We start from the raw sequence: 57,671 nt of genomic DNA on the forward strand, positions 1-57,671 counted from the left end.
CCAACTCCGTTAAAGAGAATATCAACTACCTGTTTTCCATGATTAAAAGGGCGGAAGTAGAAGCCGATACGCAGGATTTTATTTCCACAGTGACAGAGTCAGTGGCTCAAGAAGAGACGGCTTTCATTTCAAAAGACAACCAAGCGTTTAGTTATCTTCTCGCTTTACCGGTGGAGGTTCAGCAGCATATTTTAAGTAATTTAAGCTTACGTGAACTGGCCAAAGTACGGGAAACCTGTAAAGAATTAAGGGCCATAGCAGAAGACGTCTTCAATACTCGGTGTAAACCCTCTCATATTATTGCTTTTCTCAGCCAAGCTAATGCGTCTGAAGGGAATCAATTTGTCGTGGAATACCAGCAAACGGATTGCTACAAAATACTGAAGCGAAAAGTATTCGGCGACCAGCAAATGACGAATGAAGAAATCATTTGCTATGCCTTAACGCGTGATAATCATGTATTGCCGAAAGGCATAATTCAGGCTACGAAATCAATAGCGCTCGATGAACAGACCAAAGAACATTTAAAACTCATAGAGCAAGCGGAAATCGCGTCCAGAAATCCCAATCGATACAAATCAGAGTTGCTGAAAATATTTGCTGTGCATGACTCGGGAAAATTTCTCAATCTCTTTTCTGGCATAACTTCACTCGAATTTGATCTCTCCCATCAGAATTTAGCACACAGCTGTTTAGTGAATGCCGTGTTTTCTCGATCGCGTTCAATAAGTAACTTGGAAGGAGCAAATTTCAGCGGCGCTAATCTGCGTTCGGCTCGTTTGAATGATTGCAATTTAAGGGGCGCGAATTTCCGTGGGGCTAATCTTAGTCAGGCAAAATTAAATGGGGCGGTGTTAAAAGATGCCATACTAGACAATGCTAATTTGGCAGGGGCCAGCTTAGCATTAACAGCATTGATTAATGTCGACCTTCGCACAGTGGATCTCTCTCAAGTCAATCTGGAATGGACTTTTTTAAAAAATGTTCGTCTTGTGCCCGAAACAAGCATAGAAACGCCTGAAGCGTTGGAATTATTTTTGCGTGAATTTGAACAGCGTTTTTCAGAGCATAGCACAGGCAGCTTAAATACACTTCGAGCTGCACTGCTAGAGGACTTAGCGCACTTAATTGATGCTAAAAACATCTCATTACGCGAAAAACTCAATTATCTTGAGGTGGTAATAGCAAAATATAATCATACATCGCTAACCAGTGCCTTACTTCCTTTAAAAAATCCTTGTGCTGATTTATATCGAAAAATGACGGAGGGAGAAGACAAAGAACACAGTCGCACAGAACATCCACTTAAGGCCGAGTTTCTTGGCCATGTTCAGAGTATTTTAGCAACGATTGAAAACCTTCCGCCTGTTCAACCTCAAAGCAGACAAAAAACCACACCACCTGTTGGTCCAAGAACCATTAGTGATACCATTTCTCTTAATATAAAACAAATTAACGCATGCTTGGCTAAGGACCCTCACTTAAGGAATGGTTCGCATGTTTGCGAGGCATTTGGTATTGATGAATTCGTGTGGCACCTTATAGTACATGGTACTATTTCTCATTTTCATTGGCCCAGTCAACGCCCGACAGTCATTGATTACCCTTGTTCAGAACTTAATGAAAAACACACTAAACGTTATGCTGGTGAAGTGTTTAATGGTGAACTGTTTGAGGTTAACTTATTGCGAACCATTTGGCCTATGGCATTTGAAACCGAACTATATGGTGAAGAAGATTTTATCATTGTAGGCGAGAATAGGGCAAAGACCATCGTTAAATTAGGGGGATTGTTGTTTCAATATGGACCACGGGATATAGGAAGTATTGAGGCAAAAGTCGACATCATCGATTTTGAAAAACGTCAACTAAGACCCGGATTTAAAATCGATTTGGTACGATACGGTGCATTAAAAATTGAAATGTTCATGCCCCTGGATCCTGACGTGAATTATCGCAGGGCAACAAGCTGTACAGCAAAGATTGAACGCTCCCATTTAGAAATTATTGAAGCAGGGTATTCTCTTAAAAGAAAAATCGTTGAATACATCTTTGCCACACAAAAAGGACGTAATTTATACCTAGAAAAAAGGCAAGATGCGCAACTATCCGAGGAGAAAGAAGAGTTATCAGGCGAAAAAGAAGTAAAGGAAATCCTTTCTTCTGCCCAATCTCAGACTGAAGCTAAAAAGAATATCAATGCCGATCCTATGCTTAAGGTCTCCTCACCACGGGTAGTTGTTGCTTCTGCGGGCCACAATCCACATGCATTTTATCATTTACCAAAGACTCACGAGTCTGAAGATGCTGAACAACGTAGGCATGTTAGATTACAGCGTGGTCCAACCAATGCGCCACAACAAGCGCAGGGTTCTTGTGTTATTAGTTAAGCTCCACCTAAGCGAGACTCGATTGTCATTAGGAGTATGCTTTTTTCCGTGCAATCGAGTCTGGGGCATGCGCCTTTATCAAAAAGTCCCTCTAAATGACAATTTTACTATCCTTAGTCTGAGGCCTTCTATTTTTGAAACGTTTCACGTCAATTGATGTACACTAACCCAATTCTTCAATTCGGATAATTTAGAATGATTACAATCTTCTGCATAATCTAAAGCAGATCGATGCTTAGTATTGCGTTCAGTAGGGCAAATGGTTAACTGCTGGGCTTTGTTCAACAATAATTCAATCACTTTAGCAGTGAACTCATTATCTTCCGATGCAGCCTGTCGCAAAGCTTGATTGTAATTTTTTTTCTGTAAGGTAGCATAAATGATTTGATACGCGTTTTTGTGAGGCGTTTCTTTTAAGGCATCCATAGCCTTCATCAGTGCTCGATGGGCGCGCGAATCCGATTGTGCAAACAAACTCCTGTTAGTGGCTCCTAGAGAAGGCAAGACATTGGAGCGGTCAAGTGCCCTTCCATTTATTTTGTTACAAGTAAAATTAAATCTATTTTGGAGTGCTGTGGCATGCTCATCGCATAATAAAAATACACCTTTGTCTGGATTAACAACTTGCCCACCTATTTTCAAAACCAAGCTCAAAATGTATCGCCTGGTTGCCGTATCTATGTCCCTATCCAACCTAAAGTAGCTTTGCGGGCTCATGCGCGTATTTACACTATTTTTTAACGAATACATGCACTGATCGTCAAACCCTATCACGCTCTTTACCTTGCTTTGTCGGGTCGCATTTTGTCGAAAATTTTCATGATAAGATAAATCAGAGTAAATTGTTTTTAACAAAAATGCATCGAGGGAGGCCTCTTTTTCTCCCATATATATTTTCTCTTCTTTGGAGTAAAGGCTGACTATCAACAATCCATCTTTTCTAAGTAAAGCGGGTATCGCGATACGTAATATTTGCTTTGTACTCTCTTCATATTGCTCAAAAAACTGGGGATGCCTTAACAAAACTAGGTCAAACAAAGGCAGCTGCAGGGAATTTATTAGTTCTGGATTATTTATATCTGCTTCTAGCACTCTAAATTGATGTTGTGAATTTCCAATAGATTGAGTCACCAATTTATTAATTACTTCTGCATAGGGTATACTTAAATCAACCCCAGTATAGTTAACGGCTTTACCGGGAATGGAGCCAATCAAAGTCTCCATTTCATCTTGCAAAACATCCAAATTATGGCCACATCCTATCGATAGAACATTGACTCTCCCTCCTTCCGGTAAAGACTCAAAGAATTCAGGGTTAAGAAAAATGCCCAAGCCTATTTTTAAATTTTTCGGCATCATATCACCACGGTTGGTTCATTGTTTATTAAAAGATTTACCCAATCAAAAGAAGGAAAATAGTTGTTCATTTTAATTTGAGCCCGAACTTGCTGCGAAATAGGAGCCAAATGAGAGTTCTCCGAATTAGAGCCTGAAACAATGCTCTAGCCAATTTTTGATCAAGATTAAATATTAATCGGTCCATTGCGATTTAATAGATGGGCAATTACTGCCTAAACAAGCCGGATTATAATGCAGTTTGTTATAAATTTACCACATCTAATTTATTCTTAGTTTGTGCCTACGATTCAATACATCGACTAGATAATCAAAGATTCATTACCCCACTTAAAATCCCGCGCTACCTTCCCAGCGAACAAAAACGATTAATTTTTCTATAAATCGATTTGAATTATTTTTTTATTTTATGCATAGAATCTTTTATAAAACATAAAGATAGTGTATTTTAGGCAACAATTTTATCGGCATTACAATGAAAACAGGTTAATGGACAGATTCAGTTTAATGCATCTCAGGAGTCGTTATAAATATTTTTGGGATGGTTGGCTCATTACAAAGGAGTGGGTAAATGGCCGTTGTTATAGTTCTTGATTTTGATGGCGTCATAACCAAAAAAAAGACGCGTGGTTTTGTGTTACGTACCCAAATTACCAAAGAAAGAGTACAAGACAATATACGAGATCAAATAAACCTTCGAAACGCTATTAAAAAAGCGTTAGTGAATGGTATTCCTGTTGCAATAGCAAGCCATGCCACAGCTCCAACTGAAAGTACTCTAATGAAAATGAGGCCTAGAAAAAAAGTAGACGATTTTTTATCAGGTAAAGATTTAATTCAAGCCTATCTAGCTGAATTACTTGAAGATGATAAGCTCGTAAATAAAATAATCATTGAAGCCTATCCTGGTCAAAAAACTATTCATTTACAAACAATATGCGACAAGACAGCTTGCCAGCCGAGCGATATTACTTTTTTTGATGATGATCCAACAAATATTTCAACGGCTAAAGCTAAGGGTTATCAAACTATTCTGGTAGAAAAAAATACTAACCTGGCGGATCATATCGATCAAATAATTGAAAATGCATTGGCCTCGAAACAAAATGTAAACGCATCCGAAAAATCAACACTTAAAAGAGACAGAATAGAAAGCCCAGAAACACAAATAAATGAGAGAAATAAAAACCAAAGGCTAGAACTTTCTGATTCCCTGCTTCTTAGGAAGAATGGCATTTTCCCTTTTACTGAGAATCCATCGCCTAGTTTCTTGATTACAGACACCAGAGAGCCGGAAGTGTTCAGCCTTAATTAATACAATTCAATTTATTATACAGTCTACAATAAATTATATAGGGTAAGTATTGATTGCAGTCACCCAATATTCAAATGCACCTAGCGTGAACCTGCGCGTTATAGCCACCAGGCTGAAAAGTTTACCCCCCTTCCCACTGTGCATAGCGTGGCAAAGGACAACTGGCTCAATAAAAATAGATTTAATTCAGGTGCACGAGCACACATATATTTACATAATTAGGTGTTTGTCTCATTTAAATGTTACCGTACAAATGATGGCGTTTGTGCCATTCTTCGATGGATTCTTCGGGAAATTGGGCAAAACAGTGATCCTCCTTGGATTGAGGAACTTCACACCAATTTGCGGCATAGTCTAATAAAATATGCGTTTTCTCAGGTGATTTGGGTAGCGGAGTATCTATTGCCGATGCAAAAGGATAAATCCACTCAGACCATCGTGGATCAAAAATCCATAAACAGCTACCACATTGTTTACAAAAATGTCGCTGACCTTCACTGATTTCTGCAGGATTACCTCGCGCATCTCGTGACATAATGGCCTGATAGATGGATAGAAACTCTTTGCCTGTCACCTTTAAGCTGTCTGCTTTCCCCATGATATTGATGGCATAACCTCCACCGCCAGCCGTTTTTCGGCAGATTGAGCAGTAGCAGTGCATATAAGGATAAGGCGTAGAGGAGTCAACTGAAAAATGCACTGCTTGGCAGTGGCAGGATCCTTTTAATTTCATCTACTTCTCCAAATAAATACTACATCCCGCAGAATAAGACTTTGAGGTTATCTCAAAGACCGTCCCTAAATGTAAAAATTAAAATTATGTCATTAATAAATAAAGCTGCCTATTCTCTATCTTAAATATGTGGGTAGAATGAACCTAGCTGACGTAAATGCGAGTCGGAGTGTATGCCCCAATTAAATTGGCCCACTAGTTATAGATAAAAATACCCAGTAAGGACTAGTAATATGACTATCGAACCAAACGAAATTATATATTCAACATCAAAGAAACGTCGTTGGACAGCCTTTGAGAAGCATCAAATTGTTCAAGAGACTTACCAAAATGGAGTGACTTTATCGTCTGTTGGATGACGGACTGTTTTTGTCGTTGTTGGTTACTGCTTCTTCAGCATTCGGCTTTGATCTGCCAGAAATAGGAGAAGTGAGAAATCGCATACTTTGTGAAAGACTTCCAGATTTTTTAGAAACAAACTTACATTCTTCATTAATGCGAAATGATTTTAAATGTAGACTAGTGCCCTGTAATTCTATTTTTTTTATTGCTTTGGTTAAACTGCCGATCAATGGTTTAATTTTTTTTTCATAAAAAGTAAGAATACTTTTAGGGGGTAAGACAGAATCAAGATACTCCAGTTGACCACCATTCACTTGTTGGGTTTTTGCTCGCCAAAAATTTATTAGATTTAAATAAGAATTGATATCCTGAGCAGCCTTACTTGCAATCACCCCATGTTTTTGCAGTTGTTTTATTAAATCATTCAAACCCTCAGCTTTAATTTGGTGACACATTCCTAAACCATAAAGCAACCATACAAGATTATTATAATATTTAGTTTTGATTGTTGAATGGACTTCTTTGAATGACTTGCTAAAATTAAAACGAAAATGGGATAAGGCAATATCTAATAAATTGTTATACACTTTTTCATTCAATTGAGCTTGAAATGTATCGAATAGAGTGTGATCTCCATCAAGAAAAGTACTCGTGTAAAAATCCATAACTATTTGAATATTAGAGATATCGCCACGCGCCGCTTGGGTGGAAGCCGTTTTTAAGGAGCTAATCATATTTGTCATGTTACTGAAATCAAGATTAAACAAGTTTACTGCCGTATCTATTCGTAAACCTGGTTTAATTGTAAAAGGTATTTCTCCTTTTGATTCAGTTTCACCAAGACTTCGTATCAAAAAATCCAGTAGATAAGCAAGCTTCGTTTTTATTTGCATATAATCAGGATGATTTTGATCTAATAGCAGCACAAATTCTAGGTCTGAATAGGGTAAAATCGTTTGTTTACTTAAAGAACCTAAAGAAACAAGCACGTATTTGATGTCAGTGCTCATTTCTTTAAAGCAATTAAACACAATTTCTTTAAAATAAAGACTTAACTCGCGACAAAATTTTTTTTGTTTACCAGAAAAATTTTCAATTGATAATCCAGTATAAAATCGAGTTCGAATTGCATTGATTTTTGTTGTAATAATTGCTGGATCAATGCCTTGAACTTCTAATGCCAGCTCTTTTTTTAATTGCTGAAATAATTGCTCTATTGATTCTGCAATTTTGCTATGAAGGTTGCTGTCATCGGTTAATTGCTTGGCAATATTGAGAGCTATCAATATTTTTTGATAAACTTGATAGGTTGAAAAAGAAAATGAATTATTAATCTTTATCGTTTCTTTTACTTTTATAGCATATTCAAAATAAGCCTGAGCGACTTGTTTTTGTGTATAAGGAAAATGCTCTGCTAATACGGCCATTGCTTCCAGATACAGCATTAATATTTTTTCATCGTCTTCCTGTAAATCAAAACTTTCAATTTTATTCTTAATTTTTTTTACAATCTCTAAAATAGCTATTTTTTGTGACGCTTCATTATTGTTACTACATAGATTCGCTATTTCATCAATTAAAGCATGAGTAGCTGTAAAAGAGCTACGTTTTAATTTATGTATTTTTTCGCCCAAATTCGTTATTTGTAAGGTTAGCTCTATGAGCGAATCGGACTCTTTATTTTTTGGCATCAAAATCTATAACATTAATAACTCTATTATTAGTATAGCTAGCCTATTGCTATTGCTTCCGCATGGATGTTATCAGCTATATTTGCAAAACACTTAATTTCACTAGAGTGAACAGTAGTTAAAATCATCTTTTTCGAATTTATAATGCCTAAAATGATTCAGTAAAACAGATGGTGATGGGTTTTTAAGACTCAACAAAAACAAGTAAATAATCCTTTGACTGATAATTATTTTTTAGTAGATTCGTCTTCGCTTTTTAAATGTAATTAAAATGGAGATGTAGGATGAAGAAAGCATTTTTATGGCTCTACCCCAAATGTAGGGGAAGAGCCGTTTTTGCCACAGTAAATTGGTTTTTATGACACAAAATCAGCGTAACTGGTTGATTTTAAATAGTGGGCCGTATAGGGGTCGAACCTATGACACAGAGGTTAAGAGCCTCCTGCTCTACCAACTGAGCTAACGGCCCAATAATTTAAGCATACTGGCTTAAGATAAAATTGCAAGAAATTTGATGGGAATTCTCAGGACACTCACTAAGACCTGTGGACAGCCTTTATTGTTTGAACTCTCTCAATCCTTTGACGTTTACATCCACATGACGAATATAGCGCTGAATCAGTTGATTTGCCTGTTCAACGGTTAAGGGTTTGCGCAAAATCCCGTCCATTTCTGCATCTTCGCAATTGAATCCCACTACGGTAGGATCGTGTCCAGTTAAAGCAATAATAGGAACACGATAATTGCTGCCTTGCTCCCTCTTTCGAAGCGTAGCGGTCAATTGATAGCCGTCCCCTTCCTCCAGTGTGAGGTCCATCAATACTAAGTCATATTTACCTGGCTTAAAAATTTCATCGGCTTGTCTTGGCGTTGCGACTACATCGGTCATGCATCTGCAGGACATTAACACCGTTTTTTCTGCTTTCTGGGCAATTACGTTATCTTCAATTAGTAATATTTTTAATGCGTTGATTTGCTTGTTGATTGCCGCATGGGATGAGGAGACATTTAATTTATGACTGTAGCGAAGTTGTGATTTTGCACTTCTTAATTGCGTATTTAATTGTTTTTGCTTGGTCAAATCACGCAACACAACGAGTAATCCAAGGGCATTACCTGATTTATCGGCTAAAGGTGTCCGCGAAATTTCGAAATAAAGAATTGAACCGCTATTGTTAATAATGGCTTGTTCTTCCGTACTGCTTTTACCATCCAACATGACATCAATATCATGCTGCTGAAAATTTTGAATCTGCTGGGAAGTCCATAGTCCCTCTTTACGCATCATTTCATAAATTGCACCTATCGAATTATTCTCGATGCGATCAAATCCGAGAAAGCGTAATAAATTATGGCTGCAATCAATAAGAAAACCATCTTTATCGAGAAGATAAAGTAACTCGCTCATTTTTGAAAAGGCACTGGCATAAATTTGTAAGGCAATGGAATCTCTCATAAGCTTTTCGATAAACCATTTTACTTTAATATAACACATTTAAAACAAATTGGTTATTTTTTGAATACAAATAGTGGTTTCCTGCCTAAAAAACTGGCATGTAACGTGATGAATGATGTGGTATTATTCAGCCCACATGCATTCTGCACGACATAAAAATAGCCCCCATTTTGGCAGACAGGCCAAAGGAATAAAACCATATAGGCTATTACGAATTACATTGGATTACCGACTAACAACTGATGAGAACCATTTTGTTTAAAAAAATTTGCTTAATCTTTTTCTTATTCACTCTAGCAACCTGCAGCTGTTTTGCACAAAAACGAGAAATTGCAATCACTATTGATGATTTACCCTTCGTAGGCGAAAGTAAAAATTTTCATTTAGATATGATTCTCAACTCCATCAAAGCGAATGAAGTCCCTGCGACCGGCTTTATCATCGCTAAAGAAGTTGGAGCCAACAATTGGCAGATGCTTCATAAATTTCGTGAGGCAGGCTTAGGATTGGGAAATCATACTTTTTCTCATGCCAATTTAAATAGAATGAACAGTGACAACTACATTCAGGAGATTGAAACAGCCGATAAAATTTTAGCGCCAGTCCTCACGGAACCTAAATATTTTCGTTACCCTTACTTAGCCATGAGCGAAGGCACAAAGAAAAATAAAGTCCTTGATTACTTGGCTGCAAAAAATTACCAAATTGCCCCGATTACTATAGACAGTAGGGATTTTGTTTTTAATCAGCTTTTACTCGGTGTCCAGCAGAATGAACGGCGTAATTTTCTCAATGTATTAAAGCCTTGCTACTTAAATTTTATTTGGCAACAGACGCTAAAAGCAGAGGAACATAATCGGCTTGCTCATAAACCGGATCAAGCACAGATCTTATTAATTCATGCCAATCTGTTAAACGCTTATTTATTACCCGACATCATCAATCTTTATAAAGAAAATGGTTATACCTTTATAAGTTTAAAAGACGCTTTAAAAACATTTGGAGAGGGCCCTAAACTCGTTAAAAAAGAAAAACCCGATGCTGATTCGCTCATAAAGAAATTTCTAGTATGGGATTAAAGCAGCAGCCTCTTCTCCTCTATCTCGATTTCCTTTGCTTTATTCGCATGAAAATCCACTATTCTGGCGTGATGTTTTTCTACTGTACTGCGATGGCCAATGCTCACAATAGTAGTCTCTTTTAATTGTTGTTTTACCAGATTATAAACATGCTCTTCACCGTTTTCATCCAAGGCAGAGGTTGCTTCATCCAAAAAAAGCCAATCGGGTCTTTTCAATAAGGCCCTTGCAAAAGCGATTCGTTGTTGCTGTCCCGCTGATAATTCCTCCGACCAAGGCAAGCTCTCATCAAGTCTAGGAATAAACGCATCCATTTTCCCGACAATCAATAATGCATTAATGTACTCCTCTTCCGTATAAGTCTCCGTTGGCTCTGGATAAGCTAACACCGCTTTTAAACTCGTATGAGGAAGAGTAGGCTTTTGCGGTAAAAAATAGAGGTGTTTGCCCGCAGGAAGGGATATTTTTCCATCGCCGTATCCCCAAGTTCCCGAAATTGCTTTGAAAAGAGTACTCTTACCTAGACCAGAATCCCCTTTTATTAAAATATGCTCACCCGGTTTTAATTTTAGATTGAGGTTACGCATAATATACTCTGTGCTTGATGCTTGCGGCGGCATAATATTTAGACGCTTGATATTAAGCGACTCCTTATCCCTCTTTTTTCTCACAATGGATTTAGGATTAGCAGCCAACCCTTCTTTTTCGAAGGTGTTTCGTAATTCGCTAATGCGCTCTATGCTTGCTTTATAAGTGGCAATGTTTTCGTAAGCCTCTACAAACCAACTGAATGACAGATTGACTTCCGCAAAAGACATCCCAATCTGCATGAGCTGACCTATCTCGATGAGCCCTGAAAAATAGAGAGGTGCTGCTAGGATATTCGGTAAGATAAATCCTAGTTGGGAATAAAAACTTTGGAAAGCCACTAATTTTGTTTGCGTATCGAGTTTTTTAGTCGCTGTCGTTTTAATTTCCTGAACTCTACGTTCTAAGGAAGATTGATAAAAATTTTCGGCATGCTCTTCGGCAATATTTTCAGCTTCATGGTTCAGTTCGGCTAAATCCTGCCTAAAATCGGCTTCCGCTTTCTCAGTTGCCTTGCTCGCTTCTGGAAGCGATTTTCCTATGAAGTGCGCAGCAAGTGTGGCGACTACGGCAACAATTAAGGCTACCCAAACTAAATAACCCGGTATGATGATATTTAAACCTAGAAGAGTGACAGTGAGTGCACCACCCACTACCCATAAAGTGCCTACAAAGGTACCTAAACTTAAGATTGATTTTAAAAAATCAGTCCCTAAGCGAAGCGTTAATTCGACAAACGCTTTAATATCCTCCTGAATTCGCTGCCCAAGATTATCAATTTCAGAAGAGAATCGTTTTAAATCCAAATAATTATTTTCACTGCCAAATAATTCATTCATTATTTTTTTAGTGAGCCAGCTACGCCAATGAATGGATAATTTTCCAATCAGGTAATTTTTTAGAACATGAACACTCACAAGAGCTCCGAGAATCAAGACAAATTGCCCCATGCTTATTAAAAAAGGGGTCAACGCTTTGGCTGTTAATACAGCCCAGAATCCCGCAGACCACCACGACAAAACGCTCACTAAGGCGACTAAACCCACCACACAAAGGATCGTTCCAATAAGGAGTAACCAGGCAAGTAATTTCTCCTCGGAATTCATAAAATAGTCTTTGACTAAATTCAGTGTTTTTTTCCAAGAATTTTTTATGCTTGTTTTACTCATCGAAGCGCCTCACTAAATGTTCAAAATAAAAACACTTGTTCCAATGGCGATGAATATAGCAATTCGATTTTAAAAAAACAAATATTTTTTTTAATAAAATTAAAAATAAACTTTAAAAAATTAAAGTCGATTGATATTATATAGAGAGGATTCTAAAATATTGCGAACGAGGGTTAATAATGAGTATTTGATTAATGGGAAAAATAATTACACAGTGTCCAGCGTGTAAAAGTTCGAATTTAAATGTGGTCAAAATTGAGTGTTCGGACTGTAACACTCGATTTGAGGGGCAATTTGAAATTTCCGCTTTATTAAAGCTACCGGAGGATGATTTGCAGTTCATTCTTGACTTCGTAAAGTGCTCAGGAAGCCTTAAGGACATGGCCGCTATTCAAAAGGTTTCTTACCCTACCTTAAGAAACCGACTGAATGCGTTAATCGAAAATTTAGAAAACATGGAAATAAAAAAAGAAAACTCTAAAGAAAAAATTTTACAATTGCTTGAGGACGGTAAAATTACCGCTAAAGATGCAGCTATTATGTTGAAACGTTTGTGAGTATAAATAATGATTAAGGAACAAAATCGCCTGTTAGTAATGCTTAAAGAAAATAAAATTTCCGAAGCGGATTATCTGCTTATTTCTGCTGCTTTAAACAAGAAATCTGTTTTTACCAACATTGAAAATTCGCTCTTGATTAATCCCTTCCAAAAAATTGCAGGATTTAGAGCCCTGCTGTTGGGACTATTATTAATGATTACGATGAGCCTCTTAGGAGTTGTCGTTAACATTTATTTTGATGGTAGCTTGGGTTTTTTCTTTCCTATGGGATTAAAAGCCGCAATAAAGCCCAATTTTTTCTTACTGCTTTATCAAAACGCTGCCGCTGTTTTCATTACAGCCTCTCTATTTATGGCGACTGCTCTTTTGTTTAGAAAAAAACGCATTCGGGTCATTGATTTTTTTGGCACGGTGGCCTTGGCTCGTTACCCTTTATTGATTTCACTTCTCTTTACGATGATAGAGAAATATTTAGACCCCTCTCGTTATAACGAAGATATTACAAAGGGGATTGAACTCCATCTTACACTGATAGGTACAATTGGAAACTTAATATTTTTGACTTGCATCATTTGGCAAATCATCACCTATTTTTTTGCTTTAAAAGAAGCTTCCGGTCTTGGAGGAAAAAGCCTGTGGCTTAGCTTTATTATTGCGATTTTATTGAGCGATGTAGCTGGCATTATATTAACTCGTTTATTCTTATATGTTTGATAATTGCCGGTGGCACAGAATAGCCACCTTTATTATCAATCACGCATGAGTGAAGAATTTACAGGGACAAGAGCCTCTTCAAACAAGAGGGAATTACTGTAATTATCCCAAAAAAGATCGATGGAAATAGAGGTCCTGGATAATTAATAGGCTTAGAGCTAAGAAACCTGTGCTCTGCCGCAAAGTGACTAAATAATTAATTTATGCGACATCAATACAATCAAGAATTCCCAAAGGAAATTAATGTAATTCCTATATTTCTTTCGTTATTAATCCATTCTTAATTTTATTTTTCATACTAAACAGCAGGTTATTTATTGATTTGAAAGGAATATTTTCGAATGAAGCAATTTAAAAAGCAACTTCTCGAAGTGGAATTAAAGAAAGCTGGTCTCTTAAAACAATTTATAGGACGTATTTCTTTTGTCCTGGAACTTATACTTGCAGGCACATTGAAAGATATTAAGGATACCTTTAAGCCATACAAGAGCTCATCCCATGTATCACGTGATTTAGTCATGCGGCCTGTTTATGGAATTGCCCATATTAGCTACTGGCCCTATGCTTCTACTTGTTTCACCACTTTTGTTTTTAGGCGGTGCTCTGGCACTTCCATTCACACCCCGTACTGCAGTTGATGCACTGAAAGCAGCCGGTCTCTCTTTTGTAGCAGTAAGCACAATGGCTGTTCGAGGTGCAACTCAAATTTTAGCATGGCCTTTATCAATTTTACGCACACCAATCCGTGGGCTTATTACTTGGTTTAAAGGTTCACCCAAAGTCGAAGATAGTGAGGGAATTAGAAAATTAATTGGGCAATATCAGGAAACCAATGAAAGTCATGATGAGTTGTTGAATAATACTATTTTAGTTAAGACACTGATAATAAAGGCTCAGAAGGGGTTAAAATCCCAAAAGTCAGTGATACCCAAGGATGACTATTTAAAATGTTTTAGTGGTTTTGGTGGCAGGAACGAAATGAGCAAAGTTGGAAATAGAGAAGTCATCACTTTTTTCAAAAATGCGATTGAAAAACGTGATCGGGAAATAGCGCAGGAGAACCTAATGAAGCGAATGGGTTAAAACGCGCAGAAACTCACTCTCTTGAATAAATTCCAATTAATTCACTGAGTTCAAGGATGTGACTTTGCATTGCTTTTAATACGTCATACTTATCCGCTGTTGCACCCAGGTTGAGGACTGTGTCTAAAGCATAGAGTCTGAAAAAATAATGATGAGTACCACTTGGGGGGCAAGGCCCTCGATAGCTGGCTTGCCCCCAACTGTTTTGTCCGGTCACAGCACCCACCGGATTTTCAGCCGCTTCAGAAAGTAACCAGGTATCCGCTGGAATATTAAAAAGGACCCAATGAACCCAATCCCCACTGGGAGCATCTGGATCATCAACGATTAAAACGAAAGATTTTGTATTCACGGGAGGAGACTGCCAAAAGAGAGGAGGTGAAATGTCTGCACCATCACAAGTGTATTGTCGAGGTATCGATGTATTCCCATTAAATGCTGGACTCTCAAGGGTTAAGCTTGCAGCAAAACCACTTACGCTTAAGCAGCTTAATGCAATAAAAAATACCCAAGAATATTTGTTTGTCATCTTTATTCCTTGGCTCTTTTCACTCTCAATAATGATCAATAAGTATTTATCTCATTTTAGAACAAATACGAGAATTTCTTTAGATCCAGTTGCTAAGCATTATTTCCAATGACTTATCAACATTGAGAAGAATAACAATTCCTTTGTGTTTCCTGATTGATCTACTCAGCCGTATTTTGGCTAAGCACGAAGCAATTTAACGTTTTACAACACCAATTAATCAACTCTTAAACTTCTTATTTTGACAATTTAACTTGAAATTTATAGGCAATGGCACCATTTTATAGATATCTAAATCATTTAAATTTAAGGAGGATGCAATGAGTTCATTATTAAAACGCGAATACTTTCCGATGCAGAAGGATTTTGGGAAATTATTGGAGAATTTTTTCAGGGGGCAATTGGACGATTCTTCTTTTGTCGATACTGGAACATGGGCACCGGCAGTGGATATTAAAGAAGAGAAAGATCGATTCTTGGTAGTCGCTGATATTCCTGGGGTTAAAAAAGAAGACATGAACATTTCATTGGAGAATAATATTCTAACACTCCACGGTTCACGCAGCTTTGAAAAAACAGAAAAAAAGGAAGACTATACGCGCATTGAACGCTCTCAGGGCCAGTTTTATCGCCGTTTTAGCTTACCCGAAACGGCTGATGACACCAAAATTAGCGCAAAATATAAGCATGGGGTATTAGAAATCTCTATTCCTAAGAAAAAAGCGGCTACGCAAAAGAAAATCGATGTAAAAATTGATGAATAATTTTGGAATGACGATTTATTCGTCATCTTGCTTTCTTTTTTTAGTAAGGTCTCAATAGTAAATATTCTTCTCTTACATCCTGCGGCTTATCCGCAGGATGTAAGAGCTCAAGACACAGAGCGAGACTTCCTGGATTCTTTGGACAAGCAGCATGTAGAGTTTTTTCCAGGACTTATTGAGCAGTTACTTTTCCAGGCATAACCCCTTAATTATTAATTAAAAATCCTTTTAGTCTCTCTTTTCTCCAAGTAGAATAATCACCATTAACTTGTTGTAATTTCCTGACCTACTCTTATAGTATGTTGATGTCGGCTTTACCATTTTAATATTGGTCATAAATCCGTCATTTCGAGTGTCAGCGACAACCCGGCATAGGATATGACAAAGGGTTGCTTCACTTCGTTCGCAATGACCAGAATTATTCCGTTTTAAATAATGATCAACGTCGACTTAAGGGAATATTTGAAAACGTTTTTTAGTTTTAACAATCAAGGAATTGGCTTATGCGGTTGATTATTAAGATATTTGTTTGCTTAAGCATAGGCTTATTAATATCTTGTAATATCGCTTTATCTCCGCAAGCTCAGCTTAAGCATTTACGAGCCACACCTAATATGGACCCGGCTATTAATAAGATTTTAGCGGAGACAAAACTCTTCTCGCAGGGCAATTGGCCAGACAAAAGATGGTGGCGAATCTTCCATTCGCCGGAGTTAAATCAGTTAATCGAAGAAGCGTTAGCCAATAATCCTTCTCTTCAAGAAATCAGAAGTCGTATTACTGCAGCCAAAGAAGAGGCGATCGTGACTCGATCCCTTCTCTTCCCGCTGGTGTTTTTTGATGCGAGCTTGACGCGTCAATACCTAAGTAAAAATGGTTTATATCGTGCCTTCAATCATAAACTCGCCCGCAACGCAACCCTTATCGACTTAACTTTATCCTTTACTTATGAATTCGATTTTTGGGGCAAAAATCGCAATCTTTTTCACGCAGCAATTGGTGAAGCACTTGCCACCGAAGCGGAAGCGGCTCAAGTAGCCTTAATTACTACCACAGCCATTACCCAAATTTATGTGGCTTACAAAACCAATTTGCTAAGAAAGCAACTTTATGAGCAATTAGTTAATGTCCGTTATCATCTGGCGCAATTACAAAATTTTGTTTCTGTCAAAGGGCTCGCTTCGAGTTTACCTACCTTTTCAGCCAATGAAAGTCTGTTTGAAGCAAAGCAATTGCTTTCTAGCATCAACAATGAGCTAATGACCAATAAGCACCTCCTTAATATCTTGGCTGGGCGCAATCCTAATACGCCCTTACCAACGAGTTCTCCACTTCCGAAGTTGCCTCATGCGCTGATTCTTCCTAAAACATTATCCATTGACCTTATTGCCCGAAGACCCGATTTAATGGCTCAAATTTGGCGGGCTAAAGCCTTGGCTTATCGAACAAGCGCCGCTATGGCTGAATTCTATCCAGATTTTAATATCGCTGGCTTTATCGGTTTAGAAAGCACTAAATGGAGAAAGTTTTTAGACATCTCTAGTGGTAAGGCAGGTATCATACCTGCGGTTCATTTACCCATTTTCACCGCTGGGGCGATTGCCGCTAATGTTCGAGCAACGAAAGCAGAATTCGATGCAGCCATCTATGCCTACAATAATTTACTGCTAAGGAGCACACAAGAAGTACTCGATGTGTTAGCGTTTGCTCAGGATGTGTATGAGCAGAAAAAAGAGCAAGTAAAGATTGTTAATTATGCCGAGCAGCGTTATAACTTAACTTATTTGCGACAGCAAAAAGGCCTCGACAGTGACTTCGAGCTCTATAGCATCAAGGAAGAAGTGATTGAAAGAAAACTTGTCAATATTACCTTGCTATATAACCAATATTTAGCGGCAGTAAAATTGATTAAAGCCTTGGGAGGTGGCTACTGTCAAACTGAGGTTCCATTGGCGAAGAAGACATGAAAAAAAAATCAGCATCCTTTGTATTCGCAATCCTAGTCCTCTGTTTATTCACCATCTTTTTTTTATATTGGTTTTTTATTTGGCGATTTCAAGCCTATACTAATGATGCTTATGTGCAAGGCAACCAAGTCTATATAAAATCTTTGCGTAAAGGGTTTGTGACCGCTGTCTACACTGATGACAGCTATCTCGTCAAAAAAGGACAACTCATCGTTGCCCTCAATGAAACTGACTCTTTAATTGCTCTTGAAAAAGCAAAAAAGAAACTTGCTCAAACAGTGCGCGATGTATGCCAAGCTTTTCACGATGTTTTTATTCTCGCAGCAGAAATTGAAGTGAAAGAAGCGGAGCTTTTAAAAGCCCAGCAAAATTTTAAACACCGCTATGATGTGATTGGCGCCAGAGGAGTATCTTTGGAAGATTATCAACATGCTGTGGATGATTTAAGGGCGAGCAAAGCTTCATTAAAAAGCACTAAAAGCAATTATCAGAAAATGCTTGCATTTGTCCAAGGGACTTCCATTGCTGAACACCCCTGGGTACAAGCTGCAGCGCAAGAAGTACGCGACACTTGGGTGCAACTTTATCGTTGTAAAATTTACGCTCCCGTTGAAGGCCTTGTCGCTCAACGTACAATCCAAGTAGGCATGTGGATTTCACCTAATGAACCGCTGATGTCAATCATTCCACTGGATCAAATTTGGGTCAATGCCAATTTTAAAGAAACACAACTGAAAAAAATGCGTATCGGCCAAAGAGTCCGATTTACTTCGGATTTGTATGGTCGCGATGTGGTCTTTCACGGGAAAATTGTCGGTTTACCTGGGGGCGCGGGGAATGCTTTTTCATTACTCCCCCCCGAAAACCTCTCTGGGAACTGGATCAAAATCGTACAGCGCTTGCCTGTACGAGTAGCCCTAAATCGTGAGGAACTCAAAAAACATCCCTTGCGCATAGGTCTCTCTCTTGAAGTGACGGCGGATCTTAGCAATCAAAACGGACCACTCGTACCGACGACTTTCTTAAATTCACCGCATTATTCCACTGATATTTTCCAATTCGAAGAGCAAGGGAATAAAGAACTTATCGCCAATATTATCAACAGCAATTTGGATCCTAATTTAAAAAAATACGCCAGGACGCCTCTTACACTTAGCGACATTGCCATCCAAGGAAAACTTCTCGAAGAAACCCATAGCGATCTAAAAAAAACCATTGAAGACAGCACTTATAAAAAAGCATCCATGAAAAAACAAGCCTCGGCTCATAGCATATTTAAAAATGGAAAAACTGCAAAGCAAACTTGCAATAGGAAAGTCAAAAAATGATTCTCTATGTGCTTATTCTAGCGCTTGCCGCTGTGGTTTTTAATCTTACCTTGCCCATTATGGCAGGGCTTTATATTGTGAGCGACTTAGGAGGCAGCTCTTACCTTACTTCCTATGCAGTCAGTTTTTTCTGCATAGGAAATATATTAGGAGTACCCCTGGGGAAACCCTCATCCACCGGATTAAGAGCAATTCCTCTTTTCCTTTTATGCTTAACGTTAATGTGTATTTTCTCTTGGTGCTGTGCAATGTCCACCAATTATTTTGAGTTCATCTTATTTCGTTTTTTAGAAGGAGTTGCTTCAGGACCACTCTTTATTCTTATTCCTTACACCCTTATTCCCCGCCTGGCCTCTGAAAAAGATAAATCCCTTATCTTATCGCTTTTATTGATCAGTTTTACTCTAGCACCTGTACTTGCCGCTTCTTATGGGGGTTGGATAGCTTATTATCATAATTGGCGCATTCTTTTCCTTTCCAATATTCCTCTATGCCTTTTTTTAATTATTTCGGTTAGCTATGCCTATAGAAAACACCATCGACCCGCAGATAAAGTACATTTTGATGCAATGGGTTATTTCTTCTATTCCATCAGTATTATTTTTATTGGCACTGCTTTAACCATCAGCCAGGAACTGGACTGGTTTCGCTCCTCTCTCATTACCTTTTTACTGATAGCAGGAAGCATAAGCCTGGTTTTTTTTATTCTACACAGTTTGTCATCCCCCTTTCCCATTCTTGATCTTCGATTGCTTAAGCATTTATATTTTTCGCTTGCGATGTTAAATGTGTCTCTACTTTTCGCCATTTATTTCGGAATGGTCATTTTATTGGGACTATGGCTAAAGCTCTATGTCAATTACACGCCTAATTGGATTGCTCTCATTATTGGGACCATGGCATTAGGCGCCTGGATTCCAATCGCTTTCAGTCGCCTGCGCTATGATCCTCGCTTACCCTTAACAGTGTCCTTAGTATTTTTTGCAATTTCTAGCTTTTATACCACTTACTTCAATGTGGACATTAATTTTGACCGCATTGCGTTTTCTCGAATTTTAGCTGGAGTCGGGCTTGCTTTATTCTTAGCGCCACTTTTTCGTTTATCCACGCAAACACCCCCTCCAGAAAAATTGCCTGAGGCGCTCTGTTTTTTCCATGTATCAAGACTGCTGGGAAGTGGCTTAGGGGTTTCCTTGTTCCTGATCTTATGGCATCGCAGGCAAGTGTTTTATCACGAGCGTTTGGGGAGCAATTTAACGGCTTTCTCTCAATTAACTAATCAATTTTTCGAGCGCGCAAAATTTTTTAATATTCAAGGCAAACAGGCTTTAGCCCAATTGGATGTTTACTTAGAGAGGCAAGCCACCGCTTTGGCTCTGGATGATTGCTTTTTTCTAATGGGCTGGATTTTAGTTGCTTTACTTATCCTCTTGTCGCTCACTTTTTTCTTTCCTGATCCCGTTTTGCACGACACAAAAGAGCCTTCTGAGGAAAAACAAGAAACGAATTTACCTCCAAAGATGGCTTAACTTAATTCCCTGAATTAAGAAAATTAAGTCGTAAAAGTCCCACCGGCGAATTCTCTTACCTGTAGGGGCTGAAATTGCCAACATTTTTACAAGGAGTTTACCTGCTTTCGCAATAATGAAAGGCTCGCCTTGCCCTGCTTCTTCTATGGGCAAATTTGTTGTAGCTTCGTGAATATTTACTTTTGCATCTCATTATTACCTAAATTTACTTAGTTTAGCTTTTTAAATCATTTGATGTGTGTATCAAACATTATTAATGGTTGGAATATTGGAATTGTCACTTGCGCAAAACCAAATTCAATTGCATGATGGTAAGATGGCTACAATACTAATCTCCATGGAGTAGAAGATTAGCTGTGGAACAATTAAACCGACTAAAATCAAAATCTGAACCTACTTTAACTGTTCTCATTTTTGTTACTATCGCTATAGGCATTGTCTCGGGTTTGGCAGGAATGTTTTTAGCGTTATTGCTGCACCACATTCAGCATGTTGCATACGGTTACAGCCACACTTTAGCCCATCCTGAAAATTTTCTGCAAGGAGTTAGTGCATCGTCTATACAGAGACGAATTTTTGTACTGACTTTCTGTGGTTTTCTTGCAGGCTTCGGGTGGTGGGCGATTTATCGCTATGGTAAACCATTAATCAGCATCGCTAATGCAATTAAATCCGATAAGCCGCACATGCCTATTGGTACGACCATTCTCAATGCCTTACTCCAGATCATTACGGTTGCATTAGGCTCTCCTTTAGGACGTGAAGTCGCGCCACGTGAAGTTGGCTCTGCTTTTGCCTGTTGGCTTTGTGCAAAAACAGGTTTAAGCACCAAGGATTCTCAAATCATGGTGGCTTGCGGTTCAGGGGCAGGATTAGCTGCAGTGTATAATGTGCCACTTGGCGGGGTAGTTTTTATCTTAGAAATCTTACTTTGTACTCTCAGTTGGTCAGCAGTCATCCCAGCGCTTTGCACCTGTTCAATTGCAACTGCTGTTTCTTGGATTGGTTTAGGCAATGCCCCCCAATACCATATCCCTAATTATCCGCTTAGCGCCTCTTTAATCTTATGGTCAATCCTTGTGGGCCCTATTTTTGGTGTTGCCGCTTTTCGTTTTCATCAGATTACGACTGCAGCACGACAATCAGCCCCACGCAATTGGCGGGTTTTAATTTTATGTATCCTTAATTTTATTGTAATAGGTCTTTTGTCCGTTTATTTCCCACAACTTTTAGGCAATGGAAAAGGTCCTATTCAACTTGGTTTTACCGATGATTTAGGCGTTGATCTAGCCATCCGATTACTCATCCTTAGAGTACTCATCGTTTGGAGTTCCTTGCAAGTGGGTGCACAAGGTGGATTGCTCACCCCTTCCCTGGCCAATGGGGTATTATTAGCAATTGCACTTGGCGGCGTATGGTCTATCGCTTGGCCAGGCACGCATGCAGGGGCTTTTGCTGTGGTTGGAGCTGCGGCGTTTCTTGGCGCAGCACAGAAAATGCCCATTACTGCGATTGTGCTTACAGCGGAATTCACAGGAATCAATTTTAATTTTCTTGTACCCATATTATTTGCTGTTACTGGCTCAGTGAGTACTTTTCGTTTTTATGCCAATCGACAAGCTAACATTAATCCTAACCAACGAATTTCCATCCCTTAAAATTAGAGAGTCTCTCTTTCTTTAACAACCTTCCAGTGCTTTCCTTCGGTTAAGCGTGCAATCATCATACTCGCGACACAATCACCAGTCACATTCAACAGGGTTGCTAAAGGATCGATAATGATACTGATTGCAGCAATTGCAATTAAAACGGAAGGAGGGAAACCGTAAACGGTTAAAATCAACAATTCACCCAGCATACCGCCACTAGGAATGGCCCCCATTACCGTACCCACAAGCAAAGACACACCGAGTGCTGCAAATAAGACAAACGTCCCGCTGAAATCCAAATGAAAAATACCGAATAAGAACGCTATCTTAAAGATACCCCCAATGACTGAGCCGTCTTTATGAATCATAGCGCCAAGTGGAACGACGGTTTCACACACGGCAGGAGGAACACGCATTTTTTTAGTGGCTAACAAATTAGCAGGGATACTTGCAGCGCTGCTGCAAGTGGCGATAGAAGTGACCATGGGTAAAAATACATTTTTCCAAAATAATTTTACTCCTTGTGTTTTATCTGCCAGATACGCGTATACAGTGAACGCGAAAATAAAATAAACAATCGCAGAAAGGTAATAAATAGCCGCAATGCGAAGGTAAGTTTCTATTAATTGCGGACCTAGCTCACTCACTAAAACCGCAAAATAAGCAAAAAAACCAATCGGCGCGTAATACATAATTAAAGAAAAAACACGCAAAAAAACCGCTTCTCCTGCTTGCAAGAAAACAGCGAATTTTTTCCCTGTTTCGTTTGCATTAGCTGTGGCAACCCCAACGAGTAGTGAAAATACAATCAAAGCCAACATATTTTTGTGTGATAGTAAATGAATGAAGTCAGGAACAGAGAAAATTGCTACAATCTGGCTAGACAAAGTGGGTGGCGACGGGCTTTCGGTTTGAGCGAGCTGTAAATAAACACCTTGTGCTGGAGGGAAAAATTTTACAACGAACAGTGCGTAAACCGCTGCCACAACTCCAGTGAACAAGAAAACCAGAGCCATGTAGCCCATAATCTTACCTAATTTACCTAATGAATCAGTACGAGCAATTGCCGAAGACACCGAGAAAAAAATTAATGGAACAATGGCCGTGAACAATATATTAAGAAAAATTTCACCAAGGAATTTTAAATGACGCGCATTGGGCCCTAATAGATAACCTGCAAAGCCACCCAATGCAATAGAGGAAATCAGGAGAATTGGAAAAGCGTAAGATTTAATGGTTTTATAGTGAGTCACTTGCCCGGTTCCTATGAATACACAGCTATCGATTTACATAACAGAATTTATGAGAAAAGTCACTTTGATTTAACCCTATGAGATGACCCATGCAAGAAAAAATCGCTGCCGTTTATGTTGTAAAACCTGAGTTTCTATCGAATTTATGCCAAGAGCTAGGACAGGGTTCTAAAGTCATTGACGACCTTGTTTTTTGCCCGTCTAAAAAAATTGACGCTTGTTTCGCTCAAGATATCTGGTTCGATCCCCAAATTGTTACTTTTCAGTCGATTTCAGCCGCCGCTAAGATTTTGCGGCAGGCAGGGAAATTCTGGTACATGCACCCTATTGCTCAAATAAGACGCTCGCGTTTAATTCAAGACCAACTACGATCATGCCCTTCACTTGAACGACCTTTTCCGGTTAACGAAGCACTCCCTTCGATAGGCTGTTTCAGCCTTTTGGATCACAATACACTCGTATACAGTGTAAACCGCTGGAAAAAATGGCCAGATGGGATTTGTCATTTTATCGAAGATAAAATAAATCCTCCTAATCGCGCTTATTTAAAATTGTGGGAAGCCTTCACCCTTCTAGAAAAATGGCCTACAACCGGGGAAACGGTGCTGGATCTAGGTGCATCACCGGGTGGCTGGACTTATGTGGCTCAAACCTTAGGAGCAACAGTCACTGCAGTGGATAAAGCCCCCCTGGATGAAAAAATAGCGAAACTTCCCCGCGTCAGTTGCCTGCAACAAAGCGCTTTTGCAATAGACCCCGTTAAGTTGGATCAATCCTATGATTGGGTTTTATCTGATGTCATTTGTTATCCAGCACGAGCTTACAATCTTATTATGAAATGGATTACTTCAGACAAAGCAAAACATCTAATTTTTACAATAAAATTTCAAGGCCAAGTCGATTCATCGGTCCTTGAGCCTTTTCAAGCCATACCCAATTCTCGCATTATAAACCTGTATTATAACAAGCACGAAGCCACGTTTTTTTATCCATGGCCTCACATTAGGGAGTAAGATATGAAAAAGCCAGTATGTGTCGTAGTAGGGGTTGGTCCAGGTAATGGGGCAGCTTTTGCCTCGCGTTTTGTCAAAGAAGGCTATCAAGTTGCATTATTAGCGCGCAAGAAGGACTTTACTGCGGATCTCGCTCAGGAACTGGGCCACGCACAAGCGTATGCGTGTGACGTGAGCGATATACAGTCGGTTCAACATGTCTTTAAGCAAATTAGTAACGAATTAGGCGAAATTGCAGTGGTTATTTATAACGCCGGTTCTGGGGTTTGGGGGAACATTGAAGAAATTACTCCTGAGGCTTTCGAAATGAATTGGCGTATTAATGCCTTCGGCTTATTTGCCGTTAGCCAAGCTGTCATTCCTGAGATGAAACAAAGAGGGCAGGGCAACATTATTATTATTGGTGCGACCGCCTCAAGACGAGGTGGCATTACCACTGCAGCCTTCGCTCCTGCGAAAGCAGCACAACGCAATCTTGCTGAATCGATGGCAAAATACCTATGGCCTCAGGGGATTCATGTTGCTCTAATCATTATTGATGGGGTCGTTGATCTCCCTAGAGCCCGTGAATACATGCCGGATAAACCCGATTCCTTTTTTGTTAAACCCGATGATGTAGCCCATACTGCCTTTTGGCTCACCCAACAACCCTCTTCCGCCTGGTCTTTTGAGGTAGAAGCCCGCCCCTTTTCAGAAAAATGGTAAGTAAGATTCACAAGGTACTGAAGCAATAAATGCAGGTTGAGTCAAGGCCCAACCCTGCATTGCATTATGGCTGAAATAACAAAAAACAATCAAAAAGCCTTAAAATAAGACATGGCTTGTAAACAAGTACGAGTCTTTTTTAACCCTTTTATCCCGCAAAGTAACCTATTGTTAATTAAGTTTTTTCCTTCATTCATTTTTTTAACCAAACCGCGGAAAACTGGCGTCATTCGAAAAACAGGTTGAATTAAATTTAAACCTATGTACAATTTTCCCCGGTTATGAAGCGAATAATAATTTATATAATAACTGGCCTAGCTTGCCTTGCCTTCAGTTTTTTTGGGCTTCCGCACCTTAAAAAGGTTCAGAAACCGATAAGCGATGCAAGGAAAGAAATGGGACAAACTGAAGTCGCAAAAAAGAGTTCAGTTGAGACTCTACCAAAAGCGAATAAAGCCGAATTGACGCAAATCGTTTCGACTACCGTTGCCACATTCAAAGAAAAAGCCGCTAAAGAAGGTTCAGCGAAGGTTCTCTTGGCTGCCAATGCGTCTGCACACCTCATGAAAGCACAAGTTAAAACACCCCCAAAAGGGTTGGCTAAAGCTAAAACGCCCATAAAAAAAGAATCTAACAACAGCAATGCAACTAAAAAAGTAACCATTAAAAATATCACGTTAAAAAAAGTACCTTTCGAGCAATTGCCTGGCTGGAATGAATCGGGCGTCAAACAGTCCTTAATCGCATTCCAGCGTTCATGTAAGGTTTTTTTAAAAACGAAACCTTCTCGTCCTGTTGGCTCTCAGCTTATCAAACTTAAAGCACAAGACTGGCTTCCTGCTTGTAACCAAGCTTTGACCATAAGCAACATTTCGGAAGAGAATGCAAAAGCATTTTTTGAAAAATGGTTTTATCCCTTAGAGTTAGTAAAACACAAGCCCGTTAAGGGTTTGTTTACTGGCTACTATATGCCGTTAGTAAAAGGTAATTTAACTCGGACGAAAAAATACAATACGCCCATTTATGGATTACCAACGCATTTAAAATGGAGCTCTTACAACCGTCGCTCAATTGACAAAGGGATACTTCAAAAGAAAGCACCTGTTATCGCTTGGATTCACAGTCCTGTGGATCGATTATTCCTTGAAACTGAAGGGTCAGGGGTAATAAAGCTTACCAGCGGTAAGAAATTATATTTAGGGTACGCCGGAGAGAATGGAGCTCATTACACCTCTATTAGCAGCCTCCTGATTAAAAGGGGCGTCATGACGAAACATACTGCATCTAAGCAAGCAATACAACGCTATTTTAGCCACCATCCTTCGAAAATGGATTCGTTTTTGCAGCAAAATAAATCGTTTGTCTTCTTTGAAAATCTTAAAAAACCCGCTGCGATTGGTGCGCATGATATTGCATTAACTCCTGGTTATTCATTAGCTATTGATAAAAGATGGATCCCTCTTGGATCACCCTTATGGTTGAGCACCAAAAAACCTCATATCCAAGATAATAAGCTCAAGCGATTTCACCGTTTGATGATTGCCCAAGACACAGGCGGTGCCATCCGTGGATTAGTGCGCGGTGACGTCTATTGGGGGGCTGGCAAAAAGGCGAGTTTTCTGGGTGAAAACATGAAGAATGAAGGTCGTTATTGGTTATTTTTGCCCAAACATATTTTTGATAGACTTACTGGCAGTATCAACAAAGTCTTTTAACTTCCGACTTTATTAAGCTTAATCAGCAGATGAGTAAATCCTAATTATAGTCATGCTCTCTTTTGCTGTGTTACGCTACCCTTTATCGACACACTTCCCGTGAGAGTAGATCCATGAAAATAGCTGTCTGCAGTGATGAATTTTATCCAGTCAACGAGTTTGTTGTCCAGGAGTTGCAGCGCATGGGGCATGAGGTCATGCAATTTGGTGCCATAAAATCGCATCAGAATGAATCATGGACACAAGCCACACAAGCAGCCGCCGAGTCCATTCGGCGGGGAGACTGCGAGGAAGGTATTTTTTTCTGTTGGACGGGCACTGGCGCTTCCATTGCTGCCAACAAAGTGCCAGGAATTAGAGCAGCACTTTGTACGGATGCGCAAACGGCAGCAGGAGCGCGATTATGGAATCGAGCTAATGTGTTAACTTTGTCCAACCGTCTTCTCACTCAAGATTTGGCGAAAGAAATTTTAGCAGCCTGGTTTAATACCGCCATGAATGAGCAGAGTGAAGCAGCAGCTGAAGAAATTAAGGCCATTGAACACTGTTACAATAAAATCTAGGCATCTTTGGAATAAGTGAGCCCTCTTCCGGTCCGCGGCCTGTTCGCGGGATCCAGCGAGGGTGAGTTTCCTAGGTCCCGCAGATAAGCCGGCGCATCGAAGGTTAGGCGCTGAGCGATTACACTTTTGGGCTCGCTTTTGGGGCATTGGGTTGGGTATTCATGGTTTCAATGATCTTAATATCATCGACAAAACATTTGGTTTCACCACGCCAAGGGAGTACGAATTCTTCACAATGATAGGTGAGAATCACATGATCATTGTTCTGCATTGCTAATTCCGCTTTTTTGACGAGAGCCGATTTGAATTGGCCTAAAGTAAAATGAAATTCCCGACCCGTCGCTCCACTGGCATTTTCAAGACCACCGCGAATCAACTCTCCTTCATAGGTTCCCCAAAATTTCCCTTCTTTGGCTACTTTAACAATGATCCCTGATTTTTGTCCGGATTTAACCGTCCAACAACCAGCTAATAGGCATGTGCTCAAAATAAGCAACGACAGTAATAATTTTTTATTCATTTCTAACCCCTTTGTGGCAGTGTCTTTGCCTTAATTGGTTTTTCTTACTTTCAGTGTAAATGATTCTCTAAATTTTCTCCAAAACCTCTTGAAGATGCTTTACTGCTTCCACTTGCATCTCTAACGCTTGTTTTGGCGCATTGGCAAAAGGGACGATTGCCCTCTTAAAACCATGCTTAGCGGCTTCCCGTAACCGCTCTTGACCACTTTGCACCGGGCGAATTTCTCCAGCCAAGCCAATTTCTCCAAAAATAATGGTTTCTCGATCAAAAACACGATTGCGAAGACTTGAAACCACCGCAGCAATGAGCGCTAGGTCACTTCCTGTTTCCGTCACTTTAACGCCGCCTACGACATTAATAAACACATCCTGATCAAAAGTGGCGATACCACCATGGCGATGCAACACAGCGAGTAAAATCGCAAGGCGATTATGCTCAAGACCGGCTGAAACGCGTTTTGGCTGTTGTCCATGCGCCTCATCCACTAGAGCCTGCACTTCAACCAGCATTGGACGTGATCCTTCCCATGTGACCATAACAGCTGAGCCTGGCGTGCTTTCAGGTTGACGCGATAAAAAAATGGCGGAAGGATTAGCCACTTCTTTTAAACCCCGATCGGTCATGGCAAAAACACCCAGTTCATTGACCGCGCCAAAACGATTTTTTATCGCCCGAATGACGCGAAAACGGCTGTCACTTTGCCCTTCAAAATACAAGACACTATCCACCATGTGCTCAAGCACTCTCGGCCCAGCTAAAGCACCTTCCTTAGTAACATGACCCACGAGGAATACTGCAGTCTGTGTCATTTTGGCAAAGCGCACTAACTGCGCTGCGGACTCACGTACTTGCCCAACGCCACCTGGAGCAGAACTTAAAGTCTCAGTAAAAATGGTTTGGATGGAATCAATCACCATGATCCGGGGCGCTTCTTTTTGTGCGTGGGCGATGATGGCTTCAACCTGAGTTTCAGCGAGTAGGCGCAAACCGCCTATAGGTAATTGCAAACGATTTGCGCGCATGGCCACCTGCTGCAAAGATTCTTCACCCGTGACATAAAGCACCTTTTGCCCTTGGGATAAATTAGCCAATGTTTGCAGCAATAAAGTCGATTTCCCAATACCGGGGTCTCCACCAATTAACACCACCGAGCCATCAACTAGTCCGCCCCCTAAAACCCGGTTGAGCTCAGAGAGCCCACAGTCCATGCGAGCTACTTTGTCCAGGATTACATCGGCCACCGCAGTGATTTCTGAGCGTTGATTGGCATAGTGACCGACACGGGTACTCCGTCCTGCTGCTCTGTTTTCTTCACTGATTGAATTCCACCCGCCACATTGATTACATTGACCGGCCCATTGAGAAAAAACCGCGGCGCATTGATTACAGACGAATTGTGTTTTGGTTTTCATTTAACTTAAACTTTAAGTCGGCAAAAGCTGAGATTAGGTGGAAGAATTAGCCTTGTCAATAAAGGATTTTTCGCGTTAGTCCTAAACGTTGTCTGATGAAATTATATTCCTTGTGAAACACCTCATGCGGACATAAAATCCAGTATGACCCTTATTGTTTGAGACAATTCAATGTCTACTAATAAAAAAATTTTTCAATGGGCTGTGGTTGGTGCAGGTCCTGCAGGAATAGCCGCGGTCGGGAAATTATTAGATCATCACATCGCACCCACTGATATTTTATGGATTGATCCTCATTTTAAAGTTGGTGATTTAGGGCAATTATGGCGTCATGTTTCAAGTAACACCATTGTCAAACGGTTCGTTGACTTTTTGCATGCTGCAGATTCCTTTGGCTACAAGCAGGCTCCCATCGATTTTCAATTAAACCATCTCCCTCCTGATCATACTTGCGTATTAAGCAAGATTGTTGAGCCTTTAGAGTGGATAACTGATCACTTAAGCAAACAAGTAACCAGCGAAAAAACCATGATTCATGCCATGGAATTGAAAGAACGCACTTGGACTTTGTCCTCAGACACGCAAAATTATCGCGCTAAAAATGTAATTTTGGCCACAGGCGCAGTACCCTCCAACTTAAGTTATCCTGGTGTGGAAGTCGTGCCTTTTGAAATTGCCATCGACCAAGCGCGGCTAACGCAATTTGTTGACAAAAACCATACTTACGGTGTTTTTGGTTCATCGCATTCCGCCATGATCATTATCCGCTATTTGGTCGAATTAAGGGTTAAAAAAATTATTAATTTCTATCGCTCCCCCTGCCGTTACGCAATTGATATGGGCGATTGGATTTTATTCGATAATACGGGCCTTAAAGGGCAAACAGCCGCTTGGGCTAGAGAAAATATTGATGGCGTTTTACCCTCTAACCTTGTCCGTTATACGACAAGTGAACATCACATTGCCCGTTTTTTACCCGAATGCAATAAAGTGATTTATGCGGTAGGCTTTGAAAAACGCACTAACATTACCATCGATGATTATCAACAGGCAGACTACAACCCTCATGTTGGGATTATAGGTCCTGGACTATTCGGTTTAGGAATCGCCTACCCTGAGAAAAGAGCAGATCCGTATGGCAGTTTTGAGTGGCAAGTGGGCTTATGGAAATTTATGGTTTATTTGAATAGAGTGATGCCAGTTTGGTTTAAATATCCCACTTAATTGGTTTCATTAAACAAGACAGTAATAGAGATAATGAAGTATACTCTGACAATTCTAAAATTTTAGATAATGCTATGACTAAACCAATCCATTTTGAAAAATCCATGACCGAGCTTGAAGAAATCGTCATGCAATTGGAAAAAGGAGAATTATCATTAGAAGATTCTCTGAAACAATTTGAGAAAGGAATTACTCTAGCCCGTAAATGCCAAGAGGTATTACAACAAGCCGAGCAAAAAATTGAGATACTTACTACCTCAACCACCTCTGTAAGCAGCGAAACCCTCAATGATTAATCAAACCATTAGCAATTATCTAGTCCGTCATGAAGCAGTGCTACAACGTTTAGTGGCTGACACAGAAATACCAGCCGAGCGCATCAGAAGTGCGATGCTTTATTCGCTCTTTCCTGGCGGTAAAAGGCTTCGCCCTTTATTAATTTATTTATGCGGAGAAATTCTCGACACCCAACCCGATTGTCTTGATATTATTGCGGCGGCAGTCGAGTTAACGCATTGCTATTCGCTGATTCACGATGATTTACCCGCCATGGACAATGATGATTTACGCCGCGGAAAACCCAGTTGCCATAAAGCCTTCGATGAAGCCACGGCGATATTGGTGGGAGATGGTATGCAAGCCTTAGCGATTGATATGCTTCTCTCTTATTTGCCCAAGTCTTTAAACCCATTGCAAGTGATTGAAATCGCAAGAGAACTGGTTGTTGCGAGTGGGCCAGCGGGTATGGTCAGTGGCCAAAGCCTCGATCTTTCCGAATTAGCCAATGCAGCAATTACTGAATCGCAATTACATCTTATCCATTCCTTGAAAACGGAGCGCTTGATCTCTGCTTGCATTAACATGGTCATTGCGGCAAGTCATTCTACCGAGCGCGAGGCGACAGCCTTACGTGACTTTGCTAAGCACTTAGGTTTCGTTTTTCAAATTCAAGATGATTATTTGGATCACTACGCTAAAACGGATTTGCTCGGCAAAGGAAGAGCCTCCGATCAAGCAAATCAAAAAATAACTTTTGCAAGCCTCTACAGCAAAGAGGAATTGCGTGATTTAATTGATACCCATTTTCAATTCGCAAAGGATGCCCTAATCCCCTTAGGCGAAAAAGCAGAGGATTTATTAGCACTTACTGATTACTTACATCAACGTAATAATCATTAGAAATTCAAAATCGGGATCGTTGTAGCCCACTAGTTCTAAATTAAATGACAATGAGGTCAATGCAACATGTTGGAGTTAGCGAATTTATTCTCAAGTAAATCAATGGATTACAACTATTTTCTTCATCCAGACAGAACAATGAATTTCATTTATGCATTATGCTTGTTCTTTATTGGGTATTTCATTGCTAAACGACTTAGCAATATCACTGAGCATACGCTTGCAAAACGATTCTCCCGCCATCAAACCATGTTAGCCAGCCGCTCTGTCTTTTATATTATTTTTATCATTTTTTGTGTAACGGGTTTACAGCATTTGGGCTTTAAATTGAGTGTCCTTTTGGGTGCCGCCGGTGTGTTTACGGTAGCCATCAGTTTTGCATCGCAGACAGCTGCTTCTAATTTAATCAGTGGTATTTTTTTATTATTTGAGCATCCTTTCAAAGTGGGCGATACCGTCGAAGTGAAAGGTATTAATGGTGTGGTTGATTCCATCGATTTGCTTTCAACGAAATTAAAAACCCCTGACAACAAATTGGTACGTATTCCCAACGAGGCAATGATCAAATCAGAAATTATTAATTTAAGTTATTTCTCAACGCGGCGTCTCGACTTGCTTGTTTCGATTGCTTACAGTTGTGATTTTGCTCAGGTAAAAACCATCCTATTAAATATTGCCGAGGATTGCGAGCACGTTTTAAAAGATCCAGCTCCTATCGTCACTATTAATCACTTTGCTAATGCCGCTGTAGAACTTAAATTCATGGTTTGGGTCAATACTGCAGATGTCTCAACCACACGCAATATTTTGCAAGAAACGATTAAGCAGCAATTCGATCGTGAGGGCATAGAAACGCCTTTACCTCAAGTAACCGTTCAACGGATATAAAAATGGATCCAATTACACATGGTGCTTTGGGTGCCGCCTGCGCACAAGCACTCTTACATAATAAAGATAAACGGAATGCCTGGATAGTCGGGGGCTTAGCGGCCATGGCGCCTGATCTCGATATTCTCATTAGCTCTCAATCGGATCCGATGTTATCGCTGCTCTATCATCGCAATTTTACGCATTCGTTTATCTTCATTCCTATTGGAGGGTTATTCGTTGCTCTTGCGTTGCGGCTATTTAAACGATTTCGCAGGCATTGGCGATTCACGCTATTCGCTGCCCTCATTGGTTACGCAACTCATGGCTTGCTCGATGCATGCACCAGTTATGGGACAATGCTATTTTGGCCTTTTTCGGATCGGCGAATCAGCTGGGATATCGTTTCGATCATTGATCCTGTCGTTACGATTCCTTTAGTCCTAGGTGTTGCTTGGACTGTTATCCATGATGATCGCCGAGGTGTATTTTATACCCTAATTTTTGTAGGCTTATTTTTTCTCTTTAATACCTTTCAGCATTACCGTGCGATCACTAAAATGCAAACTTATTTAGAACAACAACATTTTCAAATAAAAAGATTGCGAGCATTTCCTTACCTTGAAAGCTCAACGCTCTGGCGAGTGACTGCAGAAATTGATAGCCATCTTTATACTGCCGATGTGGAGACTTCGCTTACTCAACCAAGCCGATTAAAGCTAGTGGGTGCTTTTCCTTTATTTCTCCCTTCCCACTTACCGCAATCGGTTAGAGAATCGACAAGCCAAATGCGGGATTTTACTATTTTCAACTGGTTTTGCGATGGTTATGTTATCTTGGCACAGCAACAACCCCTCAGACTAGCTGATGGACGTTATCTTTTTAATGAGAATCCTACGGTGTCCTTATGGGGTATTGAGTTTTTACCTGGTGCCCGGCACGTGACTCCACTAAGTCTTATCCCATTGGAAGCAACAAAATGACAGTAGCTCTACTCGCGACAGGCGATGAAATTATTCACGGCGATACCCTCAACACCAATAGTCATAATCTAGCCTCTGCCTTAAGTTCTGAAGGTCTACCTCTTGGGCTACAACTTGCCTGCAGTGATAAAGAGAAAGAACTTTACGATTGTCTTTCCTTCCTTGCTTTAACGCACGATATTATCCTCGTTACTGGAGGGCTCGGCCCCACTTCTGATGATCGTACCCGCTTTGCTTTAGGACGCTTTCTTAAGACAGATTTAGTGGAATTCCCCGAAGCAATTCAACATATTCAAACCCGATTAGGTTTAGCTGAAAAAGAATTAAATCCTGGTAATCGCCAACAAGCCCTATTCCCCGCGAATGCCACCATTCTTCCTAATCCGCATGGTACCGCTCTGGGGTGCTATTATTCTCAAGGCAATAAGTTATTCATTTTATTGCCCGGTCCCCCCCGCGAATGTCTGCCTATGTTTAATCACCATGTTTTACCTTTGCTACAGCAAAGAACCCACAGCGATAAGCAAATTATCAAATGGCGCTTATTTGGTGTTGCAGAAAGCCAAATTGCTCAACAAATAGACGAAGCATTAGCAGGCATTGATTGCAAAACAGGCTATCGCCTTGAAACACCCTATGTAGAATGTAAAGTCCGCTGCAAAAGCCCTCTCCTGCATACTGTGAAGTCTATTGTTGAATCCATTGCAGCGCCTTACCTTATTGCCACCCCAGAGCAGAAAGCCTCAGAACTTCTTTATGAAACCATTCTTAAACTCAAAGTTCCTATCTCCATTGTGGATGAAGCAACGGGAGGAATTTTGCAAACCTTGATCCAACAGCCCAGCAGTTATCCTTGGCTGAAGTTTTATCCGGATAAAAAAGCTGAACTTCGTTTCCATTTACGAGGACTTAAAGAATATTGGTCAGGTGAAGGGAAAAAGGGCAAAACACAAGTATCGATTGAATACCACAATGCAAAAATGAATGGCAAAGAAACGCATGAAATCCCTTATCGCAGCCCTCTTGTCATTCATTATGCTGCGGAATGGTTAAGCTTCCGCCTCTTTCATCTCATCAATCAACTGCATCAATGAATAACACAATTGTTGTGTACCCTCACCGGTCAACGCAGAAACCGTAAATACCTTGTCCGGCCACTTAAGGCCATCCACGATGGTCTGTATTGCCTTCTGCTTTGCCTCTTCATCAGGAAGCATGTCAATTTTGTTTAAAACTAACCAACGAGGCTTGTTAACAAGCTCGGGATCATAGAGTTCAAGCTCATTGATAATTGCTTTAGCCGAATCGACTGGGTCAGTATTATCCAGCGGGCATACATCAATCACATGCAGTAATATGCATGTTCGAGATAAATGTTTTAAAAAACGATGGCCAAGACCAGCACCACTGGCCGCGCCTTCAATTAGACCAGGGATATCCGCCATGACAAAACTTTTATGGGTTGAAACACTGACCACTCCTAAACCTGGATGGAGTGTGGTAAAAGGATAATCAGCCACTTTGGGTTTAGCACTGGAAACAGCACGAATCAAAGTCGATTTTCCAGCATTCGGCAAACCAAGTAGCCCCACATCAGCCAAGACTCTTAATTCAAGGCGCAAATGTCGAGCTTCCCCTGGGGTTCCAGGTGTTGTTTGCCGCGGAGCGCGATTTACACTGCTTTTATAGCGCGTGTTACCTAACCCATGAAAACCACCCTGAGCGACCAATAAACGTTCTCCCGCATGATTCACATCACCAAGCAACTCCCCTGTATCGACATCGTAAACCATGGTGCCAACGGGAACTTGGATAATTAAATCATCTCCTTTTTTACCGGTGCAATTTCCCCCCATGCCTGGTTGACCATTTTCTGCTTTGTAATGACGTTGGTAGCGAAAATCGACTAAAGTGTTTAAATCCGAACTCCCTTCGAGAAACACACTACCTCCATCACCACCATCCCCTCCATCAGGTCCGCCGCGTGGCACAAATTTCTCGCGCCTAAAGCTCAAGCAACCGTGACCACCATTGCCCGCTTCCACTTTAATGAGTGCTTCATCGACGAATTTCATGAGTCATACCAAAAAAAAGCCCCGAGTATCGGGGCTACTATATAAATATTTATTCTAAATCTCCAGTAGAGCAGGGTGTTTAACCCAACCCACGAGGAAGTGATTAGCTTTCTACTGCAGTAACCGTAATGTATTTGCGGTTTTTAGCGCCCTTGATTGTGAATTTAACCATTCCACTCACCAAAGCATACAAGGTGTGATCGCGACCGCAACCTACGCCTTCACCGGCATGAAAACGCGTGCCACGTTGACGAACAAGGATTTCACCTGCATTAACCATTTGACCACCATAGCGCTTAACGCCAAGGTACTTAGGATTCGAGTCGCGGCCATTACGAGTACTACCGCCTGCTTTCTTATGAGCCATTTCTTTCCCCCCTTACTTACTGATCGCAGTAATTTTTACTTGAGTATAGTATTGTCGATGACCCATTTGTTTCATGTGGTGCTTACGACGACGAAATTTAATGATTTTAATCTTTTTATGGCGGCCGTGAGCAAGCACTTCTGCTTTAACTGCAGCTTTTTCAACGAGTGGGCTGCCTAAAGTAACCTTATCGCCATCAGCAAGCATGAGGACTTCAGAGAAATTGATTTCATTACCAACGTCATCGGACATCAATTCTATTTTAATGACATCACCTTCTTTTACACGGTATTGTTTACCGCCTGCCTTAATTACAGCATACATAGCTCTTCTCCAACTCGCCTGAATGGCTTCTACGAATTCAATAAAGTGGCATATTCTATGAAATTACACCAATGACTTCAAGTTGATTTTAAAATATTGTATACTGCGCCACCCTTCCTATATTAGGCATCTTTGTTCTGGTCGCGGGCAAAGTAAGGGTTTTTATTAATTATGGAGACTAGTGATGTCAACAATCGTTTTAGAAGCTGAAGCAAGAAAAGACATGGGGAAAGGTGCGAGCCGCCGCCTACGTCGTCTTGAAAATAAAATACCTGCTGTTTTATATGGCGGTGATAAAAAGCCCCAATCAATTCATTTATCACACAATAAAGTGCTAAAAGCACTAGAAAGCGAAAGCATTTATTCCAGTGTTTTTGATTTGCACATTGGTGGTAAAGTTGAGCATGTTATTCTCAAAGATTTGCAACGTCATCCGTACAAACCTATCGTCATGCATATGGATCTACAGCGTGTAGGGGCAAAGGACATATTAGTAAAACACGTTCCTCTTCATTTCATTAATGAACAAACGGCCAAAGGCGTTAAAGCGGGTGGCATCATCACTCACACCATGAATCAAGTCGAAGTGCGCTGTCGAGCGAAAGATTTACCTGAGTTTATCGAAGTCGATATGGCTGACGTCGAGTTAGATGACATTGTCCATCTTTCTAATCTTAAATTGCCTAAAGGCGTACAATTAACCATTGATGTGAAAGATGGAAGCCATGACTTACCAGTTGTCAGTATTCATGCTCCTAAAGTAAGTGTGGTTGAAGAAGAAACTCCTGCTGTTTCTGCTGCAGAAGCTGAAGCTCCTGTCGTTGAGGAAAAAGAAGAAAAAAGCGAAGAATAAGCACTCATTTGAGGGTTTTTCTTTATTTTTGCTATTCAGTACGAGCTTGCCATTCCCGCACAGTCGAGAATCACTGAAAACCGAAAGAGCAATTTTCGTTAAAAGTAGATTCCAACTGCCCGGGAATGACATACCCTCTAGGGAATGCAGACAGATCCGCAATAACAATGACTAAGAAACTCCTTTATGGCAATTAAACTTATCATCGGGCTACGCAATCCTGGCTCTGCTTATGAACACACAAGGCATAATGCAGGTGGATGGTTTGTAGAAATGCTAACTCAACGCCATAATGCCTTGTTTAAAGTAGAAAAAAAATTACATGCTGAGTTAGCTCAATTTACGGTAAATCATTCGCCGTGCAAAACCATACTCCCGTTAACTTTTATGAATCATAGCGGGTTACCGACTCGTGAAACCAGTCAATTTTACCGTATCACCCCCGAAGAAATCCTCGTTGTGCATGATGAGCTTGATCTTCCTCCTGGACGAATAAAACTTAAAACGGGTGGTGGACACGGTGGACATAATGGCCTTAGAGATATCATTGCTCAATTAGGCAGCTCCGATTTTCATCGCTTACGTATTGGAATTGGTCATCCAGGCCACAAAGACTTAGTTTTAAACTTTGTATTAGGGAAACCTTCGCAACAAGACAGACAGTTAATGTATGATGCAATAGAACGGGGCGTTGCCATTATTCCCACCTTGTTGACCGGAAATATTGCTGGAGCTATGAATTCATTAAATGGTTAAATGAGGAAATTAATTAACGTAGTAAAGGCGTAGTCTGTGGGGTTTTAGCCCAATAGACAAAATCGCACAATGTCTAAAATGGTTGAGCTAAAGCCTAACCGACAAAATTATCTTAGCGAATTGTTTTTAAGAGGTGCAAAATGGGTTTTAAATGTGGAATAGTTGGCTTACCCAATGTGGGTAAATCCACCTTATTTAATGCGTTAACCAAGGCGGGCATTGAAGCGGCAAACTACCCTTTTTGCACTATTGAGCCTAATGTGGGTATTGTCACAGTCCCTGATTCCCGTCTTGATGCCTTAAGCAACATTGTTAAACCGCAACAGGTTGTTCCGGCCACGATGCAATTTGTCGACATTGCTGGACTCGTTAAAGGTGCGGCCAAAGGAGAAGGACTAGGTAACCAATTTTTAGCCAATATTCGGGAAACCGATGCCATTGCACACGTTGTACGTTGTTTTGAAAATACAGACGTCGTGCACGTCGAAGGGAAAGTGGATCCATTAAGTGATATCGAGGTCATTAACACCGAGCTTGCATTAGCGGATATGGAAACAGTGGAAAAAGCCTTAACTAAAGCAGGTAAAACAAGCAAAAGCGGTAATAAAGAAGCCCTTTTTGAGAAGCAAACCCTGGAAAAAATAAAAGCGCATTTGGACGCCGGATTTCCGGTACGGACGCTCTCCCTGACTGCTGAAGAAGAACTCACCGCTCGCCGCCTCTTTCTGCTGACGGCGAAACCCGTGTTGTATATCGCCAATGTGGATGACAACGGTTACCAGAATAATCCTCTTTTGGACAAAGTGACAGCACTTGCCGAGCAGGAAAAGGCATCCATCGTGGCTCTTTGTGCAGCCACAGAAGCTGAGCTCATTGAATTAGATGAAGCCGATCGCCAAGAGTTTATGGACGATTTAGGTCTCGATGAACCAGGTCTCCATCGGGTTATTCGTGCTGGCTATGAATTATTAGGTCTGCAGACTTATTTTACCGCAGGGGTAAAAGAAGTGCGCGCTTGGACAATACGTAAAGGTGCGACAGCCCCCCAAGCCGCCTCAGTTATCCATACCGACTTTGAGAAAGGCTTTATTCGGGCTGAAGTCATTGCCTATGAGGATTTTATTACTTATCGAGGCGAACAAGGTGCGAAAGAGGCAGGTAAGTTACGCTTAGAAGGAAAAGAGTACATTGTTTGTGATGGTGATGTGATGCATTTTCGTTTTAATGTTTAATTGACCTGCTAACTACAATTGACGCACAAATAATCACTATGTATTATGCTTTCCCAAAGCATAATACCGGAGATAAGTCATGCCAAATATCACAGCGACTTTTTTTGGTGAATCAGGAAGCGGCAAAACTGCTCTCATAGAACAGTTTACACAAAGAACTGTGCCTGAAGATGAATCAGGGGTTGTTTATAATATTGCTCGTGTAGAAAGCACAAAAATCCAACTTTGGGATTTATCGGGTAAGCATCCTAATCTAGCAAATAATGCAAGAATTTACCTAGCGGATTGTAATGTTTGTGTATACACCATTGATCTAACGAGCCCATTCAACAAAGAACAATTTTTAGCTCATCTAGAGATCATTAAAGGCTCCGCACCCAATACCTCCCTGATTCTAGTCGGATGTAAAAGTGATTTGCCTCGAAAAATAGATCACCTATCCTTTCAAAGGATCATGGAAGAATACAACATTCCTTATGGATTTATTACTTCGTCTGCCACAGGCGAAGGGGTAAATCAATTATTTTCAGCCATTGCCAAATCTGGAAATTACCAAAAAGTAAGGGCGTACGTCAGTAGCCAGGCTCGTAAGTTTAGTGCGAGCGAACCTACCCTAGCTGATCTGAAAATTCTCATTCATCCAATCTCCCCTTTATATGGAGCGATAGAAAATCTTGAACAACTTGCGACTGAATTGGCAATCACCCAACAAAGCATGATTAAAGAGGCTCTCATAGAATTACTCATCGGCTTAAATGATTCAGAAAAGAATAAAGAAGATATTATTAAAGCCTTTGTTTTAAAATGTGAGGTTGCTCTTAAACAGGCGAGTGATTTAGGGATATCAAAAACTACCCTTTCTCAAATAAGTAAGGGCGTCTTAGTAGTAGCCGTCGCCTCTACACTTGCGGCGTTTGTCGCTTCATCGATTTTTAGTCTGGGCATTACTACCCTGTTCATCGCAGGTCTTGTAGGGACAGGCGTAGGAGCCCATTTAGTCAAAAGCGGTTTTTTTAAATCCCCTCTTTCTTATGCTGTTGAGCAGATTCAAACTGCAGCTCAAGATAAGAATATGTTTATCGAGCAGCCCGTTGAGCAACCCATTTTGGTCTTATGATGCACAATAAGTGATGAATTTCAAATAAGCTTATTTTGCATCGCTCAAATGACAATAATTTATGCAACACGACGGTATTAAATTAACTCAAAAGGGTATGATCTTGCCCTGAGTATTTGATAACTTCGAATCAATGAAGTGCCAAACCAGTAGAAAAGTTTTCTCCTTTTGAGTTTTCTTTATCAACCCCTGAAGAGCCAAAAATGGAAAGCGATGGAGAAATTTTAATATTGTCGCTGTTTGTTTTCTCTACCACGGCTTTCGCATATTCAATATGGGCAGCAAGTGTATGAAATACGTTTTCTCTAATTTCTAAAGGCTCCCAGACACCACTCTTCCAATACTCTAACTCTTCAAATCCAGTAATGCGATACCGGGTGTGATAGACATCATTGTCCACTAGAAAGCTGGCAGAAAATATAAAGCAATCGCTCTCTTTGATACGCTGAGCACTTGGCCTTAAAATAAAGGGGGAAGAAGACTTCGACAATAAGGAACCAACGCTCTTAGAATCACAAAATTGCACATACTGAGAACTATCACATATTTGAGCTTTAAGAGATGGAACCGTTTTTATTCCTTTTGGAGTAAAATAAATTAAACTTTCAAATTTAAACTCTTTAACTTCATCGGTATTAACGCATTCAAAAAGGCGAATGTCAGAAGGTGCTGTCCGGTACCTAAGCCCTTTCATCTTTACTTCATCTTCATAGACCACACCATTAAAACGGTCAAGTTGCTTCGTCGAAGCAATAATTCTCGTGTTAATCCCTTTTTCCTGAAATAGCTTGGCTAGTTGCGCAGCAGAGCTTGCGCTACCATGATCTCCGCTATTACAAGACCATAATACAATAGTGAGTGAATCCCCCCTTTTAAGGCTTGAATTATCAAGAAGTAAATCACGATAAGTTTTTAAATTCCATTGCGTTTCCTGAGGGATTGGCAAAGCGGGGCTCCGATAAGCACCAGCTAGTGTTTCAGCTTCGGTATTGCCATGGCCTGTGATAAACACAATGCCATTATTTTTGAGCTTTGCAAGTTTGATCTTCTCCTCTTCGCGAGCTTTTCCATCAAGATGCATGCCAATGGCATCGAATCCAGTAAAATGCTGTAAAGCATAAGCTGTGCCTCCTTCTTGGGGAAAAGTAAGTCCAGGATTTGGAGTTTGTGTGCTGATAATAATCGCAGTTAGCATAATACACCATGTGGTTAAAATTAAGTCATATTATTATATATTTGCACATTAAGGTCAATTACTATTTATCAATCTTGCCATGGACTCTTTGTGGAACAATAGCCCTAATAGGCTCTCATAATCAGACAAAAAAGTAGGGTAGAGGACTCATTAGACAAATATCAGCTATAAAATTTGTATATTCTAGTGAGTGTATCGGCCTGAGGAACCCCTGTGTTTGGGGCATGGCGTGTGAGCATCTTTTAGTATCCTGATCTCACAAAAAAGCTCTTGTTTCATAGGATAGGGTTTTTATTTGTTAAAACCTGGATTAATGGTCAAATCGTCAAACAAAATAGATAATGGGATTTTTAAAAATCCAATGAACTACGAGAGAACTGAAAAGGGAAGCACGCATTTCACTAAATAGAACTATACTAATTGAAAGCAGAATTGTTAAAAAGGATTGCTTGGGCTAATTTTTCCGATGAGATTGATGAGATTCCAGTAAAAATTCGGAGTTTTATGTTGATTTAACTGGGGGCTAAAAGGAATGCACTTGTTCAAACAATTGCTAGAGTTATTTAATGAGTCGACTTCTTATAGTACTCATTACTATCAATACCGATATCGGTTAATTAATATCCTTACCGTGGAGCTTATTGCCCTTAGCCTAGTCTTAATTTATATCCATATTACTTGGGGTCACTGGTTAATCGTCTATCTCATCTCTGTGGGCTGTGGTTTGGCTGCTGCTAATTTCATCCTCCATAAAAAAATTCAAAACAATCTCCTTTGTGGGAATATCTTGACATTCCTCGTTTTACTAACAACCACTGTAGGCAATTATTGGATTGGTGGATTATCCACTTCTTATTTCGGCTGGTATTATGTGATCCCCATTATTGCCGCATCGACAATTGGCTTACCTGGTTTGCTCATTTATTCACTTATTTCACTTTCTATGGTCGTTTATTTTACGTTGGTTAATATTACCCCCTTGTACCTCTTATCAGACTCTCAGGCTGTATTAATGGGTTTTATAAACCGCTTTTTTTCTCTTTTTATTATCACCACTACGTTATACTCGGCCTTACGGGAAAACAAACTTTATGAGGCAATGCTATGTGAACATAATTATCTGCTGCAAGCAGACAAAGAAAAATTTCATTATCTTGCCCGTTACGATACATTGACCAATCTGCCTAACCGTTCTTACTTTCAAAATTATCTCCAAGGTGTAATTGAGTCCGCCAGAGCGAAAAATCATTGTGTCACTGTGCTGTTTATGGATTTAGATGGCTTAAAGGAAGTGAATGACCATTATGGACATGATGCGGGTGATTCACTGCTTTCGCAAAGCGGAAAGCGCATGCAATCCTGTTTCAGGGAAAATGACTTTCTCGCGCGTTTAGGGGGAGATGAGTTCACCGCAGTGATTAACCATCTTGAAAGAGATAAGGTCCCTAAAGCCATTGCGGAACGTATTATCCAAGAGTTTAATAAACCTTTCTTAATTAATGGCCGAGAAATTAATTGCAAAGTCAGTATTGGATTATCCACTTACCCCTTTGATGGTCAATACATTGATGAACTCCTCATTAAAGCCGATCAAGCAATGTATTATGCTAAACATGCTGGTGGTAATACTTATAAACTTACAAGAAGAAGGAAGAAAGTATTAACTTAGTTGAGGCTGTTTGAGAATCACTGGATTATTCGCTTCTTAACTTGACATTAGTCGAGCCCCCCCTTAGCATGCATAGATTCTACGTACGAGGATTAGTGATGACGGTAGACCGTTTAAAAGCGCTGGTAAGTGAAGATTTTGATGCTGTTAATACCCTCATTATTAATAAAATACAATCACAAATCGGCTTAATTGACGACTTAGCCCATCATATCGTGCAAAGCGGCGGTAAACGCCTACGACCTTTATTAGTGCTTTTAGCAAGTCATGCTTGTCATTATCAAGGTCGCGATCACATTACACTCGCAGCAATGATTGAGTTTTTTCATACTGCAACCCTGTTACATGATGATGTCGTTGATGAGTCAACATTAAGACGAGGGCGCGAAACTGCAAATGAGATTTGGGGGTCTAAAGCAAGTATTCTCGTAGGCGATTACCTTTTTACCCAATCGGTACAGCTTATGGTTAGCGTTAATCATTCGCAGATTCTCCGCCTACTGGCAGATACGTCGCATGAAATCAGTTGTGGCGAAGTAAAACAATTGGTTAATCGTCATAATGCCTCGCTTTCGGTTGATGATTATTTTGACGTTATTCGTTCGAAAACAGCTCTGTTATTTGCCGCATCCGCCTCAATTGGTGCGCTATTAAGCCATGCAGGGGCAGAGGTTGAAAAAAGTTTATATGCGTATGGACTTCATTTGGGTAATGCTTTCCAGCTCATCGACGATGCTCTTGATTATTGCTCGGATGCAAAAACCATCGGCAAAAACATAGGCGATGACCTCGCAGATGGCAAGGCAACTCTACCCTTACTTCATGCCTTACAACATGGTACTAGTGCTCAACAGCAACTGATTAGAGATAGTCTGAGCGAAGGTAGTTTAGATTACTTGCCTGAAATTCTTAAGGCAATTGAAGATACCCAAGCAATCGATTTTACTAAAAATTATGCAGCACAAGAGGTCGATCGGGCATTATCCTCTTTGGCACTCCTACCCAATTCCGTTTATAAAGATGCCCTTATGGAACTTGCGCAGTTTTCATTAAAACGAGATCACTAACTAAAAGGTTGATCGATTTACAAGATCTGTCGGAGTGTAGCTCAGCTTGGTAGAGCACTGCCTTCGGGAGGCAGGGGTCGCAGGTTCAATTCCTGTCACTCCGACCAATAAAATCAAGGAGTTATTAAACTTCCCCGAATTTTGAAAAACTTTATAGAGTGCATGCAGAGTGCAATGTGTTTTGATGATGAGAAGCAATATGTAGGCAACTAATTTAAAATCTTCTTCACCATAATTGCTAATAATTAATTCCTAGGCTGGAGCAATCGTTTCCTCTACATCAAAAGATGGGTTGAAGCAATTGGCTTTCCTCATGAACTACGCTTCTTTAAACGCTAGCTTCACACAGTCCATAAGGGGACATTTTCTAAATTGCCGCTACACCTATTCTAAATAGCTTGACAAAACTAAAATTAGTCAATATGTTTAATACGCTTTATATTTTTAAGGATAAAAATAATGAATCAACCTAAAAAAGAAATTTCTACTCCACCTCTACTTGAGCCGATTTCTGAAAATATTCTCAATCCAAAACCCATGCATGTTTACCAGTTGGATTAAATGGTTCTTTATTGATTTTGCTTTTTTAAACATTTGCTAATTGAGCAATAGCTATAACAACGTATAGGTACTTCTACCGAAGTCAATTGATTGAAAGTTTGTTTTTATACAAGATCTTTTTATAATCAGAGAAAATTATGCAAAGTACTTCGTCTGTAAAACAACAATTAAGTCAAGACATTAACTTGGCAACTGCAATCGATATTTCAGAAGCACTCGATAATTGTTTTTTTCATGCTTTTGCGTTATATCATTTAGCAAATAAACAAGAATTACCGACAAATTTATTCACAGTACACCCTCACGATGACTTCATGGTTAAGCACTTAAAAGAACTCATTTTTTCTGGTGAAACCTTGGAGTTTTATTTTAATGAAAGCCGGCTTTTTGAAAAAACCATGGTTTTAGGCATATTGTTTCGCAGTTGGTTTGTGCTTAATTTATTAGCCTTAGACAACAATCGTAACAAGCTATTTGCCGTTAATGGCCAAGATAGGCTAATTACCTCCGAAGATGGAGCTACTTTTGTAACTCTTTTAATAGAATATCAAAGTGCTATAAGACAAGGAAATCTTGCTACCATAGAGGAAAAGTATAAAGACATTGCCATATTTGAAGCTAATGCAGATTATTTTAGAAAATTCTCGGGAAATATAGAGGAAGAAAAGTCACAAATTGAAAAATACTGGAATAACCAAGGTTATATTAATTATTGTAATTATCTTGCTCAATCCGGAGTAAAAATTTCTCATGAAGATATAAGTCCCGTTTTAAAAGAACTAGAAATTCCTTATCTTATTTGCAGTAAGACAACAAGTGATATAGTCGCGAGAAATTTAAACACTTCAGAGAAAAAGCCTATTTTTCTATTAGCAATTAATCCTGGAGCGGCTCATTATTATTTGCTTCTTACCGAAGAAACAAAGGATTTATTAGAGGAATATCGAACACAACGAGAGCGCTATAAAGAAGAACGAGAAAAAATACTGGCTAATGAGTCTCATGACAAATTAAAACTGTGTGAAAATAATCCTAATTGGTTCTTGGTTGCTATATTACCTAGGGGTTTTATTGGTAGACACTCTTCCATGGAATTATTGATTGAAAGAATAAGCGAGCATGTAGAGAGAGCTAAATCAAATTCTGAGGTATTTCAAGCTAACACCCCTATGAACCGACGAAAAATAGTGACTCAGGCAACATTAATGCAGCAATCATTGGCCGTAGAAAGCTCTCAGAACGCTTATTCATTTCAACCATCTAATGCTTTCTTTTATTTGAAACTGATGTTTGCTGTAGGAGCAACATTGACCGGAGTAGTGCTTATTATTGTAGGATTAACACTTAGTGCACCAGCCTTTATAGTTATAGGCAGTATTTTGGGTATCGGCGGTATTGGTCTATGTTTCTTTAGCGCCTTGAAAAGAAGCAGTAAAGAAAGTAATTTGCTCGAAGAGCCCCTAAAGCCATCTTTAAATTAATAGATGCAATTTAATCACCGAGTTTTTAGTTGAAGCTTATGGATTTGCAGTGCTAAGCAATTGAAAAAATTTTTATCTTAATTTTTATGGAAAATTTAGTATGAGCTTACCGAATTTACAAGAGCTGTTAAAACGCTGTATTTTTCCTTCATTTATGGATCATTTCAATTGGTTGATGTTACCTAGATTAGAGTGTGAGCAACAATCTTTACAAAATTTAGAATTTGCAAATGTTTTTAGCATGTGTAGATTAGTTGAGAGCGTCTATACTGCTTTGAAAGGCCATCAAGTCTCTCCTGATGAGTGTTGCCAAATCACCAGGTCGAATGAATATAATATCATCCATTCTTTTTTAGAGGCCTATACGAATGATGGAGAACTCACTTTAGTAAAAGAGCTAGAAGAAAAATTTAAACAACCCAATAATGAGTTAGTTAATGACCTAAAGGTCCAAATAAATAGTATTATCATTTCTAGAAATGATAGAGGTGTCTCTAGCAAAGTTCAATTAAATTACAAAATTTCTCAAGCAAGAGATGGTTTTTTTATGGTCTCTAGTTCTTCTGAAAAACTTATACACGATTTTGAATGTCCAATTTCGCATCAATTTTTTGATGATCCTGTAACTGCTGATGACGGACACACTTATAATCGCGCTGATCTTCAAAAGTGGTATGATGAAGGAAACCGCAATTGTCCTTTAAACCGAGAGAAAAAATTAACAAATCCTCAAGATATCCCTACTAACCATACCATTAAAAAATTGATGGAATCTTCTAATATCCAAAGTTCTCCCAATCAATCCATAAAATAAAAAATTTTTCCTTTTGATTCACCTATATGTTAAGGGTAAATTGTTAGCAGTTTATACTCAGGCTTACTGTGGTTTCATGGATTAAAAACCCCATACTGGATTAATAAGCCTTATAAGCTTGCCATGGTCTGCTTAAGTCGATTGTTACGGTACTTAATTTGGTGATGCTGAACTTGTTGAGAAAGACTATCCTCTTGTTTACAATTAAAGTTCTTAGCAAGAATTAAGTATTATAACAGAGATGTTTTTTTGCAACGGAGCCAAATAGCTTTACTTTAAATTTTCTAACTAGGCGATAATACTGTTCGTGCCTCTTTAACTGCTTCAGGATCCTGTTGGGCTATTTTTTGATTGGCACTAAAAAAATTAACAATTGAAAGCAACGAAGTTGTCTGGGTTATTTTCTCACTAGGAGCTCGAATGGCAACCAATCTTTTTGAGAAAGACTCTTCAATATTCTTGCTATATAATGCCTCTTTAGTGATACCCATATATTCTTTATTGTAGCCTTCTGGTTTAGTAATTAATGAGTAACTTGTACCTTCACGCTCTTTAGCGGCGCGCCTTAGTTCTTTCACATTTCGAAGCTCTTGTACCGTAGCAATAAGAGTTTTTTTATCTCTATTTTTAAAGGTATCCTGAATACTCTGCGTAACATGAACAATTGGGCTAATTATTAGTGTATTAAATACATCAAGGGGAAAATCTATCGCATGTTTAACAATTTTTATTGGTAATTTGATTAATCCAAAAAATAATCCTACAGCTTCTTTAGCTAAAACTTTTGTTAAAGATGAGTGCATACTACGTTCAGAGCCAATATCCAATAATCTATATGCTCCTTGATGTAAAAAATTCAAAAAATCATCGATAATTCGAACAGGATTTAGAATCGAATGGAGTATATTTTTTAATGCATTCTCTCGTAAAACAACTTCACTATCAGAATTAACCCAAAATATATCTTTTAAAATTGGTAACATTAATGCAATTCTAATTAAAGGTGGTTTTTCATTAACCCCAATACCTGAACGCATAAACCCATCTGCAATATCGTCTAATGTTTTAAACAAGAAACCAAAATTGAGGTAAGAATCAAGGGGTAAAAGATAAGAGTATTTTCTGAACCAGTAAAATTCTTGACCACTATGTTTATGAAAATCTTCTTTAAGGGACTTTATAGCAGGATCTAACTCGTTAGATAATTGTCTTCGCGCAAGATTTGCTTTGGTTCCTGGAAAAAATTGCAACAATGCGCCAAAACCTAAATATTGCTTAGTGGATATCTCATAAATCTCATAAGAATTTTGTATTTCTGCCGTAAAATAGGAATGGCCTCCATGAAAATTACGTTTTTCAGCATCTTTAAGGCGATGATACATTGCACCGGGAAAAACATAGAAGGCCATAAAATATCTCCATTAAATTACGGTTCATTTTAAACTGGATATTATCTTATTATGAAATTATAAACTAGTGGGTTAAATTAAGCTGGTAGAGAAGAGAGATCACTCACTCTTTCCCCCCATTTAGATAGATTTTCGCCTCTGGTGGTGGGAATTTTTCTGTGAACAATTTAAAGATCCCAGTTAAAGGATTTACGTTGGCTACGCAGATTAAGCCATTTGAACATCATTTTCACAGCCTCTCGGAGGAACGCTTGCACTTTATTTGTATTGGAGTACACCGTAGTACTGTGCATGTCCTCTTAATTTAGCACAAAATGTTTTCCAAATCTTGCTGAGTGAGCCCTTGTTTCTTACCTGACGTGCCCACTCGTTTACCCTTTTAAGTTTTGCACAAAATCTTTACCGGTTTTCAGTTTTGGTACTGTGTACCTGCGCTGCGATTTTCCCAAGTAAAACGTAAAGCCTAGGAAACCAAATGAACCTTGTTTAATTCTGAGGATAGGCTATTTGAAGGATGCCGATTTATTAGTGCAAATTTCTCTGAATCTCAGTTCATTCGATGTAAATTTGTTGACTGTGAGTTCAATCCTTAACACATTTGATATTATTCTCATCTCTAACGATGACTACATTGAATACACTAATCCATTAGTACCTTTAATCTATATCATCAGACTTATACTTTAAATTATATGATCCTATACTTAACGAATCTTTTTATCTTCACTTACTGAAAAGTCTTTATACAATTCTTTATGTGTTTCATTTACAAGGCCTTCGGACTTTGTTGTAGCAAAAAACAAAGCATTACCTGTCGATTTGTAATTTGCATAGTGTCCTCTCCCAAAGGTAAATAAAGCAAAAAAATTTATAACCGCTGCTAATAATATCCTTGCGGCTTTGGATAGTGGAGTTCTGTCTTTTGATAAAACTGTTTTGGAATAAATTTCTTTGCTGTTTTCCAATGACTTAATCAATGTTGCTAGATGTTCTCTGGTTGGCTCCTTAACAACACAGTAATCCTTTAAGGCGCTATAACAACCCATCAAATATTCAGGAGAATGTGTTTTTGCTGCTGTAAATTTTTCAGGGGATCTTTTCAAATGAATGAGTAATCTTTGATTTAAATCATCAATTTTTAAAATTCCATGGCAAAAGTTTGAATTAGAGAGAAGAGGAATAAATTCTGAAAAATCACCGAAAACCTCAGTTAAAGCAAGCGCAGTTGAGAGTTTCTCTTCATTTAATGAATGTTCATTTAAAATAAAGTCCCTTAACGACTCAGACTCTATTATCTTTCTCAAAAGCCGTGGAGTTAACTGAAAGTTGCTGCTTGTAATTGCCAATATTACAGGCTGAACTTCAGGTTTAGATAAAATATCAACAAGATCATTTGCCTTTAAACTAATCCCCTTATCTTGAACAGCCCTTAGAAGAGGAATTACCTCCGGCTTTTTGGAGATATTTAATAATAATTGATCCACTATTGGCGGCTGCTCACTTAAAGTAGTAATTAATTTTTTTGTAATAACTAAAGATTGTAACTTTACTAAGGCTAAGCTCAACTTCTTATTCTTACTGAGCGTATTTAGAATGAATGCGTCAAGAGGAATCTGATTTTGATATAATATTTGAATTGCGCTAAAAAAATCGTGCTTGTTCTCTGGCTGATAAATTTTAGCTATTGTCTCTTTCAAATCATTATAAAAATTTACAACATTTGAATGATATTTTCTTCCTTCAAGTGAAGAACATTGCTTTAATAAATTACCTATAGCTCCTGATAACTTACATGATTTTGGTTCATCCAAAGCCAATTTAGGGAAATTTGTGATTACATTATTAAGAATCGCAATTGATACAATCTGCTCATCTAGCGATAATGGTCTATTTTCATGTGCCTGTTCAATCAGCATTCCTAGTAACTGATTAGGAGTATAATGCAGAGCTAAATAGATTTGCGAAGTCTGGATGAGGCAATCAACATCATCGGATGCATCAGGGCTAATTCTCGTCTGACCGCAATATCCTGCATAAACTGTATTATAATGACCAAAACTCGCTCTAAACTCAGTCAAACTTTTGACAGCCTGAGGAAATTTATCTCCAGTGGAAGCTACAAAATATAATTCATTTAAATTTGTTAACATATCCTCGTGTTTGACCAATTTACCTCGTACAAGTGAGGATTGAACTAAAATATTTCTTAAAAGAGCACCGTTGGTAAAATGTTGTTCTTTTATTTCCTCGAGTGTTTCACCACATTTACAACTAATAAATGCCCCTATCCGTAGATCTAAATGTTCGTTAAAATCCTGTTGTGCATTGCCTTGTATTTCCTGGATCAAGGTTTCAGAATAGCTATTTTTTGCACAGACTCCAAATACACGCCCATATTGAGCCTGATCGCTATGGAGTAAACCAAATTTTTGATGGCTCTCATGAACAATAATTGATAATTTTCCTTCATCCACTAGCTGTTTGACTTCATCATCTAATTTTAGATTTTTATATAAAGTTGTTGTTGCATCGATAATAATGGTCATTGGTTTTTTTCGTTTTGTCTGAATAAAATTTCTTTTAACAAAGCGATTAATATCAACTCCTGGAGTCAGTCCCTCGGGATTTACAATAGGCCCCGCAGACATCATTACGATATCTGCATCTGAGGTACGAGAAGTACTTTGCATAATCTCATCAAATTCGAAATAGCTAGGTTTTAATACTTTTACTTTTGGTACGGTTCCTGATTGTACCCACATTTTGCTAGCAAGTTTTGTTGCAATGAAATGAGCATTTGTACCAGACATCGTTGGAGAAGCAAAAAAAGTGGAATTAGATAAATTTTCTTCTTGTAAACCAAAGGATTTATAAAAAGTTTGCTTAGACTCAGCAACAAATTCTTGAAAACTTTTTTCTAGATTAATTCTATCCTCAACTAAGAGACCTAAACTAATTTCATGGATAATAGCATATACACTAAAAGCGAATCTCGGGTAGTTATGTGCATAAAACGTGTTTGCTAAATCCAGCATCAAGGCAATGCGTTGAATAGCCTGAGGGCTCAGGTCGGGTAATTCTTCTATCATTTTCTTTAAGCAAACTGCTAATTTTTGTGTGCCGAATTTCGAGCTCTTGGCAATAAAATTTAATTTTATAAAAATTTCGCTTTGTAAAAGAGATGATTTGGTTTTAGGCAAGCTAGAATCTAGAATTACCGGTGTACCCTCCTCTCTTTCTACTGAATTAATGTTTCTAACATTAATCGCGACTTCCCACGGAGAAGGAGCCAATCCGAGGTAACTAAAAATAGATTTAATGCGCGAGAGCGCTTGACTTCTTTTAGGTATTGCGAGTAATCCAATAGAGTGATTAGGAGCAGTTATGATTTTTCTGTTAATACTTGGAAAGTATTTGTTTAAAATTTCCTCAATTGGGGAATTTTTTAATATCGTAAATGGTATAAAGTGATAATTATTTAAGTCCGAAGTATCAATTGAAAATGATTTTATTAAGTGGTCAAATAAAATACCTTGCACATTCTCATCTCTATGATATACAGCATTATCATGGATATAAGGATTGTGAATTCGCTCTTTTGAAGCAGGACGAAATTCTGCCTGATGACGGCCAAACATTATAGTCGACAAAAGGCGTTGCTCATCGTCAGGGCTTATAAGCGATAAATAAGAAAAGTAAGGATTTTGTGCAATTGCTTGTTTGACTTTTCTTTTACGCCACATTTTTTGAATAATTGTTGCAGCCTTATTCTCTCTATCACTCTTCTCTTTCGAAGAAAATGCCTTCTTCGGTAAAGTTGACGTAGCTTTTTCTTGACTCTTTACCAGTTCTGGCTCTAGAAATTTTATATTCTTTTCAAGATATAATTTTAAATCTCTGAAAATTGAATTTGAAGATAGCAATTTTTTCATTAAAGTTGCGCATAAGCAGCCATTATTTGTTTATTATATATGCATATTGTTAAGAAAATATTACTCTACCTCCCTCTCTTTGTGTGATTTTGAAATTTCAAAGACTGTTGGATCGTTCAATAACGAATTCTGTGGAGAGTTGTCTGGTCCAATAAATTGCTACTGCACTTGATGTTTTTGTTATCTGAGCGTAGAAAGAAGGCTTCAGATATTATAGATTCAATAAATAAATTACATAGGGGGCTCAGTCCGAACGGTTTATTAGACTACAATTTCGCACTATAATTGCCCATTATTCCATTTCTTGATAAAACTGCTCTTTTTTTTTGCCAGGAATTTGTGCCAATGTTAACAGACCAAGAATACTCTTTGGTGAATGAGATACTTAATCGCTACACTGCTCTAGTTACTGTCTCTGCATCTAACCAACCTTATGATTACCACAGCTTATTTATCAAGATGACTCATTTAGAATTAACACGAGAGTTAAAACAACTTAAGCAACTGTTTGCTGAATCGAAGGATGATTTTAAAGCACAGGTTCAAGCACGATGCCTGGTACGCTCGCAAGATAGTACAAGAAATTTTAATTTTGCTGACTTTCCTGTAAGCCCCTGCAACAAACTCTATATGGAACTGGTAAATATACTGTTTCCTAAAGAGTCGGTGTCGATAATTCTTCCTCAGGCTAAAACACTGGTTCGTGTTCAATTTAGTGAAAGACTTTTATTACCTAACCTTAGAGATAATCGCATTACCCAAGCTTTTGAAGCACTCTACCCTGATTTCGTTGAAGTTCCTCTGCAAGCCTTCCCGCTCGAAGATTTACCCTATTATGCTGTGGCTGGTGAACTACTCTTTGATATACGCGATTTACAAAATTTTCCTCGTTTAACTCATCAAAAGAAAATTTATGAACATCTCAAAAATAATTATCCCGAATTAGCTGTTGCAATCTATCACCATAATCCTGAGCTATATGCTTTAAGAGAAACTCTTATTGATAGTAAAACACCGGAAGAAGCTATCTTGCATCTCATTAAAATGCTGGCTCTAGGAGGTACTAGCATAACAGGTCGAGATTTTGCCACAGACTCGGCAAATGATGCTTTTGAAGAATTTAGGGATTATTTTAAAAAATTGCCTAAAGAACTACGTAAAGATCTCAAGTCACTTGTTAGTGCAACTCAAAAATCCTTAGCAGCAGTAATAAGTGATTTGAAGCAGAGAAAATGTGCTGAAACAGCAGCGAAAGACTTGCAGGCTATTTTAGCTCATAACCCCAATCACAATGCACTTAAAAGGTCGGTCACTAAAACTCCAACAGAATTAAAGCAAACTCAGTGGCGCTTTCAAGAAAATTTGCTTAATCTTAATACCACAAAAGATCCCAAGTGCTTAACACAACTGCCTACTGAACTCGTTAAAACTACCTTACAGTCGCTAGCCTTCAAGAACTTGGAGGATTTAATACAACTTCTCATTAGTCTGCCAGATGAGTTTTATAATGATTTATTAGCTCATGGCAATTTTAATCATATCAATAAACCTTTAATGGGAATGCTCAAAGCGATCGAGTACGGTTTTTTTGCTGATAATTCAAAGAAAAAAGAAGCATTTATTAAAGTCATTGTTGCTAACTGGCAGCGGTTTGATATTAAAGAATTTTTATATGCAGCAGCTATCCCTGAGTTACTAGAACCTCTTTTAAAATCACTTCCTAAAGAAAAAATTAAAGAGCTACTTAAGTTTGTAGACGATGATAAACGTACTATATTACTACGAGCAGCTGAATATCCTCAATCCTTTGCATTACTTCTTGCCTATTATCCAAATGATACAGAGCGTCTGAATGCCTTTCTAGCCGAGGATGATTTGGCCAATACTGTGCTTCATTTGGCCGGTGGAAATCCTAATGCGCTTAAATATCTTTTGGATTTTTACTCAACTCATTCAGAACCTGCGCAATTCTTAAGTTTCGTTCTTTCTAAGAACTTTTATGGCAATACAATATTGCATCAGGAAGCTTATAACCCGGAAACACTGAAGCTTATCTTAAAATCTTTGCCACCTGAAAATCGTTTAAAAGCGGTGCAAAAAACTAATGATTTAGGAGAATTTACCGTATTGCAGCTCGCTGCACAGGACAATAACTCTGAATCGATACGAGCTATTCTTGAACTTTTACCGGAATCGGATCGTCCTGCAGCGATTAAAACTCACAGCTATATTAGTAAAGAAACTGTATTACATACGGCTCGTAATAACCCCGAAATATTAAAAATAATACTTGAATTTTTGCCAGAATCAGAGCGCTTAGCTGCAGTTAAACTCTTAGACGAGACTGGCTTGTCTGTATTTAGCTTCGCTAAACCAGAATCAATTAAAACGATTCTCTCGCTTTTACCAGAAGCAGACCAATTTGCCTTGATGAAAAAGGATGCTAATCAAAATTCTGAGTTATTAGGGCAATTAATCGAAGAAAAAATGTTTGACCAAGTATTTCTTAATTTTGACGAAAAAAATGGCTTGGCTTTGTATGTCAGAGTCCATCAAATTATTCAACCTATTCTTTCTCAAAAAGCTAATCAATCAAGCTCAGGATTTTTCGATAGCAGTGAAATAAAACTTGCGTCAAAGTTACAAGCAGCACTTTTTAAAAGCAATGATACAACGGACACTAAAAAAGCTATCTTTGAGTTTTTAGGTGAATCGCTTAATAGCAAAGCTTATCCCATTCAGGTGAAACTGTTAAATCAATTTGTTGATGCTCCTGAGTTAAGCTATGCAGAAAAATTGAATTTAGTTACTGTTAAATGGAGTATTGATACTCCTATTTCTTATGATGCTGGCATAGTTGTGTAGCCTCCGGCTTAGGCTCACTGCCATTAGGTTAAGGATATTATTGTGCAAATTTATCTCGCTCCCTTCGGACTGAGGAGGCGTTTACGCCGTCTCGAAGTCTATACCAAAGGCTTCGAGACGAGGCTAACGCCTCTCCTCAGCCATGTCCTGAGGTTCTCGAAGGGCCGAACGGATCAAGAAAAACCCCTTAACTTAAGGGCAGTGCGGCTTAGGTCCCATTATATTGAATTTATCGATTAAAGAACCATGCATAGAAAGACAAATCAAACCCCGCCCGTGTATAGTTATGAAATTAATAACCTCTGGGTTGCAAATTCCGCAGCAATACATTTTTTTATGGCCTGGGACTAAAGATCGGGACTTTTGCCGCCATCTGAGCAGGGTTGAAAATCCTTTATAATCATCGTACGATTCCTGCGCATCAGTGAAAGATAATTTTGAATATACCTCAAGCTAGGCGCGGTTTTCATGACCTGAGTAGGGTTGAATTAATGCATCATCAATACCCTTTTTCTTTAACCAAGTGAACAAAAAATTGAGGTACCATTCCATTTGCCCTTTGTAAGCTGGCTCGAAATTATTCATTTATAAATCCAACGCGATTAATCGCCTAAGTCGCCGGTTAAAACAATAAGTCAAGGTAACGATCTTTCTTTCTTGTGCTCATTCTCTTTTGCCGGGAGACAAAACAGAAGTCATCACCAAGCTCTTGCAAGAACTCAACAATATTATCTAAGATTAAGTCTTCAAGTTCCCGCTCAGACTGGTAGTTGCTGCTATCGATGAAACTAATGAAATAAGGATCTTTAAAAACAAGGCTGCTTGATAAGCAATCGTTGTCCTTTAGCGCTGCAAGGCTGCTTTAATGACTGCTTCAGGCTCCTTACTGATGGCCGTTGGCTCATACTACATACTATCATCCATTTGACGTTGAAATCGCGTACACTCCAGCGTTGAATGCGATACATCTCGGTATAAAATTCACGTTTTAAGGTTTCATCAATAGCGCAAACCATGACAAAATGGGACCAAGACAATTGTTTCGACAGAGTTGAAACAATGTCGCGGTTTGGAAATAGTCGTGAGAATTTCAGCATTCGAGACAAATTAATCTTCGCATAGCCACGCCCATATTCCAATGAAAGCTGCTTGGCTATGTTCTCAAGGATTTTATCGCCATAAGTGGCACGCTTTGAATCAAACTCTTCATCAATACGTTTTCCAATCATCCAATTTAACAAGATCATTATTAAGTATATTACTTCCCATATTGCTATAATCCCACATTGAAATTATCCCACTGTGTAGTATACTATTGATATGAAGGTATTAGTGGAGAGTGTAGTGACTGCAAAAATGTTACGACCGGACTCTAAAGGCCGTATTACTTTAGGCTCCATAGCTAGGGGTATTAGCGGTTATGCTATGCATCTGGAGCCAAACGGTACTGTTATTTTAAAACCCTTTGTTGAAATTCCCGTAAAAGAGAAATGGCTTTTTGAAAATACTTCGGCCTTGCAAAAAGTACGGACCGGATTAGCTCAGGCAAAAAATAAAGAACTGATCGATAAAGGTAGCTTTTCTCAATTTTCTGACGATGAAATCGAGTAATGAATGTTTAAACTATTATTCACTACTCAGGCAAACCAGGATTTTGATCATTTAGCAAATGAACCATCTTTGCTCAAGCGCTTTAAGGCAGTCAGAAAAGCATTAGGCTATTTAGAAAGCAATCCTAGACAACCAGGTTTGAATACTCATAAATTCTCTTCTTTGCAGGGTCCCTTTGGTGAAGAAATATTTGAAGCCTATGCAGAAAATAACACCCCTGCAGCATATCGGATTTTTTGGTATTATGGGCCGGATAAAAAACAAATTACCATCATAGCCATCACCCCTCATCCATGAAGAAGCGTTAATAAGTCGGTTCAACTCAAGGTTCTTTGTGATAAAGAGGGTAGGTTATCTAGCTCAAATAATGGCGACTAATATGATAAATAAATTCACAAAAATTCTTGACATTTTAATAGACACCTAAAACCATGATATAATTGGAAGGTGTGCATTTTAAATGCGCTCACATACCTCAGATGTATTCTAAAGAGGTGTATCTATGACGTTGGTAGTTTCAAGAAAAATTGATAAAAACATACACTTAGGGTGGATATCCCTTCTCCCCTACCAAATCCCAGTCTTAAGCCTGACCCCTCAAGAAATTAAAAATCATATTTTTTTAAAATTTAGAAAATGCCTTATAGCACAATTTTAAAGGTTGA

Annotated in this window: 51 protein-coding genes and 2 tRNA genes; 34 read left to right on the top strand and 19 right to left on the bottom strand. The window is 39.1% G+C overall.

The features are described 5' to 3' along the window. A partial coding sequence (locus tag B5D33_RS13515; RefSeq protein WP_176119745.1) for a pentapeptide repeat-containing protein occupies positions 1-2,390 on the top strand: 2,390 nt, incomplete at its 5' end. Positions 2,391-2,534: 144 nt separating this feature from the next. Here B5D33_RS13515 and B5D33_RS13520 read toward each other — a convergent pair. After that, positions 2,535-3,749, bottom strand: a complete 1,215-nt coding sequence (locus B5D33_RS13520) for a class I SAM-dependent methyltransferase (protein ID WP_115304932.1) — start codon at positions 3,747-3,749, stop codon at positions 2,535-2,537. 568 nt (positions 3,750-4,317) lie between these two features. Here B5D33_RS13520 and B5D33_RS13525 point away from each other — a divergent pair. After that, a complete protein-coding gene (locus tag B5D33_RS13525; protein ID WP_058450851.1) occupies positions 4,318-5,061 on the top strand; it encodes an HAD family hydrolase in 744 nt (247 codons plus the stop codon). Positions 5,062-5,296: 235 nt separating this feature from the next. Here the strand turns inward: B5D33_RS13525 and B5D33_RS13530 are convergent, their stop codons facing one another. The 4 genes from B5D33_RS13530 to B5D33_RS13545 all read right to left on the bottom strand — a co-directional run bounded on the left by B5D33_RS13530 (position 5,297) and on the right by B5D33_RS13545 (position 9,283). Next, on the bottom strand, positions 5,297-5,794 hold the full coding sequence (locus B5D33_RS13530; RefSeq protein WP_058450852.1) for a GFA family protein: 498 nt from the start codon (positions 5,792-5,794) through the stop codon (positions 5,297-5,299). Between the two features lie 341 nt (positions 5,795-6,135). Next, positions 6,136-7,827: a hypothetical protein gene (locus tag B5D33_RS13535; RefSeq protein ID WP_058450853.1), complete on the bottom strand. Its 1,692-nt coding sequence runs from the start codon at positions 7,825-7,827 to the stop codon at positions 6,136-6,138. Between the two features lie 396 nt (positions 7,828-8,223). Continuing rightward, positions 8,224-8,296 (bottom strand) — tRNA-Lys (locus B5D33_RS13540). A gap of 87 nt (positions 8,297-8,383) precedes the next feature. Further along, a complete protein-coding gene (locus tag B5D33_RS13545; protein ID WP_058450854.1) occupies positions 8,384-9,283 on the bottom strand; it encodes a response regulator in 900 nt (299 codons plus the stop codon). A 242-nt stretch (positions 9,284-9,525) separates the two neighbouring features. Here B5D33_RS13545 and B5D33_RS13550 point away from each other — a divergent pair, with 242 nt between their 5' ends. Then, a complete protein-coding gene (locus tag B5D33_RS13550; RefSeq protein ID WP_058450855.1) occupies positions 9,526-10,362 on the top strand; it encodes a polysaccharide deacetylase family protein in 837 nt (278 codons plus the stop codon). On the opposite strand, the gene B5D33_RS13555 is transcribed toward B5D33_RS13550, so the two are convergent. Further along, a complete protein-coding gene (locus B5D33_RS13555; protein ID WP_058450856.1) occupies positions 10,359-12,119 on the bottom strand; it encodes an ABC transporter ATP-binding protein/permease in 1,761 nt (586 codons plus the stop codon). The two genes, B5D33_RS13550 and B5D33_RS13555, sit on opposite strands and share 4 nt — an antisense overlap. A 194-nt stretch (positions 12,120-12,313) precedes the next feature. Here B5D33_RS13555 and B5D33_RS13560 point away from each other — a divergent pair, with 194 nt between their 5' ends. The 3 genes from B5D33_RS13560 (at position 12,314) to B5D33_RS13570 (ending at position 14,476) form a co-directional block, all read left to right on the top strand. Beyond that, a complete protein-coding gene (locus B5D33_RS13560; protein ID WP_058450857.1) occupies positions 12,314-12,676 on the top strand; it encodes a DUF2089 domain-containing protein in 363 nt (120 codons plus the stop codon). Between the two features lie 9 nt (positions 12,677-12,685). After that, positions 12,686-13,393 carry a hypothetical protein gene (locus B5D33_RS13565; RefSeq protein ID WP_058450858.1) on the top strand — a complete coding sequence of 236 codons (708 nt, stop codon included), beginning with the start codon at positions 12,686-12,688 and terminating at the stop codon, positions 13,391-13,393. Between the two features lie 531 nt (positions 13,394-13,924). Then, entirely contained in the window at positions 13,925-14,476 is a 552-nt protein-coding gene (locus B5D33_RS13570; protein ID WP_058450859.1) for a hypothetical protein, read from the top strand. A 13-nt stretch (positions 14,477-14,489) separates the two neighbouring features. Here the strand turns inward: B5D33_RS13570 and B5D33_RS13575 are convergent, their stop codons facing one another. Continuing rightward, complete coding sequence (locus tag B5D33_RS13575) at positions 14,490-15,005, bottom strand: YbhB/YbcL family Raf kinase inhibitor-like protein (RefSeq protein ID WP_065239960.1); 516 nt, start codon at positions 15,003-15,005, stop codon at positions 14,490-14,492. 320 nt (positions 15,006-15,325) lie between these two features. Here B5D33_RS13575 and B5D33_RS13580 point away from each other — a divergent pair, with 320 nt between their 5' ends. The 5 genes from B5D33_RS13580 to B5D33_RS13600 all read left to right on the top strand — a co-directional run bounded on the left by B5D33_RS13580 (position 15,326) and on the right by B5D33_RS13600 (position 22,251). Further along, the gene (locus B5D33_RS13580; protein WP_058450860.1) at positions 15,326-15,769 is read left to right on the top strand and encodes an Hsp20/alpha crystallin family protein; all 444 of its coding nucleotides are present in this window, start codon (positions 15,326-15,328) and stop codon (positions 15,767-15,769) included. A 503-nt stretch (positions 15,770-16,272) separates the two neighbouring features. After that, positions 16,273-17,736, top strand: coding sequence for an efflux transporter outer membrane subunit (locus B5D33_RS13585; RefSeq protein ID WP_058450861.1), 1,464 nt, complete (start codon positions 16,273-16,275; stop codon positions 17,734-17,736). Continuing rightward, the gene (locus B5D33_RS13590; protein WP_078767469.1) at positions 17,733-19,064 is read left to right on the top strand and encodes an HlyD/EmrA/EmrK family protein; all 1,332 of its coding nucleotides are present in this window, start codon (positions 17,733-17,735) and stop codon (positions 19,062-19,064) included. Before B5D33_RS13585 ends, B5D33_RS13590 begins: the two co-directional genes overlap by 4 nt. Continuing rightward, positions 19,061-20,593, top strand: coding sequence for an MFS transporter (locus tag B5D33_RS13595; RefSeq protein WP_058450862.1), 1,533 nt, complete (start codon positions 19,061-19,063; stop codon positions 20,591-20,593). Before B5D33_RS13590 ends, B5D33_RS13595 begins: the two co-directional genes overlap by 4 nt. Before the next feature lie 356 nt (positions 20,594-20,949). After that, the gene (locus B5D33_RS13600) at positions 20,950-22,251 is read left to right on the top strand and encodes a chloride channel protein (RefSeq protein WP_174223983.1); all 1,302 of its coding nucleotides are present in this window, start codon (positions 20,950-20,952) and stop codon (positions 22,249-22,251) included. A gap of 2 nt (positions 22,252-22,253) precedes the next feature. Here the strand turns inward: B5D33_RS13600 and B5D33_RS13605 are convergent, their stop codons facing one another. Continuing rightward, complete coding sequence (locus B5D33_RS13605) at positions 22,254-23,495, bottom strand: dicarboxylate/amino acid:cation symporter (RefSeq protein ID WP_058450863.1); 1,242 nt, start codon at positions 23,493-23,495, stop codon at positions 22,254-22,256. Between the two features lie 89 nt (positions 23,496-23,584). Here B5D33_RS13605 and B5D33_RS13610 point away from each other — a divergent pair, with 89 nt between their 5' ends. From B5D33_RS13610 to B5D33_RS13625, 4 genes are all read left to right on the top strand, one after another. Next, complete coding sequence (locus tag B5D33_RS13610; protein ID WP_058450864.1) at positions 23,585-24,508, top strand: SAM-dependent methyltransferase; 924 nt, start codon at positions 23,585-23,587, stop codon at positions 24,506-24,508. Between the two features lie 3 nt (positions 24,509-24,511). Next, complete coding sequence (locus B5D33_RS13615) at positions 24,512-25,213, top strand: SDR family NAD(P)-dependent oxidoreductase (protein WP_058450865.1); 702 nt, start codon at positions 24,512-24,514, stop codon at positions 25,211-25,213. 395 nt (positions 25,214-25,608) lie between these two features. Beyond that, positions 25,609-26,928 (top strand): murein transglycosylase A, encoded by a 1,320-nt coding sequence (gene mltA / locus B5D33_RS13620; RefSeq protein WP_078767470.1) that lies wholly within the window; start codon positions 25,609-25,611, stop codon positions 26,926-26,928. A 113-nt stretch (positions 26,929-27,041) separates the two neighbouring features. Further along, on the top strand, positions 27,042-27,491 hold the full coding sequence (locus B5D33_RS13625; protein WP_058450866.1) for an RpiB/LacA/LacB family sugar-phosphate isomerase: 450 nt from the start codon (positions 27,042-27,044) through the stop codon (positions 27,489-27,491). 118 nt (positions 27,492-27,609) lie between these two features. Here the strand turns inward: B5D33_RS13625 and B5D33_RS13630 are convergent, their stop codons facing one another. Then, positions 27,610-28,011 carry a hypothetical protein gene (locus B5D33_RS13630; RefSeq protein WP_058450867.1) on the bottom strand — a complete coding sequence of 134 codons (402 nt, stop codon included), beginning with the start codon at positions 28,009-28,011 and terminating at the stop codon, positions 27,610-27,612. Positions 28,012-28,078: 67 nt separating this feature from the next. After that, positions 28,079-29,425, bottom strand: coding sequence for a DNA repair protein RadA (gene radA / locus B5D33_RS13635; RefSeq protein ID WP_058450868.1), 1,347 nt, complete (start codon positions 29,423-29,425; stop codon positions 28,079-28,081). Between the two features lie 171 nt (positions 29,426-29,596). Here radA and B5D33_RS13640 point away from each other — a divergent pair, with 171 nt between their 5' ends. From B5D33_RS13640 to B5D33_RS13665, 6 genes are all read left to right on the top strand, one after another. Next, a complete protein-coding gene (locus tag B5D33_RS13640) occupies positions 29,597-30,649 on the top strand; it encodes an FAD-dependent oxidoreductase (RefSeq protein ID WP_058450869.1) in 1,053 nt (350 codons plus the stop codon). A 74-nt stretch (positions 30,650-30,723) separates the two neighbouring features. After that, a complete protein-coding gene (locus tag B5D33_RS13645) occupies positions 30,724-30,945 on the top strand; it encodes an exodeoxyribonuclease VII small subunit (RefSeq protein WP_058450870.1) in 222 nt (73 codons plus the stop codon). Then, positions 30,938-31,828: a polyprenyl synthetase family protein gene (locus B5D33_RS13650; RefSeq protein ID WP_058450871.1), complete on the top strand. Its 891-nt coding sequence runs from the start codon at positions 30,938-30,940 to the stop codon at positions 31,826-31,828. The genes B5D33_RS13645 and B5D33_RS13650 overlap by 8 nt, the downstream gene beginning before the upstream one ends. A 66-nt stretch (positions 31,829-31,894) precedes the next feature. Further along, positions 31,895-32,716, top strand: a complete 822-nt coding sequence (locus B5D33_RS13655; protein ID WP_234802515.1) for a mechanosensitive ion channel family protein — start codon at positions 31,895-31,897, stop codon at positions 32,714-32,716. A 2-nt stretch (positions 32,717-32,718) separates the two neighbouring features. Continuing rightward, on the top strand, positions 32,719-33,678 hold the full coding sequence (locus tag B5D33_RS13660; protein ID WP_058450872.1) for a metal-dependent hydrolase: 960 nt from the start codon (positions 32,719-32,721) through the stop codon (positions 33,676-33,678). Next, complete coding sequence (locus B5D33_RS13665) at positions 33,675-34,772, top strand: competence/damage-inducible protein A (protein ID WP_058450873.1); 1,098 nt, start codon at positions 33,675-33,677, stop codon at positions 34,770-34,772. The genes B5D33_RS13660 and B5D33_RS13665 overlap by 4 nt, the downstream gene beginning before the upstream one ends. On the opposite strand, the gene cgtA is transcribed toward B5D33_RS13665, so the two are convergent. From cgtA to rplU, 3 genes are all read right to left on the bottom strand, one after another. Next, the gene (gene cgtA / locus B5D33_RS13670; protein ID WP_058450874.1) at positions 34,728-35,753 is read right to left on the bottom strand and encodes an Obg family GTPase CgtA; all 1,026 of its coding nucleotides are present in this window, start codon (positions 35,751-35,753) and stop codon (positions 34,728-34,730) included. The genes B5D33_RS13665 and cgtA overlap by 45 nt on opposite strands. A 103-nt stretch (positions 35,754-35,856) precedes the next feature. After that, complete coding sequence (gene rpmA / locus B5D33_RS13675; protein ID WP_058450875.1) at positions 35,857-36,120, bottom strand: 50S ribosomal protein L27; 264 nt, start codon at positions 36,118-36,120, stop codon at positions 35,857-35,859. Between the two features lie 12 nt (positions 36,121-36,132). Then, positions 36,133-36,444 (bottom strand): 50S ribosomal protein L21, encoded by a 312-nt coding sequence (gene rplU, locus B5D33_RS13680; protein WP_058450876.1) that lies wholly within the window; start codon positions 36,442-36,444, stop codon positions 36,133-36,135. Positions 36,445-36,628: 184 nt separating this feature from the next. On the opposite strand from rplU, the gene B5D33_RS13685 reads away from it, so the two are divergent. The 4 genes from B5D33_RS13685 to B5D33_RS13700 all read left to right on the top strand — a co-directional run bounded on the left by B5D33_RS13685 (position 36,629) and on the right by B5D33_RS13700 (position 40,402). Then, the gene (locus B5D33_RS13685) at positions 36,629-37,297 is read left to right on the top strand and encodes a 50S ribosomal protein L25/general stress protein Ctc (RefSeq protein ID WP_058450877.1); all 669 of its coding nucleotides are present in this window, start codon (positions 36,629-36,631) and stop codon (positions 37,295-37,297) included. A gap of 186 nt (positions 37,298-37,483) precedes the next feature. After that, positions 37,484-38,053 carry an aminoacyl-tRNA hydrolase gene (gene pth, locus B5D33_RS13690; RefSeq protein WP_058450878.1) on the top strand — a complete coding sequence of 190 codons (570 nt, stop codon included), beginning with the start codon at positions 37,484-37,486 and terminating at the stop codon, positions 38,051-38,053. 140 nt (positions 38,054-38,193) lie between these two features. Next, positions 38,194-39,285, top strand: a complete 1,092-nt coding sequence (gene ychF, locus B5D33_RS13695; protein ID WP_058450879.1) for a redox-regulated ATPase YchF — start codon at positions 38,194-38,196, stop codon at positions 39,283-39,285. 79 nt (positions 39,286-39,364) lie between these two features. Then, positions 39,365-40,402: an ADP-ribosylation factor-like protein gene (locus B5D33_RS13700; protein WP_058450880.1), complete on the top strand. Its 1,038-nt coding sequence runs from the start codon at positions 39,365-39,367 to the stop codon at positions 40,400-40,402. 130 nt (positions 40,403-40,532) lie between these two features. On the opposite strand, the gene B5D33_RS13705 is transcribed toward B5D33_RS13700, so the two are convergent. After that, entirely contained in the window at positions 40,533-41,597 is a 1,065-nt protein-coding gene (locus B5D33_RS13705; RefSeq protein ID WP_058450881.1) for a hypothetical protein, read from the bottom strand. 538 nt (positions 41,598-42,135) lie between these two features. Here B5D33_RS13705 and B5D33_RS16875 point away from each other — a divergent pair. From B5D33_RS16875 to B5D33_RS13730, 5 genes are all read left to right on the top strand, one after another. Continuing rightward, positions 42,136-43,266 (top strand): GGDEF domain-containing protein, encoded by a 1,131-nt coding sequence (locus B5D33_RS16875; protein WP_234802516.1) that lies wholly within the window; start codon positions 42,136-42,138, stop codon positions 43,264-43,266. Between the two features lie 98 nt (positions 43,267-43,364). Beyond that, positions 43,365-44,333 (top strand): polyprenyl synthetase family protein, encoded by a 969-nt coding sequence (locus B5D33_RS13715; RefSeq protein WP_058450882.1) that lies wholly within the window; start codon positions 43,365-43,367, stop codon positions 44,331-44,333. A gap of 30 nt (positions 44,334-44,363) precedes the next feature. Then, positions 44,364-44,440 (top strand) — tRNA-Pro (locus B5D33_RS13720). Positions 44,441-45,208: 768 nt separating this feature from the next. After that, positions 45,209-46,375, top strand: a complete 1,167-nt coding sequence (locus B5D33_RS13725; RefSeq protein ID WP_133140954.1) for a hypothetical protein — start codon at positions 45,209-45,211, stop codon at positions 46,373-46,375. A gap of 100 nt (positions 46,376-46,475) precedes the next feature. Beyond that, positions 46,476-47,189: a U-box domain-containing protein gene (locus B5D33_RS13730; RefSeq protein WP_058450884.1), complete on the top strand. Its 714-nt coding sequence runs from the start codon at positions 46,476-46,478 to the stop codon at positions 47,187-47,189. Positions 47,190-47,473: 284 nt separating this feature from the next. On the opposite strand, the gene B5D33_RS13735 is transcribed toward B5D33_RS13730, so the two are convergent. Then, positions 47,474-48,598 carry a hypothetical protein gene (locus tag B5D33_RS13735; protein WP_058450885.1) on the bottom strand — a complete coding sequence of 375 codons (1,125 nt, stop codon included), beginning with the start codon at positions 48,596-48,598 and terminating at the stop codon, positions 47,474-47,476. 482 nt (positions 48,599-49,080) lie between these two features. On the opposite strand from B5D33_RS13735, the gene B5D33_RS17085 reads away from it, so the two are divergent. Beyond that, on the top strand, positions 49,081-49,191 hold the full coding sequence (locus tag B5D33_RS17085; RefSeq protein WP_115304934.1) for a pentapeptide repeat-containing protein: 111 nt from the start codon (positions 49,081-49,083) through the stop codon (positions 49,189-49,191). Positions 49,192-49,302: 111 nt separating this feature from the next. Here the strand turns inward: B5D33_RS17085 and B5D33_RS13740 are convergent, their stop codons facing one another. Continuing rightward, on the bottom strand, positions 49,303-52,530 hold the full coding sequence (locus B5D33_RS13740; protein WP_058450886.1) for an IQ calmodulin-binding motif-containing protein: 3,228 nt from the start codon (positions 52,528-52,530) through the stop codon (positions 49,303-49,305). A gap of 345 nt (positions 52,531-52,875) precedes the next feature. On the opposite strand from B5D33_RS13740, the gene B5D33_RS13745 reads away from it, so the two are divergent. After that, a complete protein-coding gene (locus B5D33_RS13745) occupies positions 52,876-55,395 on the top strand; it encodes an ankyrin repeat domain-containing protein (protein ID WP_058450887.1) in 2,520 nt (839 codons plus the stop codon). A gap of 453 nt (positions 55,396-55,848) precedes the next feature. Here the strand turns inward: B5D33_RS13745 and B5D33_RS16970 are convergent, their stop codons facing one another. From B5D33_RS16970 to B5D33_RS13760, 3 genes are read right to left on the bottom strand one after another with little or no spacing between them, the layout of a single operon-like run. After that, entirely contained in the window at positions 55,849-55,980 is a 132-nt protein-coding gene (locus B5D33_RS16970; protein ID WP_267889339.1) for a hypothetical protein, read from the bottom strand. 37 nt (positions 55,981-56,017) lie between these two features. Then, complete coding sequence (locus B5D33_RS17090; protein WP_078767471.1) at positions 56,018-56,188, bottom strand: PDDEXK nuclease domain-containing protein; 171 nt, start codon at positions 56,186-56,188, stop codon at positions 56,018-56,020. A gap of 13 nt (positions 56,189-56,201) precedes the next feature. Continuing rightward, positions 56,202-56,642: a DUF1016 N-terminal domain-containing protein gene (locus B5D33_RS13760; RefSeq protein WP_058450888.1), complete on the bottom strand. Its 441-nt coding sequence runs from the start codon at positions 56,640-56,642 to the stop codon at positions 56,202-56,204. A 97-nt stretch (positions 56,643-56,739) separates the two neighbouring features. On the opposite strand from B5D33_RS13760, the gene B5D33_RS13765 reads away from it, so the two are divergent. Together B5D33_RS13765 and B5D33_RS13770 are read left to right on the top strand one after the other, a co-directional pair. Beyond that, complete coding sequence (locus B5D33_RS13765; protein WP_058450889.1) at positions 56,740-57,006, top strand: hypothetical protein; 267 nt, start codon at positions 56,740-56,742, stop codon at positions 57,004-57,006. 3 nt (positions 57,007-57,009) lie between these two features. After that, the gene (locus B5D33_RS13770; protein WP_058450890.1) at positions 57,010-57,303 is read left to right on the top strand and encodes a hypothetical protein; all 294 of its coding nucleotides are present in this window, start codon (positions 57,010-57,012) and stop codon (positions 57,301-57,303) included. Positions 57,304-57,671: the final 368 nt, after the last annotated feature.

It is taken from the genome of Legionella maceachernii (genome assembly GCF_900167045.1).
GTDB lineage: Bacteria > Pseudomonadota > Gammaproteobacteria > Legionellales > Legionellaceae > Tatlockia > Tatlockia maceachernii.

Excerpts from the sequence above, each read along its gene's own strand:
- B5D33_RS13520 (WP_115304932.1), bottom strand. The coding sequence starts at position 3,749 with ATGATGCCGAAAAATTTAAAAATAGGCTTGGGCATTTTTCTTAACCCT.
- B5D33_RS13525 (WP_058450851.1), top strand. The coding sequence starts at position 4,318 with ATGGCCGTTGTTATAGTTCTTGATTTTGATGGCGTCATAACCAAAAAA.
- B5D33_RS13530 (WP_058450852.1), bottom strand. The coding sequence starts at position 5,794 with ATGAAATTAAAAGGATCCTGCCACTGCCAAGCAGTGCATTTTTCAGTT.
- B5D33_RS13535 (WP_058450853.1), bottom strand. The coding sequence starts at position 7,827 with ATGCCAAAAAATAAAGAGTCCGATTCGCTCATAGAGCTAACCTTACAA.
- B5D33_RS13545 (WP_058450854.1), bottom strand. The coding sequence starts at position 9,283 with ATGAGAGATTCCATTGCCTTACAAATTTATGCCAGTGCCTTTTCAAAA.
- B5D33_RS13550 (WP_058450855.1), top strand. The coding sequence starts at position 9,526 with ATGAGAACCATTTTGTTTAAAAAAATTTGCTTAATCTTTTTCTTATTC.
- B5D33_RS13555 (WP_058450856.1), bottom strand. The coding sequence starts at position 12,119 with ATGAGTAAAACAAGCATAAAAAATTCTTGGAAAAAAACACTGAATTTA.
- B5D33_RS13560 (WP_058450857.1), top strand. The coding sequence starts at position 12,314 with ATGGGAAAAATAATTACACAGTGTCCAGCGTGTAAAAGTTCGAATTTA.
- B5D33_RS13565 (WP_058450858.1), top strand. The coding sequence starts at position 12,686 with ATGATTAAGGAACAAAATCGCCTGTTAGTAATGCTTAAAGAAAATAAA.
- B5D33_RS13570 (WP_058450859.1), top strand. The coding sequence starts at position 13,925 with ATGGAATTGCCCATATTAGCTACTGGCCCTATGCTTCTACTTGTTTCA.
- B5D33_RS13575 (WP_065239960.1), bottom strand. The coding sequence starts at position 15,005 with ATGACAAACAAATATTCTTGGGTATTTTTTATTGCATTAAGCTGCTTA.
- B5D33_RS13580 (WP_058450860.1), top strand. The coding sequence starts at position 15,326 with ATGAGTTCATTATTAAAACGCGAATACTTTCCGATGCAGAAGGATTTT.
- B5D33_RS13585 (WP_058450861.1), top strand. The coding sequence starts at position 16,273 with ATGCGGTTGATTATTAAGATATTTGTTTGCTTAAGCATAGGCTTATTA.
- B5D33_RS13590 (WP_078767469.1), top strand. The coding sequence starts at position 17,733 with ATGAAAAAAAAATCAGCATCCTTTGTATTCGCAATCCTAGTCCTCTGT.
- B5D33_RS13595 (WP_058450862.1), top strand. The coding sequence starts at position 19,061 with ATGATTCTCTATGTGCTTATTCTAGCGCTTGCCGCTGTGGTTTTTAAT.
- B5D33_RS13610 (WP_058450864.1), top strand. The coding sequence starts at position 23,585 with ATGCAAGAAAAAATCGCTGCCGTTTATGTTGTAAAACCTGAGTTTCTA.
- B5D33_RS13615 (WP_058450865.1), top strand. The coding sequence starts at position 24,512 with ATGAAAAAGCCAGTATGTGTCGTAGTAGGGGTTGGTCCAGGTAATGGG.
- mltA (WP_078767470.1), top strand. The coding sequence starts at position 25,609 with ATGGGACAAACTGAAGTCGCAAAAAAGAGTTCAGTTGAGACTCTACCA.
- B5D33_RS13625 (WP_058450866.1), top strand. The coding sequence starts at position 27,042 with ATGAAAATAGCTGTCTGCAGTGATGAATTTTATCCAGTCAACGAGTTT.
- B5D33_RS13630 (WP_058450867.1), bottom strand. The coding sequence starts at position 28,011 with ATGAATAAAAAATTATTACTGTCGTTGCTTATTTTGAGCACATGCCTA.
- radA (WP_058450868.1), bottom strand. The coding sequence starts at position 29,425 with ATGAAAACCAAAACACAATTCGTCTGTAATCAATGCGCCGCGGTTTTT.
- B5D33_RS13640 (WP_058450869.1), top strand. The coding sequence starts at position 29,597 with ATGTCTACTAATAAAAAAATTTTTCAATGGGCTGTGGTTGGTGCAGGT.
- B5D33_RS13645 (WP_058450870.1), top strand. The coding sequence starts at position 30,724 with ATGACTAAACCAATCCATTTTGAAAAATCCATGACCGAGCTTGAAGAA.
- B5D33_RS13650 (WP_058450871.1), top strand. The coding sequence starts at position 30,938 with ATGATTAATCAAACCATTAGCAATTATCTAGTCCGTCATGAAGCAGTG.
- B5D33_RS13655 (WP_234802515.1), top strand. The coding sequence starts at position 31,895 with ATGTTGGAGTTAGCGAATTTATTCTCAAGTAAATCAATGGATTACAAC.
- B5D33_RS13660 (WP_058450872.1), top strand. The coding sequence starts at position 32,719 with ATGGATCCAATTACACATGGTGCTTTGGGTGCCGCCTGCGCACAAGCA.
- B5D33_RS13665 (WP_058450873.1), top strand. The coding sequence starts at position 33,675 with ATGACAGTAGCTCTACTCGCGACAGGCGATGAAATTATTCACGGCGAT.
- cgtA (WP_058450874.1), bottom strand. The coding sequence starts at position 35,753 with ATGAAATTCGTCGATGAAGCACTCATTAAAGTGGAAGCGGGCAATGGT.
- rpmA (WP_058450875.1), bottom strand. The coding sequence starts at position 36,120 with ATGGCTCATAAGAAAGCAGGCGGTAGTACTCGTAATGGCCGCGACTCG.
- rplU (WP_058450876.1), bottom strand. The coding sequence starts at position 36,444 with ATGTATGCTGTAATTAAGGCAGGCGGTAAACAATACCGTGTAAAAGAA.
- B5D33_RS13685 (WP_058450877.1), top strand. The coding sequence starts at position 36,629 with ATGTCAACAATCGTTTTAGAAGCTGAAGCAAGAAAAGACATGGGGAAA.
- pth (WP_058450878.1), top strand. The coding sequence starts at position 37,484 with ATGGCAATTAAACTTATCATCGGGCTACGCAATCCTGGCTCTGCTTAT.
- ychF (WP_058450879.1), top strand. The coding sequence starts at position 38,194 with ATGGGTTTTAAATGTGGAATAGTTGGCTTACCCAATGTGGGTAAATCC.
- B5D33_RS13700 (WP_058450880.1), top strand. The coding sequence starts at position 39,365 with ATGCCAAATATCACAGCGACTTTTTTTGGTGAATCAGGAAGCGGCAAA.
- B5D33_RS13705 (WP_058450881.1), bottom strand. The coding sequence starts at position 41,597 with ATGCTAACTGCGATTATTATCAGCACACAAACTCCAAATCCTGGACTT.
- B5D33_RS13715 (WP_058450882.1), top strand. The coding sequence starts at position 43,365 with ATGACGGTAGACCGTTTAAAAGCGCTGGTAAGTGAAGATTTTGATGCT.
- B5D33_RS13725 (WP_133140954.1), top strand. The coding sequence starts at position 45,209 with ATGGTTAAGCACTTAAAAGAACTCATTTTTTCTGGTGAAACCTTGGAG.
- B5D33_RS13730 (WP_058450884.1), top strand. The coding sequence starts at position 46,476 with ATGAGCTTACCGAATTTACAAGAGCTGTTAAAACGCTGTATTTTTCCT.
- B5D33_RS13735 (WP_058450885.1), bottom strand. The coding sequence starts at position 48,598 with ATGGCCTTCTATGTTTTTCCCGGTGCAATGTATCATCGCCTTAAAGAT.
- B5D33_RS13740 (WP_058450886.1), bottom strand. The coding sequence starts at position 52,530 with ATGAAAAAATTGCTATCTTCAAATTCAATTTTCAGAGATTTAAAATTA.
- B5D33_RS13745 (WP_058450887.1), top strand. The coding sequence starts at position 52,876 with ATGTTAACAGACCAAGAATACTCTTTGGTGAATGAGATACTTAATCGC.
- B5D33_RS16970 (WP_267889339.1), bottom strand. The coding sequence starts at position 55,980 with ATGAATAATTTCGAGCCAGCTTACAAAGGGCAAATGGAATGGTACCTC.
- B5D33_RS13760 (WP_058450888.1), bottom strand. The coding sequence starts at position 56,642 with ATGATCTTGTTAAATTGGATGATTGGAAAACGTATTGATGAAGAGTTT.
- B5D33_RS13770 (WP_058450890.1), top strand. The coding sequence starts at position 57,010 with ATGTTTAAACTATTATTCACTACTCAGGCAAACCAGGATTTTGATCAT.